At 37.9% G+C, this 56,101-nt stretch carries 60 protein-coding genes (2 of these 60 cut by a window edge); 34 read left to right on the forward strand and 26 right to left on the reverse strand.

Annotated features, from left to right (window positions below; genetic code table 11):
- Positions 1 to 932: the 5' portion of an ABC transporter substrate-binding protein gene (locus CDOM16190_RS02300; RefSeq protein ID WP_170018720.1), read on the reverse strand. Its footprint begins 223 nt before the window's first position; the window shows 932 of its 1,155 coding nt (coding positions 1-932); the start codon lies at positions 930 to 932; its stop codon lies off the left edge, out of view.
- Positions 933 to 1,072: 140 nt separating this feature from the next.
- A complete protein-coding gene (nhaA, locus tag CDOM16190_RS02305; RefSeq protein WP_170018721.1) occupies positions 1,073 to 2,263 on the reverse strand; it encodes a Na+/H+ antiporter NhaA in 1,191 nt (396 codons plus the stop codon).
- A gap of 95 nt (positions 2,264 to 2,358) precedes the next feature.
- On the opposite strand from nhaA, the gene proB reads away from it, so the two are divergent.
- From proB to proC, 3 genes are read left to right on the forward strand one after another with little or no spacing between them, the layout of a single operon-like run.
- The gene (gene proB / locus CDOM16190_RS02310) at positions 2,359 to 3,477 is read left to right on the forward strand and encodes a glutamate 5-kinase (protein WP_170018722.1); all 1,119 of its coding nucleotides are present in this window, start codon (positions 2,359 to 2,361) and stop codon (positions 3,475 to 3,477) included.
- Positions 3,478 to 3,486: 9 nt separating this feature from the next.
- Positions 3,487 to 4,734 (forward strand): glutamate-5-semialdehyde dehydrogenase, encoded by a 1,248-nt coding sequence (locus CDOM16190_RS02315; protein ID WP_170018723.1) that lies wholly within the window; start codon positions 3,487 to 3,489, stop codon positions 4,732 to 4,734.
- A 40-nt stretch (positions 4,735 to 4,774) separates the two neighbouring features.
- Entirely contained in the window at positions 4,775 to 5,557 is a 783-nt protein-coding gene (gene proC / locus CDOM16190_RS02320) for a pyrroline-5-carboxylate reductase (protein ID WP_170018724.1), read from the forward strand.
- A gap of 33 nt (positions 5,558 to 5,590) precedes the next feature.
- On the opposite strand, the gene hemJ is transcribed toward proC, so the two are convergent.
- From hemJ to glmM, 4 genes are all read right to left on the reverse strand, one after another.
- Positions 5,591 to 6,025 (reverse strand): protoporphyrinogen oxidase HemJ, encoded by a 435-nt coding sequence (hemJ, locus tag CDOM16190_RS02325; RefSeq protein WP_169942910.1) that lies wholly within the window; start codon positions 6,023 to 6,025, stop codon positions 5,591 to 5,593.
- Positions 6,026 to 6,036: 11 nt separating this feature from the next.
- Positions 6,037 to 6,399, reverse strand: coding sequence for an NINE protein (locus CDOM16190_RS02330; protein ID WP_169976473.1), 363 nt, complete (start codon positions 6,397 to 6,399; stop codon positions 6,037 to 6,039).
- A 98-nt stretch (positions 6,400 to 6,497) separates the two neighbouring features.
- On the reverse strand, positions 6,498 to 6,950 hold the full coding sequence (gene lspA / locus CDOM16190_RS02335) for a signal peptidase II (RefSeq protein WP_170018725.1): 453 nt from the start codon (positions 6,948 to 6,950) through the stop codon (positions 6,498 to 6,500).
- A complete protein-coding gene (gene glmM / locus CDOM16190_RS02340; RefSeq protein ID WP_170018726.1) occupies positions 6,943 to 8,286 on the reverse strand; it encodes a phosphoglucosamine mutase in 1,344 nt (447 codons plus the stop codon). Before glmM ends, lspA begins: the two co-directional genes overlap by 8 nt.
- 181 nt (positions 8,287 to 8,467) lie before the next feature.
- Here glmM and rpsT point away from each other — a divergent pair, with 181 nt between their 5' ends.
- Together rpsT and prfA are read left to right on the forward strand one after the other, a co-directional pair.
- Positions 8,468 to 8,740 carry a 30S ribosomal protein S20 gene (gene rpsT, locus CDOM16190_RS02345; protein ID WP_170018727.1) on the forward strand — a complete coding sequence of 91 codons (273 nt, stop codon included), beginning with the start codon at positions 8,468 to 8,470 and terminating at the stop codon, positions 8,738 to 8,740.
- Between the two features lie 14 nt (positions 8,741 to 8,754).
- A complete protein-coding gene (gene prfA, locus CDOM16190_RS02350) occupies positions 8,755 to 9,822 on the forward strand; it encodes a peptide chain release factor 1 (protein WP_170018728.1) in 1,068 nt (355 codons plus the stop codon).
- 233 nt (positions 9,823 to 10,055) lie between these two features.
- On the opposite strand, the gene CDOM16190_RS02355 is transcribed toward prfA, so the two are convergent.
- Both CDOM16190_RS02355 and CDOM16190_RS02360 read right to left on the reverse strand, forming a co-directional pair.
- A complete protein-coding gene (locus tag CDOM16190_RS02355) occupies positions 10,056 to 10,307 on the reverse strand; it encodes a replication/maintenance protein RepL (RefSeq protein ID WP_170018729.1) in 252 nt (83 codons plus the stop codon).
- Entirely contained in the window at positions 10,304 to 10,663 is a 360-nt protein-coding gene (locus CDOM16190_RS02360) for a diacylglycerol kinase (RefSeq protein WP_170018730.1), read from the reverse strand. The genes CDOM16190_RS02355 and CDOM16190_RS02360 overlap by 4 nt, the downstream gene beginning before the upstream one ends.
- Positions 10,664 to 10,753: 90 nt before the next feature.
- Here CDOM16190_RS02360 and CDOM16190_RS02365 point away from each other — a divergent pair, with 90 nt between their 5' ends.
- The gene (locus CDOM16190_RS02365; RefSeq protein ID WP_170018731.1) at positions 10,754 to 11,512 is read left to right on the forward strand and encodes an exodeoxyribonuclease III; all 759 of its coding nucleotides are present in this window, start codon (positions 10,754 to 10,756) and stop codon (positions 11,510 to 11,512) included.
- Positions 11,513 to 11,708: 196 nt separating this feature from the next.
- Here the strand turns inward: CDOM16190_RS02365 and CDOM16190_RS02370 are convergent, their stop codons facing one another.
- Positions 11,709 to 11,930 carry a hypothetical protein gene (locus CDOM16190_RS02370; RefSeq protein WP_170018732.1) on the reverse strand — a complete coding sequence of 74 codons (222 nt, stop codon included), beginning with the start codon at positions 11,928 to 11,930 and terminating at the stop codon, positions 11,709 to 11,711.
- 189 nt (positions 11,931 to 12,119) lie between these two features.
- On the opposite strand from CDOM16190_RS02370, the gene CDOM16190_RS02375 reads away from it, so the two are divergent.
- Positions 12,120 to 12,992 (forward strand): pirin family protein, encoded by an 873-nt coding sequence (locus tag CDOM16190_RS02375; protein WP_170018733.1) that lies wholly within the window; start codon positions 12,120 to 12,122, stop codon positions 12,990 to 12,992.
- Between the two features lie 43 nt (positions 12,993 to 13,035).
- Here the strand turns inward: CDOM16190_RS02375 and CDOM16190_RS02380 are convergent, their stop codons facing one another.
- A complete protein-coding gene (locus CDOM16190_RS02380; RefSeq protein WP_169976455.1) occupies positions 13,036 to 13,614 on the reverse strand; it encodes a manganese efflux pump MntP in 579 nt (192 codons plus the stop codon).
- A gap of 215 nt (positions 13,615 to 13,829) precedes the next feature.
- Between CDOM16190_RS02380 and CDOM16190_RS02385 the strand changes: the two genes are divergently transcribed.
- The gene (locus CDOM16190_RS02385) at positions 13,830 to 14,576 is read left to right on the forward strand and encodes a DUF4197 domain-containing protein (RefSeq protein ID WP_170018734.1); all 747 of its coding nucleotides are present in this window, start codon (positions 13,830 to 13,832) and stop codon (positions 14,574 to 14,576) included.
- A gap of 26 nt (positions 14,577 to 14,602) precedes the next feature.
- The gene (locus tag CDOM16190_RS02390; RefSeq protein WP_170018735.1) at positions 14,603 to 15,484 is read left to right on the forward strand and encodes a DMT family transporter; all 882 of its coding nucleotides are present in this window, start codon (positions 14,603 to 14,605) and stop codon (positions 15,482 to 15,484) included.
- Positions 15,485 to 15,526: 42 nt separating this feature from the next.
- Here the strand turns inward: CDOM16190_RS02390 and CDOM16190_RS02395 are convergent, their stop codons facing one another.
- From CDOM16190_RS02395 to CDOM16190_RS02410, 4 genes are read right to left on the reverse strand one after another with little or no spacing between them, the layout of a single operon-like run.
- Positions 15,527 to 16,324 carry a metal ABC transporter permease gene (locus CDOM16190_RS02395; protein ID WP_170018736.1) on the reverse strand — a complete coding sequence of 266 codons (798 nt, stop codon included), beginning with the start codon at positions 16,322 to 16,324 and terminating at the stop codon, positions 15,527 to 15,529.
- On the reverse strand, positions 16,318 to 17,094 hold the full coding sequence (locus CDOM16190_RS02400) for a metal ABC transporter ATP-binding protein (protein ID WP_170018737.1): 777 nt from the start codon (positions 17,092 to 17,094) through the stop codon (positions 16,318 to 16,320). The genes CDOM16190_RS02395 and CDOM16190_RS02400 overlap by 7 nt, the downstream gene beginning before the upstream one ends.
- Positions 17,091 to 18,536, reverse strand: coding sequence for a HoxN/HupN/NixA family nickel/cobalt transporter (locus CDOM16190_RS02405; protein ID WP_170018738.1), 1,446 nt, complete (start codon positions 18,534 to 18,536; stop codon positions 17,091 to 17,093). The genes CDOM16190_RS02400 and CDOM16190_RS02405 overlap by 4 nt, the downstream gene beginning before the upstream one ends.
- Positions 18,536 to 19,420 carry a metal ABC transporter solute-binding protein, Zn/Mn family gene (locus CDOM16190_RS02410; protein WP_170018739.1) on the reverse strand — a complete coding sequence of 295 codons (885 nt, stop codon included), beginning with the start codon at positions 19,418 to 19,420 and terminating at the stop codon, positions 18,536 to 18,538. Before CDOM16190_RS02410 ends, CDOM16190_RS02405 begins: the two co-directional genes overlap by 1 nt.
- Before the next feature lie 117 nt (positions 19,421 to 19,537).
- Between CDOM16190_RS02410 and CDOM16190_RS02415 the strand changes: the two genes are divergently transcribed.
- Positions 19,538 to 19,888 carry a Fur family transcriptional regulator gene (locus CDOM16190_RS02415; protein ID WP_170018951.1) on the forward strand — a complete coding sequence of 117 codons (351 nt, stop codon included), beginning with the start codon at positions 19,538 to 19,540 and terminating at the stop codon, positions 19,886 to 19,888.
- On the opposite strand, the gene CDOM16190_RS02420 is transcribed toward CDOM16190_RS02415, so the two are convergent.
- Positions 19,885 to 20,292: an acyl-CoA thioesterase gene (locus CDOM16190_RS02420; protein WP_170018740.1), complete on the reverse strand. Its 408-nt coding sequence runs from the start codon at positions 20,290 to 20,292 to the stop codon at positions 19,885 to 19,887. The genes CDOM16190_RS02415 and CDOM16190_RS02420 overlap by 4 nt on opposite strands.
- Before the next feature lie 54 nt (positions 20,293 to 20,346).
- Between CDOM16190_RS02420 and CDOM16190_RS02425 the strand changes: the two genes are divergently transcribed.
- From CDOM16190_RS02425 to CDOM16190_RS02435, 3 genes are read left to right on the forward strand one after another with little or no spacing between them, the layout of a single operon-like run.
- Entirely contained in the window at positions 20,347 to 21,066 is a 720-nt protein-coding gene (locus CDOM16190_RS02425) for a class I SAM-dependent methyltransferase (protein ID WP_170018741.1), read from the forward strand.
- Between the two features lie 43 nt (positions 21,067 to 21,109).
- Positions 21,110 to 21,985 carry a cytochrome-c peroxidase gene (locus CDOM16190_RS02430; protein ID WP_170018742.1) on the forward strand — a complete coding sequence of 292 codons (876 nt, stop codon included), beginning with the start codon at positions 21,110 to 21,112 and terminating at the stop codon, positions 21,983 to 21,985.
- A complete protein-coding gene (locus tag CDOM16190_RS02435) occupies positions 21,982 to 24,435 on the forward strand; it encodes a GGDEF domain-containing phosphodiesterase (protein ID WP_170018743.1) in 2,454 nt (817 codons plus the stop codon). Before CDOM16190_RS02430 ends, CDOM16190_RS02435 begins: the two co-directional genes overlap by 4 nt.
- Here the strand turns inward: CDOM16190_RS02435 and CDOM16190_RS02440 are convergent.
- A complete protein-coding gene (locus CDOM16190_RS02440) occupies positions 24,425 to 24,976 on the reverse strand; it encodes a DUF1523 family protein (protein ID WP_170018744.1) in 552 nt (183 codons plus the stop codon). The two genes, CDOM16190_RS02435 and CDOM16190_RS02440, sit on opposite strands and share 11 nt — an antisense overlap.
- A gap of 133 nt (positions 24,977 to 25,109) precedes the next feature.
- Between CDOM16190_RS02440 and CDOM16190_RS02445 the strand changes: the two genes are divergently transcribed.
- The 9 genes from CDOM16190_RS02445 (at position 25,110) to CDOM16190_RS02485 (ending at position 32,305) form a co-directional block, all read left to right on the forward strand.
- Entirely contained in the window at positions 25,110 to 25,562 is a 453-nt protein-coding gene (locus CDOM16190_RS02445; RefSeq protein ID WP_170018745.1) for a hypothetical protein, read from the forward strand.
- Complete coding sequence (locus CDOM16190_RS02450; protein ID WP_170018746.1) at positions 25,549 to 25,767, forward strand: hypothetical protein; 219 nt, start codon at positions 25,549 to 25,551, stop codon at positions 25,765 to 25,767. The genes CDOM16190_RS02445 and CDOM16190_RS02450 overlap by 14 nt, the downstream gene beginning before the upstream one ends.
- The gene (locus CDOM16190_RS02455) at positions 25,767 to 25,976 is read left to right on the forward strand and encodes a molybdopterin biosynthesis protein MoeB (RefSeq protein WP_170018747.1); all 210 of its coding nucleotides are present in this window, start codon (positions 25,767 to 25,769) and stop codon (positions 25,974 to 25,976) included. Before CDOM16190_RS02450 ends, CDOM16190_RS02455 begins: the two co-directional genes overlap by 1 nt.
- Positions 25,958 to 26,458, forward strand: a complete 501-nt coding sequence (locus tag CDOM16190_RS02460; protein WP_170018748.1) for a chemotaxis protein — start codon at positions 25,958 to 25,960, stop codon at positions 26,456 to 26,458. The genes CDOM16190_RS02455 and CDOM16190_RS02460 overlap by 19 nt, the downstream gene beginning before the upstream one ends.
- Positions 26,459 to 26,627: 169 nt before the next feature.
- Positions 26,628 to 28,607: a TonB-dependent receptor plug domain-containing protein gene (locus CDOM16190_RS02465; protein WP_170018749.1), complete on the forward strand. Its 1,980-nt coding sequence runs from the start codon at positions 26,628 to 26,630 to the stop codon at positions 28,605 to 28,607.
- Positions 28,608 to 28,725: 118 nt separating this feature from the next.
- The gene (locus tag CDOM16190_RS02470; RefSeq protein WP_170018750.1) at positions 28,726 to 29,772 is read left to right on the forward strand and encodes an ABC transporter substrate-binding protein; all 1,047 of its coding nucleotides are present in this window, start codon (positions 28,726 to 28,728) and stop codon (positions 29,770 to 29,772) included.
- Positions 29,773 to 30,774 carry a FecCD family ABC transporter permease gene (locus tag CDOM16190_RS02475; RefSeq protein WP_170018751.1) on the forward strand — a complete coding sequence of 334 codons (1,002 nt, stop codon included), beginning with the start codon at positions 29,773 to 29,775 and terminating at the stop codon, positions 30,772 to 30,774.
- A complete protein-coding gene (locus CDOM16190_RS02480) occupies positions 30,774 to 31,511 on the forward strand; it encodes an ABC transporter ATP-binding protein (protein ID WP_170018752.1) in 738 nt (245 codons plus the stop codon). The genes CDOM16190_RS02475 and CDOM16190_RS02480 overlap by 1 nt, the downstream gene beginning before the upstream one ends.
- Entirely contained in the window at positions 31,508 to 32,305 is a 798-nt protein-coding gene (locus tag CDOM16190_RS02485; RefSeq protein ID WP_170018753.1) for a class I SAM-dependent methyltransferase, read from the forward strand. Before CDOM16190_RS02480 ends, CDOM16190_RS02485 begins: the two co-directional genes overlap by 4 nt.
- Before the next feature lie 51 nt (positions 32,306 to 32,356).
- Here the strand turns inward: CDOM16190_RS02485 and CDOM16190_RS02490 are convergent, their stop codons facing one another.
- The 5 genes from CDOM16190_RS02490 to folE all read right to left on the reverse strand — a co-directional run bounded on the left by CDOM16190_RS02490 (position 32,357) and on the right by folE (position 37,972).
- Complete coding sequence (locus CDOM16190_RS02490; protein ID WP_170018754.1) at positions 32,357 to 32,779, reverse strand: TOBE domain-containing protein; 423 nt, start codon at positions 32,777 to 32,779, stop codon at positions 32,357 to 32,359.
- Positions 32,780 to 33,323: 544 nt separating this feature from the next.
- Positions 33,324 to 34,316, reverse strand: a complete 993-nt coding sequence (locus tag CDOM16190_RS02495) for an iron-sulfur cluster assembly scaffold protein (RefSeq protein WP_170018755.1) — start codon at positions 34,314 to 34,316, stop codon at positions 33,324 to 33,326.
- A 69-nt stretch (positions 34,317 to 34,385) separates the two neighbouring features.
- On the reverse strand, positions 34,386 to 35,576 hold the full coding sequence (locus CDOM16190_RS02500) for a NifS family cysteine desulfurase (protein WP_169943018.1): 1,191 nt from the start codon (positions 35,574 to 35,576) through the stop codon (positions 34,386 to 34,388).
- A 504-nt stretch (positions 35,577 to 36,080) separates the two neighbouring features.
- The gene (fliI, locus tag CDOM16190_RS02505) at positions 36,081 to 37,385 is read right to left on the reverse strand and encodes a flagellar protein export ATPase FliI (protein ID WP_170018756.1); all 1,305 of its coding nucleotides are present in this window, start codon (positions 37,383 to 37,385) and stop codon (positions 36,081 to 36,083) included.
- A complete protein-coding gene (gene folE / locus CDOM16190_RS02510) occupies positions 37,385 to 37,972 on the reverse strand; it encodes a GTP cyclohydrolase I FolE (RefSeq protein WP_169976409.1) in 588 nt (195 codons plus the stop codon). Before folE ends, fliI begins: the two co-directional genes overlap by 1 nt.
- A gap of 133 nt (positions 37,973 to 38,105) precedes the next feature.
- Between folE and tig the strand changes: the two genes are divergently transcribed.
- The 7 genes from tig to purN are packed head-to-tail and all read left to right on the forward strand — an operon-like array spanning position 38,106 to position 45,115.
- A complete protein-coding gene (gene tig / locus CDOM16190_RS02515) occupies positions 38,106 to 39,485 on the forward strand; it encodes a trigger factor (RefSeq protein WP_170018757.1) in 1,380 nt (459 codons plus the stop codon).
- Positions 39,482 to 40,072, forward strand: a complete 591-nt coding sequence (gene clpP, locus CDOM16190_RS02520) for an ATP-dependent Clp endopeptidase proteolytic subunit ClpP (RefSeq protein ID WP_169943013.1) — start codon at positions 39,482 to 39,484, stop codon at positions 40,070 to 40,072. Before tig ends, clpP begins: the two co-directional genes overlap by 4 nt.
- Positions 40,073 to 40,083: 11 nt before the next feature.
- Positions 40,084 to 41,103, forward strand: a complete 1,020-nt coding sequence (locus CDOM16190_RS02525; RefSeq protein ID WP_170018758.1) for a GGDEF domain-containing protein — start codon at positions 40,084 to 40,086, stop codon at positions 41,101 to 41,103.
- A gap of 7 nt (positions 41,104 to 41,110) precedes the next feature.
- Positions 41,111 to 41,629: a peptide deformylase gene (gene def / locus CDOM16190_RS02530; protein WP_169976403.1), complete on the forward strand. Its 519-nt coding sequence runs from the start codon at positions 41,111 to 41,113 to the stop codon at positions 41,627 to 41,629.
- Entirely contained in the window at positions 41,626 to 43,152 is a 1,527-nt protein-coding gene (locus CDOM16190_RS02535) for a YifB family Mg chelatase-like AAA ATPase (protein ID WP_170018759.1), read from the forward strand. Before def ends, CDOM16190_RS02535 begins: the two co-directional genes overlap by 4 nt.
- Positions 43,149 to 44,558 carry an NAD(P)H-hydrate dehydratase gene (locus CDOM16190_RS02540; RefSeq protein WP_170018760.1) on the forward strand — a complete coding sequence of 470 codons (1,410 nt, stop codon included), beginning with the start codon at positions 43,149 to 43,151 and terminating at the stop codon, positions 44,556 to 44,558. Before CDOM16190_RS02535 ends, CDOM16190_RS02540 begins: the two co-directional genes overlap by 4 nt.
- Positions 44,540 to 45,115 carry a phosphoribosylglycinamide formyltransferase gene (purN, locus tag CDOM16190_RS02545; RefSeq protein WP_170018761.1) on the forward strand — a complete coding sequence of 192 codons (576 nt, stop codon included), beginning with the start codon at positions 44,540 to 44,542 and terminating at the stop codon, positions 45,113 to 45,115. Before CDOM16190_RS02540 ends, purN begins: the two co-directional genes overlap by 19 nt.
- Before the next feature lie 43 nt (positions 45,116 to 45,158).
- Here purN and CDOM16190_RS02550 read toward each other — a convergent pair whose 3' ends face one another.
- The 5 genes from CDOM16190_RS02550 to ccoG all read right to left on the reverse strand — a co-directional run bounded on the left by CDOM16190_RS02550 (position 45,159) and on the right by ccoG (position 52,989).
- Positions 45,159 to 46,544, reverse strand: a complete 1,386-nt coding sequence (locus CDOM16190_RS02550) for an efflux transporter outer membrane subunit (RefSeq protein ID WP_170018762.1) — start codon at positions 46,542 to 46,544, stop codon at positions 45,159 to 45,161.
- Entirely contained in the window at positions 46,537 to 49,671 is a 3,135-nt protein-coding gene (locus CDOM16190_RS02555) for an efflux RND transporter permease subunit (RefSeq protein WP_170018763.1), read from the reverse strand. The genes CDOM16190_RS02550 and CDOM16190_RS02555 overlap by 8 nt, the downstream gene beginning before the upstream one ends.
- On the reverse strand, positions 49,672 to 50,793 hold the full coding sequence (locus CDOM16190_RS02560; RefSeq protein WP_170018764.1) for an efflux RND transporter periplasmic adaptor subunit: 1,122 nt from the start codon (positions 50,791 to 50,793) through the stop codon (positions 49,672 to 49,674).
- A gap of 103 nt (positions 50,794 to 50,896) precedes the next feature.
- Positions 50,897 to 51,526 carry a TetR/AcrR family transcriptional regulator gene (locus CDOM16190_RS02565; RefSeq protein ID WP_170018765.1) on the reverse strand — a complete coding sequence of 210 codons (630 nt, stop codon included), beginning with the start codon at positions 51,524 to 51,526 and terminating at the stop codon, positions 50,897 to 50,899.
- A 119-nt stretch (positions 51,527 to 51,645) separates the two neighbouring features.
- Positions 51,646 to 52,989, reverse strand: a complete 1,344-nt coding sequence (gene ccoG / locus CDOM16190_RS02570; protein ID WP_170018766.1) for a cytochrome c oxidase accessory protein CcoG — start codon at positions 52,987 to 52,989, stop codon at positions 51,646 to 51,648.
- Positions 52,990 to 53,147: 158 nt separating this feature from the next.
- Here ccoG and rpsU point away from each other — a divergent pair, with 158 nt between their 5' ends.
- The 5 genes from rpsU to CDOM16190_RS02595 form a co-directional block, all read left to right on the forward strand.
- Positions 53,148 to 53,360 carry a 30S ribosomal protein S21 gene (gene rpsU / locus CDOM16190_RS02575; protein ID WP_169976385.1) on the forward strand — a complete coding sequence of 71 codons (213 nt, stop codon included), beginning with the start codon at positions 53,148 to 53,150 and terminating at the stop codon, positions 53,358 to 53,360.
- Between the two features lie 95 nt (positions 53,361 to 53,455).
- A complete protein-coding gene (locus CDOM16190_RS02580) occupies positions 53,456 to 54,184 on the forward strand; it encodes a DNA-binding protein (protein WP_170018767.1) in 729 nt (242 codons plus the stop codon).
- A complete protein-coding gene (locus CDOM16190_RS02585) occupies positions 54,181 to 54,783 on the forward strand; it encodes a UPF0323 family lipoprotein (protein WP_170018768.1) in 603 nt (200 codons plus the stop codon). The genes CDOM16190_RS02580 and CDOM16190_RS02585 overlap by 4 nt, the downstream gene beginning before the upstream one ends.
- Positions 54,783 to 55,964 (forward strand): glutathionylspermidine synthase family protein, encoded by a 1,182-nt coding sequence (locus CDOM16190_RS02590; RefSeq protein ID WP_170018769.1) that lies wholly within the window; start codon positions 54,783 to 54,785, stop codon positions 55,962 to 55,964. The genes CDOM16190_RS02585 and CDOM16190_RS02590 overlap by 1 nt, the downstream gene beginning before the upstream one ends.
- Before the next feature lie 2 nt (positions 55,965 to 55,966).
- On the forward strand, positions 55,967 to 56,101 hold the 5' portion of the coding sequence (locus tag CDOM16190_RS02595; protein WP_170018770.1) for a D-2-hydroxyacid dehydrogenase. Its footprint extends 798 nt past the window's final position; only the first 135 of its 933 coding nucleotides appear in the window; the start codon lies at positions 55,967 to 55,969; the stop codon falls past the right edge of the window.

Consider the following 56,101-nt stretch of genomic DNA (forward strand, 5'->3'; position numbering starts at 1 on the left):
ACGCGCTTGTTTTGCACCGCTTTTAGCTCGCCAAGCTTTTCAAAGTCAGGAGAGTCTAGAAGCTCGCTTGCAGGGTGATAGCCGTTTGATGTAGGAAGCACGATCACATCAGGATCTATCGCGTAAAGTTGCTCAGTGCTTAAGATCACGTTTGTGCCATCGCCCGTAAATGCGTTTTTAGCACCTGCGACATTTTGTATGATGAAAGATTCAGGCGTATTTACTCCGTAAGCTGTCGCCATACCGCCGTTTTTGCGGACGTTTGGATTAAGCCCCATATAAAGCATGCTTACTTTTTCGCTCTCTTTTAGCTTGGCTGTTCGCTCTTCGATGAGCTTTTGAGTGCTGTCAAGATATTCAAATAGCTTAAGCGCCTTTTGCCTTTGATTAAACACGTCGCCAAGAACTCTCATCTCCTCTTTCATGGTCGAAATTTCAGCCCCTTGAGGAGCGTAAATCACTACAAGCGGAAGCCCAAGGGCTTCTATGGTCGATATTGTCTTTTCAACCGCGTCTTTGTTTGAGCCTCTAAGCGTGCAGTCTCCGACGCGAAGAATGACTAGCTGCGGATTTTCGTTGGCTAAATTTTCAAAGTTTATCACGTTTCCTTGCGGTGAATTTATGCAGGTTAGCTCATCAAGCCAAGGGTGAAGATACTTCATCGTGTTCCAGCCGCGAAGCGTGTAACTCTCGCCCGAGCGCCTTGTGAAGGAGTATTTGTAGTCTCTTTTCATCGACCAAGAGCCGATAACCTTAACCTTGTCAATCACGCCAAGATGCGTCATGACGCCTTCGACAAAGCCATCATCGATAGTCGCTATCTTCGTAAGCGGTTCAGCGATCTTTACCTCTACACCGCGCATATCTTTTACTAAAAAATCTTTAGCAAATGCTAGGTTAAAAATCATTAAAATAGAAATGAAAAACTTCATCAAAAGCGCTCCTTTATTTTGAAATATCAAAATAGTAGCCAAAGTATGATAAAAAAATATTTAATATTATTTAAGAATATTGATTTATTATTTGTGTTATTTATAATCTGAGTAAACCTGCCATTTTTGGCAGGTTTAGATTAGTCATTATTGTTTGTATTTGCGCTAGTTGTGAACCTAAGCATTATGTAGCCTATAATGCCTGATATGAATGAGCCTAGTAAAATAGCTAACTTGTCTGTGTGTGCAAATGCGTCAGAGTCGTGGTATGCTAGTCCGTTTACGAATAGACTCATAGTAAAACCGACTCCACATAGTATCGCTACTCCGTATAGCTGCTTGTAAGTTGCCTTATCTGGTAGCCCTGCAAATCCAAATTTTATAGCCATGAAGCTAAAGCTGAATACTCCGATTTGCTTACCTATAAATAGTCCAAGAATAGTACCAAGAGGCACAGGCGATAAGATGTGTCCTATATCTATGCCTTTAAGTGAAACTCCTGCGTTTACGAATGCAAATATAGGCAAGATAGCAAATGCTACCCAGCCATGAAGATCATGCTCTATATTTTTTAGCATTGAATGGTTTGGTTCATCTTTAAAGCTAAGAGGTATGAAAAATGCCGCCACAACGCCTGCTATAGTTGCGTGAACACCTGATTTTAACACACTTACCCACAGAATTAGGCCAACGACCAAAAAGGCTATTTTGCTTTTAACCCCTAGCTTATTTAGTGCAAATAGCACTACTAGACAGCTTCCCGATATAAGCAGGGAGGCTAAACTTAGTTTACTTGTGTAAAATAAAGCGATAATAACGATAGCACAGAGGTCGTCTATAATGGCTAAAGTCATCAAAAATACTTTGAGGCTGGTCGGCACTCTTGAACCAAGCAGGCTCAAAATTCCAAGAGCGAATGCTATATCCGTAGCTGTAGGTATAGCCCATCCTCTAAGTGCAAAACTATCATCTTTAGTAAACATCCAAAATATTATAGCCGGTAATATAACACCGCCAACAGCACCTATGATAGGAAGTCCTATTTGAGCAGGATCTCTTAGCTCACCTTCTATAACCTCGCGTTTTAGCTCAAGTCCGATTAGAAAGAAAAATACCGCCATAAGTCCGTCATTAACCCAAAGAATTAACGGCTTATTTAGACCATATTCACCAAAACTTACACTAAAAGGAGTACGTAAAAATTCATTATAAAAATGACTTAAAAAAGTATTTTGACAAATTAGCGCAAGTACTGTAGCGATCATCAATATAATGCCGGAACTGGCTTGATGTTGCAGAAATTTCTTTATTCCGCTCTTAATTCCACTCATTATTGCCTCCTGGTTTTTTTAATCTTTTATATTAACATTAAAAAATTAAAATAAGGCTTTTTTGGATATAATTTTTTTAAAATTTAAGGCAAAAAATGAGTAGAAAAGCATTAAAAGATATCAAAAGAGTTGTGATCAAAGTAGGCACATCTACTCTTACTAAATCTAGCGGCAAACTAAACGAAGAGAAGATTAAGCGCATAGTAGCAAGCATAGCCAGCCTTGCGGATGAGGGCTTTGAGGTGGCTCTTGTGACCTCCGGGGCCGTTGGTGCAGGAATGGGAGAGCTTAATATAAATGAGCGCCCAAAGACACTAAATGAGAAGCAGGCTTTGGCATCGGTAGGACAGGTTGCCTTAATACATTTGTATCAAATTTTATTTTGGGCGCATGGCAAGACTATAGCTCAGCTGCTTCTAACCAGAGGTGATTTTAGCGATAGAAATAGATATCTAAATGCTAGAAACGTATGCGGCACACTTTTATCTAAAAACATAATTCCTATTATAAATGAAAACGACCCTGTCGTAAGCGATGAATTAAAAGTTGGTGATAATGATACCTTAAGCGCTCTTGTATCTGGACTTATAGATGCTGATTTGTTAATAATTTTAAGCGATATAGACGGACTATACGATAAAAATCCAAATGTTCATAAGGATGCTAAATTTATAAAATTAGTTGAAGATATTAATGAAGATATTAAAAATATGGCTCAGGGTGAGGGGAGTAAATTTGGCACAGGTGGCATGATAACCAAGATAATAGCCGCTCAAATGGCTACTAAAATAGGCACAAATTTGATAATCGTAAATGGCGAAAATCCTGAAAATATAATAAGAGCCGTTAAAGGCGAGGAGATAGGAACTCTGTTTTTAAGGCAGGACAAGAAGATTAGTTCGCGTAAGTATTGGCTGGGATATGGCACAAGCAAAAAAGGCACAATAATTATCGATGAGGGTGCAGCTAAAGCGCTAAAAAACGGTAAGAGTCTATTAAGTGTAGGCATAAAAGGAATTAGCGGAGAATTTGAGCGCGGTCAGATAGTCGAAATTTTAAACAGTAAAGACGAGCTTATAGCAAAGGGCATTAGCAATTACTCTTCAAGTGAAATTATGTTAATAAAGGGCAGAAAGAGCGAGGAGATAGAGGAAATTTTAGGGCATAAATATGACGATGATGTCGTGCATATTGATAATTTGCTGCTAGTTTAGGAGGGTGGTATGGATGAAATTTTAAAAATTGCTAAAAACTCAAAAGCTGCCAGCAGAGAGCTTTTGAGCCTTAAAAGCGAAGATAAAAATCGGATGTTAAGAGCTGTTGCAAATGAAATTTTATTGAAAAAAGATGAGATAAAAAAGGCTAATTTGCTTGATATCGAAAGCGGAAAAAAGGCCAGCTTAACCCCTGCTTTGCTTGATCGCTTAACATTAAGTGATGCTAGGATAGAGGCTATGGCTCAAGGTGTGATAGAGCTGGCTAATTTTACAGATCCTATCGGCGAGATTTTAGATGGATGGAGGCATAAAAACGGCATGCAAATTTCTAAAATCCGCGTGCCTTTGGGTGTCGTAGGTATCATTTATGAGTCTAGGCCAAATGTAACCATAGACGCAGCTGCCTTAGCTCTTAAAAGCTCAAATTCTGTCATCTTAAGAGGCTCTGCAAATGCGATAAATTCAAATAAATTTCTAGTCAATTTATTTAACGAGGTTGGGGCAAAATTTAATCTTCCAAAATTTGCAGTTCAACTGATTGAATCAATGGATCGCGAAGCGGTAAATCAGATGATAAAGATGCACGAATTTATAGATGTTTTGATACCAAGAGGCGGCAAAAATCTCAAAGAATTTATCGTGCAAAACGCAACGATTCCGGTCATCGAAACCGGCGCAGGAGTGTGTCATATCTATGTGGATGAGAGTGCAAATTTAGATATTGCCGTAAAGATAATCAAAAATGCCAAAACTCAGCGTCCAAGTGTTTGTAATGCCGTAGAGTGCGTATTGCTTCATAATAGTGTGGTGGATAAAATTTTGCCAAATTTAATTAGTGAGCTTGATAATGTTCAAATCCGTTTGCAAGATTTGCTTTTTGAAAATTATGATGGATTTGATAATGTAAAGCTTGCTAGCGATGATGATTTTGGAGCAGAGTTTTTAGATCTTATCTTGACCGTAAAGATGGTAAGCGGAGTAGATGAGGCGATAGAGTATATAAATTCTCATTCAAGCGGACATTCAGATAGTATTTTAAGCGAGAATTACGAAAATATAGAGAAGTTTTTAAACGAGATAGATAGCGCGGTCGTCTATGCAAATGCATCCACTAGATTTAGCGACGGCGGGGAATTTGGCTTTGGTGGAGAGATAGGAATCTCTACTCAAAAGCTACATGCAAGAGGACCGATGGGGGTTAGAGAGCTAACAACTACGAAATATATTGTGCGAGGAAGCGGACAAATTCGTTAGTTTAGTATGCGCAATTTTTAGCATAATTGAAAGGATTGATATGAAATTAGGATTTATCGGCGGAGGAAATATGGCATCAGCGATGATAGCCGCCATTACAAACTCTAAAATTTGTAGTTTAAGTGAAATTTTTGTTTATGATAGAAGTAAAAATGAGAATTTAAAGTTTAAATTTGGCATAACTCCTCTTGATAGTGAGCGTAAAATAGTTCAAAATTCAGACATTATCGTGCTTGCCATTAAACCAAACGGCTATGAAAGTGTGCTAAATTTAATAAAAAAAGATGTCAAAAATCAAATTATCGTTACCGTTGCACCAAATTTTACTATAGAGATGGTTTCTGAGATTTTAGGGTCTGATAAAAAGATAGTGCGAACTATGCCAAATACTCCCGCGGCTATAGGTAAGGGTGTAACTGCGGTTTGTTTTAATGAAAATTTAAATGAAAATGAGCGCATGAGTGTGCTTAAAGTTTTGCAAAGTTTTGGAACTACTCACGAGATAGAAGAGAAGCTAATCCCGGTATTTACCGCTATCGCAGGAAGTTTACCGGCCTATGTTTTTATGTTTATAGAAGCGCTTGCCGATGGAGGAGTGTTAGAAGGGATGCCCAGAGCTAAGGCTTATGAAATAATAGCGGCTAGCGTAGCAGGAAGTGCTGATATGATTCTTAAAACAGGCAAACACCCTGCACAGTTAAAAGATGAGGTTTGTTCGCCATCAGGAACTACGATAGAGGCTTTAAGAGTGCTTGAAGAGCACGGAATTCGCTCTGCTCTAATTGATGCTGTTAGAACCGCAGCCAGGAAGTCTAGAGCTTAATAGCTTAAATTTGACTCGAAAATCGAGTCAAATTTAAAACGGTTTATAGACCATCATCCAGATAATGATGACCATGGCTATAGTAGGCACCTCGTTGTATGCGCGAAAGAACATGCCTGATTTGTTACAGCGTTTTTCGCGAAGTAGTTTCATGTATCTGCCAAGATCAAGATGGTATATCGCCAGCAGCACGACTACGGTAAGCTTTACATGCACATATCCGCTTTTAAGCAGGTCAGGTATTGCCACAAGTATCAAAATTCCAGTTAAAAACGTGCCGATGATAGAAACCCAGCCCACATAGTGATACATCTTATACTCTTGAACCTCAACTACTTTTACGAAGTCGGGTTTATCCATGTGTTCTGCGTGATATACGTATAGGCGCGGTTGATAAAACAACACAGCCATCCACGATATGAACGCCAAGTAGTGAAAATACTTAATGAGATTATAGTATTCCGCCATTTATTCTCCTTTTATCTAAATAAAATTTCTTTTCTAGCTTCAAATTCGGCTTTGCTTATCCTGCCTTCTTCGTAAAGCTCATAAAGCCTTTTGAGCTGAGCTTCAAGATCTTGCTTTTTAAGCTCGTGTTTAAGTTCATCTTTTTGCAAATTTTTCTCCACATAAACACCCGTAAGATATATATCAAACAGCCACCAGATACCCCAAATCAGCCAAAACAGCCAACCTATCAGTATCCAATATGTCATCGAGCCCATAAAAAACAGCGTCATCATAAAAAATCCGCTGATAAATTTGCCAAGATATATACGGTGCGCCCCGAACCAGCCGCAAAACAGCCAAAGCGCATAAGCGATATATACGTTATTTCCCATTTTTCATCCTTTTTAAGTTTTATAAATTTAAGCGAATTTGCATCAAATTTATAAAATTTAAATGCGACTTTACCGGTTTGCTAGTACCCGCTCGGCTTTCATTTGCCGCTATTTTTTGGCTTTTTAAAGCTTTGCCACAAGATAATACAAACCGCAACATCAATCATAACATCTGCAAGGTTAAAAATAGCAAAACTAAACCACTTATGCCAATAAACATAGTCCACAACTCCGCCGTGCACGAAGCGATCAAGTAGGTTAGAGCTACCCGCACCAAGCAAAATTCCAATGGCTATGGTATGATCTTTTAAAATCTCTTTTTGCCAGACAAGATATGCTAAAACCACTGCGATAAGAGCTACTTGGATGAATTTAAGCCACTCGCCAAGGCTTGCAAACATAGAAAAGGCAACGCCTTTGTTAAACGCAAGCACCAAAGAGAAGTATTCTCCCTGCCAGGTAAAGCCGTTTAAGAAAATTTGCTTAACGAGCTGATCGGCTACAAAAACGACAAAAAAAGCTATAAAAAATTTAATGAAAACTCTAGGCATTTAGAGCTTTGGTGAAGAATTTTTCCACTTCGTCCATTCGTTTTTGCACTTTGTCGGGGCATTTTCCTTCAAGCAGAAGGCGGATTAAATTTTCGGTTCCCGAGTATCTAAATAAAGGTCTGATTCCGTCTTTTCTGAGATTTTCTTCGAGCGCTTTTAGTCCTTCTATACTCTCAAGAGGTTTTTTGTCCGCGACTTTTAAATTTAGTAAAATTTGCGGATATGGCTTGATCTCGCTTAAAATTTCGCTTGCTTTTTTGCCTTGAGTTAGCATGCAAGCGATAAACTGCATCGCAGCAACGAGCGCATCGCCTGTTTTGGCGTAATCTGAAAAGACTATATGTCCGCTTTGTTCGCCGCCAAAATTTATGCCGTTTTCTTGCATCATCTCAAGTACGTATTTATCGCCTACGTTTGCGCGAAGCAGCTTTATTTTATGCTTTGTAAGGTAGTCTTCAAGTGCGGCGTTGCTCATCACGGTTGCTACCACTCCGCCACCTTTTAGTGCTTTGTTTTTATGAAGATACATCGCAAGTACGCCAAGAAGCGCGTCTCCGTTTGCCACTTCACCCGTTTCATCAACCACGACAAGCCTATCGGCGTCCCCGTCAAAAGCAAGTCCGATATCAGCTCTTAATTTCACGACTTCGCTTGCTAAATTTTGCGGATAGAGCGCGCCGCAGTTTAGATTTATGTTGCTTCCGTTTGGCTCATCGTTTATCACGATGATTTCAGCTCCAAGCTCGCTAAATATCGTCGGAGCCACTCTGTAAGCAGCGCCGTTTGCTACATCTAAAACGACTCTTATTCCGTGCAAAGTCAAAGATTTCGGAAAGGAATTTTTGATATGAACGATGTAGCGACCGATAACGTCGTCAATTCTCTTTGAAGCGCCGATTTCAAGCATATGTTTTTGGCTTTGAGCGATTAACTCATCGTCAAAATAAATTTTTTCTATCTCGGCTTCGGCATCTTGGGTTAGTTTGTTGCCGTGTTTATCAAAAAATTTGATGCCGTTATCGTAGTATGGATTGTGGCTCGCGCTTATCATTATGCCGGCATCACAGCGCATATCTTCGGTTAAAAACGCAATCGCAGGTGTGGGCATAGGGCCGATCTGGCGCACGTTATAGCCGACCGCGGTAAGCCCCGCAACGATAGCTGTTTCTATCATATATCCGCTTCTTCTAGTGTCTTTGCCAAGCAAGATGGTATTAGTAACTTGAGCAAATTTACGAAAATAAATTCCAGCAGCCATCGCTAGCCTCATGGAAGTTTGCGCAGATAGCTTTGCTCCCGCCTTGCCTCTAACTCCGTCGGTACCGAATAGTTTCATATTTATCCTTCATGATTTAAAGGCTGTTTTGCCTTATCTATGATAAAATTTGTTGTATTCTATCAAAATTTCACAAATTTAAATACGTGAATTTTGACTGCTTTAAATTTCACTTAAATTAAGCGCTATTTAAAACTAAATTTTATATAATCACGGACTAAAATTATGAAAAAGGTATATTATGGCAAACCATAAATCTGCTGAAAAAAGAGCTAGACAGACGATAAAAAGAACAGAGAGAAACAGATTTTATCGCACAAGACTTAAAAACATAACAAAAGCTGTGCGTGTAGCTGTTGAAGCCGGTGATAAAGAAGCTGCACTAAATGCATTAAAAGAGGCAAATAAAAGCCTACACAGCTTTGTAAGCAAAGGATTTTTGAAAAAACAAACAGCTTCACGCCGTGTTGGACGCTTGGCGAAGCTTGTAAATACTCTAAACGCAGCTGCTTAATAACTAAAATTTAAATGTTAGCCGACAAACTCCAGCCTTTTTTGGATCGCTATGACGAACTCTCTCGTCTGCTAAGCGATCCTTCAATTACTCAAGATATCGCAAATATGACCAAGCTCTCCAAAGAGCAATCAAGTATAGAAGATATCAGAAATGCTTCTAAAGAGTATTTGCAAATTTTAGCCGACATTGACGAAAACAAACTTTTACTTGATGACGACGAGCTTGGCGAGCTTGCTAAAGATGAGCTAAAGAGCCTTGAAATGCGCAAAGCCGAGCTTGAAGAAGAGATAAAAATACTTCTGCTTCCAAAAGATCCAAACGACGATAAAAATATCTTTCTTGAAATTCGTGCAGGAACCGGTGGAGATGAGGCGGCACTATTTGTAGGCGATCTTTTTAACGCTTATGTGCGCTATACGGAACTTCGCGGATACAAATTTGAAGTAGTAAGCCAAAGCGAGGGCAATACAGGCGGGTTTAAAGAGATAATATTGCTCGTAAAAGGAAACGGCGCATATTCAAGGCTAAAATACGAAGGCGGAACACATAGGGTTCAGCGTGTGCCGGAGACTGAAAGTCAGGGCAGAGTCCATACTTCGGCCGTTACTGTCGCAATCATGCCTGAAGTTGAAGATAGCGAGATAGAGATAAATCCAAACGACTTAAGAATCGACGTTATGCGAAGCTCGGGACACGGGGGACAAAGCGTAAATACAACCGATAGTGCCGTGCGTATCACACATATCCCAACAGGACTTGTCGTAACAAACCAGGACGGAAAAAGCCAGCATAAAAACAAAGAGGCTGCGATGAAAGTGCTTAAAGCTAGACTTTATGAGATGCAAGAGGCCGAGCGCCTCGCAAAAGAGACTAGCGAGCGCAAGAGTCAAGTAGGCACAGGAGATAGAAGCGGTCGAATTCGCACCTATAACTTCCCGCAAAATCGCATAAGCGATCACCGTATAAACTTAACTCTTTATCGTTTAGATGCGATCATGGCGGGTGGGCTTTTTGACGAGATAATAGAGCCTCTTATCGCTCATCATCAAGCCGAAGCTATAGCTGCCGCCGGGTTATAATATCAAATTTATACTATTATCCTTTTAAGCTTATATATATTTGCATTGTTACGATACAAAAATCATAAATAGGCATATAAGATAGATGTAAATTTAAGTTTGTTTTGCGCCCTTTTTGAGGCAATCAGCTAAAATTTGATTAGATTAAGAGTAAATATAAATTTGTGCTTATTAAGTTCAGACTGGTTGCATTTAGTTAATATAAGTAAATTTTAATCTCAGGCAAACTAAAATCAAAAATCATTAAATTTTAAATTCTTAAACGCATAAACTCCGTTTTTTACTCGCTTAAAAATTTTTCTATTTTCAAGTAGTTTTATCGTTTCTATGACTGTTGGTTTGCTTGAATTTGTAGCATTGCAAATTTCTGCAATTGTGAAATTTATAAATCCGTTTTCATCTAAATTTTGGATAAAAAACTCAATTATCTCAAATTTCTTTTCGCCGATTAAAGTGCCAAAGATTTCTCTTTCAAGCGAGTTCAAAATTTATCCCAAATCGCATATATCCACACTCCTGCACAAAGCGTGTTGCATATCATTACCGCAGCGCTTCCCGCGTCTTTTGCCGCGCCTGCTAGAGGATGAATTTCAGGGCTTGCAAGATCCACTATACGCTCAATAGCGGAGTTTATGCACTCGCAAACCAAAACCAAAACCATACTAAAAGTCAAAAATAAATTTAAAATCGCGCCAAAATTCCAAAACAAAAGAGAGATAAAAGCGGGCAAAAATATATAAATTTCAAGCCTAAAACTGCTTTCGTTTTTAAAAATTTCCTTTAGTCCTGCGATCGCGTAACTCCAATTTTTAAAGAATTTGTATTTTGGTTGATTTCTCAATTTTAGACTTTAAATTTTTGAATAATTATATCAAAATAGACTCTTAAATTTAGGTTGAGTGCGTATAATTGCAATTAAAAAGGACTGAATTTGAAACTGATTTCATGGAACGTAAACGGACTTCGCGCGGTCGCAAGCAAAGACGGATTTAGTTGGATTGATGAGTATAAGCCCGATTTCTTAGGGCTTCAAGAGATAAAAGTAAAAGAAGCTGATGTGCCTAGCGAGATTTATAAGCTCGGATTTAGCGATGTGAGCGTAAATTCGGCCGTCAGAGCAGGGTATTCGGGTGTAATGAGTCTTAGTAAGTTTCCGGTAGCTACTCTAAAATCGCAGTTTTTTAACGACGATGAGGGGCGAGTTTTGGAGCATAGGTTTGGTAATATCGTGCTTTTTAATATCTACTTTCCAAACGGGCAAAAGGATGATGAAAGACTTGCTTACAAGATGGATTTTTATGCGAAATTTCTAGCCTACTGCAACGAACTTGTGCGTGAGGGTAAGGACGTGATATTTTGTGGTGATGTAAATACCGCTCACCGCGAGATAGATCTTAAAAATCCAAAGGCTAATTCTAAGACCTCGGGCTTCTTGCCGATTGAGCGAGCGTGGATAGATGAGGTTATAAAGCACGGATTTATAGATACTTTTAGGCAAATTCACGGCGATAAAGAGGGTGCTTATTCGTGGTGGAGCTATAGATTTAACGCTCGCTCTAAAAATGTCGGCTGGAGGATTGATTATTTTTTCATTTCGGCAAGCCTTAAAGATCGCCTTAAAGACGCATTTATACTTAGTGATATAACGGGAAGCGATCATTGCCCCGTGGGAATTGAAATAGAAATTTAATCGTTTTTCGTTTTTATAAATTCGCATTGCTTTTATTTATTTAGTAAGGATTAAACTCCTAGTTTGGCTAACTAGTCGGCTAAATTTAATCGGGCAAGTTAAATTTAGCTCTAAACGCAAAGAGCTTGAAAATTCATATCAAATTTTAAATTCGTATCCAAATATATGGCTTTTAAAAAAGACGCTTTGATATAAACTAGTTGCTTGAGGATCTGATAGTTTTAAAAAGTATTACCCAAATCGCAAGTAGCAGGTATATGGCAATGCCCATTACCATAGCCATAGTTAGTATCTTAAACACTTCTATCGTTTCATTGTGAGCGCCTGCCGCGTCAAGGTATGGCACGGCGAGATATCCGCCAACTCCTATTATCAAAAGTAAGAAATAGCACTTCCAAGAGAATATAAAATTAAACATTTCGAGCCTTTTTGCGCTTAAATTTTTACAATTATATTCAAATTTGGTGAAATTTTATAGATATGTGTTAATAAATAGAGTTGTTTAAGTTTGGATTAATAATCTTAATTTTTATTTACCGATTTTAAATAATATATTAACGAGACTGCATTAAAATACCGCAATTTTAAATAAAATAAAGGATAAAAAATGAGAAAAGTTAATAAAATTTACAAATCAAATAGTGCACATTGGGTCGGAGACGGATTTTTGGTTCAGCCGCTTTTTAGCCACATGGGCGAAGATCGCGGCACTGATCCGTTTTTGATGCTTGATTACGCTGCGCCTCAGGTTTTTAAACCGAATTTAACGGACTTTCCAAGAGGAGTCGGACACCATCCGCATAAAGGATTTGAGACCGTAACGATAGCTTATAGCGGCGAGGTTGCACATAAGGATTCAAGTGGTGGCGGCGGAGTTATAAAATCGGGCGACGTGCAATGGATGACGGCGGGTGCGGGTATAGTGCACGAGGAGTTTCACTCTTTGGATTTTAGCCGTTCGGGCGGACTTTTTGAGATGGTTCAGCTCTGGGTAAATTTACCTAAAAAGCATAAAAACACTCCCGCAAAATACCAGCACTTATCGCGCCAAGCAATCCCTGTGATCAAATTTGCAGACGGTGCGGGACAAGCAAGGATCATAGCTGGCGAATTTGATGGAGTAAGCGGAGCGGCGAGCACATTTACGCCGATGAATGTTTGGGACGTTATTATAAATTCCGGCAAAGAAGCGGTTATAAACGTACCTGCTTCACACTCACTTTCTATGGTTGTTTTGCGCGGAGAAGCTGTTTTTAACGGCAATGAAAGAGCGGGCGAGGCTCAGCTGGTAAATTTTGAAAAAGGCGACGGTGAAGTGAGAGTAAAGGCAGTCGGACAAGATGTAAAAATCCTGCTTCTTTCGGGAGAACCTATAGATGAGCCTATTGTCGGATACGGACCGTTTGTGATGAATACAAAAGATGAAATTCGCCAAGCTATTGATGATTATAACAGCGGAAAATTCGGTAGCATAGGCTAAATTCGAGCTGTTAGCGCGGAGTTATAAAATAGTAAGCGTAAAATCAAAACGGCTTTAAATGAGCCAAGAACCCATGGTCTAAAAGATGGGTGATGAGAATTTTTACGCTTATGCCTATGAGTATAACTCCGCCTAAAATAAGAGCCTTTTTTTCTAAAACTATACCTAAAAATTTCCCCGCATAACACGCCAAAACGCATAGTATAAAGCAGATAGATCCTATCAAAATACTAGTATAAATGATGTCTATATTCTCAAAGCTAAACGTCACTCCGACAGCCAGCGCGTCGATGCTCGTGGCTATTGCGCCTATGGTTAGGACTTTTAGTCCTAGGTCATTTAAACAGGCTTCGTCTTTATGCTCTCTTGCTTCAAGTATCATCTTGATACCCAAAAATGAAAGTATGCCAAATGCGACAAAATGATCTATGGAAGCTATGAAGCTTACGAAGGTTAGCCCTAAAAAATATCCCAAAAAGGGCATAAGAGCTTGAAAAAAGCCAAATATAAAAGAGACTTTAATGACCCCCGAAACGGTTAATGCGCGGCATTTTGCACCGCTTGCGATACTGAGCGCTACGCTATCCATGGCAAGGGCGAAAGCTAATAATAAAAGCTCCATAAATTCTCCTGAAAAAGGCTAATTTTACATTAAAACTAATTTTTTTAAGATTAAAATTCGGCTTTATTTGACGGAATTAAAATTTGATATTTTATGAGCGCAAATTTAGCGTATAAAGATAAATTTCAAGTGATGAAAAGCCAAAATTTAATATCATTTTATCTACTTGCCAAGCCTAATTTATGCTTGCAGGGTTAAATTTAAAGGATATTATTATGAAAAAAATCGTGATTTTGGCACTATTTTTTGCTTTAAGCGCTTTTGGTACTGATTGGGGTAAGATGGTTGGAGACGGGCTTAAAGCCGTAAATCAAGCCTCTACAAAGAGCGATTATAAAAGCATGGTAAGCTCGGCTCTTGAGTATGCCGTAAAAGAGCTTTCAAATGACGGATTTATAAAAAACGCCACGGCTAAAATTCCGCTTCCGCCAAGCTTGCAAACGGCTGCAAATTTGGCAAAGAAAGTTGGCGGCGACAAGTGGGCAAACGAGCTGGTTACTTCTATAAACAAAGCCGCAAGTAGCGCAGTTCCCGGAGCTGCCGATGTCTTTTCAAAAACTATAAAAAACATGAGTGAAAGCGATGTCAAAAAGATCATGAACGGTGGAAATGATAGCTTTAGTAAATTTTTGCAACAAAATTCAAGCAAGGAGCTTGAAAAGATATTTAAGCCGATCATTGAAAAGATGATGAGTCAAAACAGCTTTGCAACCGCTTATAACGGGCTAAATTCATTTGTAAAAAATTCTCTTGGCGGCTCGGAGAGCATGAAGTCGGTTAAATCGGTTGCCTCAAGCCTTGGTATGGGCGAATATGTAACAAACGATGGCGAGGATCTAAACGGATACATCACGAGAAAGACGCTTGATGGGCTATTTAAAGTGATGAGCGAAAACGAAAAGTCGCTTAGAAGCGATCCTGTGGGTTACGGCAAAAAAGCTATTGAAAATATTTTTAAATAATTTTAGTTCAAATTTAAGCTCATAAGATGACGAAAAAGATAAAGGAATTTGGCGCCGATCTTGCTCTTGTAGTCGTTGCCGTCGTGTGGGGCGTGACGTTTTTGCCGATGGCTGAAGCGCTTAAGAGCAACGGCGTTTTTGTCATTTTGTTTTGGAGATTTTTAATCTCAACTCTGCTAATGGGTTTGATTTCGATTAAGTTTGTTAAGAAATTTGATCTAAATTCTCTTAAATTCGGCTCTTTGTTAGGCGTGTTTTTGTTTGCGGGCTTTGCGCTTCAAACCTTTGCTCTTAAATACACTTTTAGCTCGACCGTCGCTTTTATCACGGGATTAAATGTAGTTTTTGTGCCTTTTATAGTATTTCTGTTTTTTAGGCAAAAAGTCTATGTTTATTCGTTTATGGGAGCCTTTTTATCGGCTTTTGGGCTGTATTTGCTAAGCGATAGCGAGCTTGGGTTTGGCAGAGGTGAAATTCTATCCGTGCTTTGTGCCGTTGCTTATTCTGTTCATATCATATTTACGGGCGTTTTTGTGCGCAAATGCGAGCTTTATCAGATGGTTTGCATGCAGTTTTTGGTAGTAACCGCCCTATGTCTTTTTGCGGCTCTTGTTTTTGATACGCATAGCGTTTTGCCTGTGGCTAATTATGCATTTTTTAAAGCTGTTATCATAACTTCGGTGTTTGCGACTGTCTTTGCATTTTTTGTTCAGTCGGCGATGCAGCGCTACACAACTCCTATGAAAACCGCTCTTATCTTTACTTTTGAGCCTGTTAGTGCGGGGCTTTTTGGGTATTTTGTTGGCGGGGAAATTTTAAGCTCGTGGCAGATTTTAGGAGCTTTGCTTATACTTTTTGGAATTATAATCAGTGAAGTGGGAAGCTATTACAAGAGTCAAAAAGCTTAAATTTCGTTATCTTACAAGCGCAAATTTTAAAAATAACCAAATTTAGCGTCTATTTATAGCCGTAAATATAAAAAAGCAGATTGAGGCTATAAGGATTATGCTCGCTCCACTTGTTAAGTTCGCCTCAAAGCTAAGCCAAAGCCCCGATATGCAAAACGCAGCCGATATGAGAGTGGCGTTTAGCATCATTGCGCCAAGGCGTTTAGAAAAATTTTGCGCTATATAAGGCGGTATGGTAAGAAGCGCGATGACTAAGATAAGCCCCACTGCGCGTATCGTCATCACGACACTTAGCGCCATCATGCAGACTAGCACATAGTATAAAAGCGTGGTTTTTACTCCGCGAAGTTTGGCGAATTCCGCATCAAAACTAAGGGCTTCAAACTGCCTGTAAAGCAGCGTAACTATAAGCAAGATGACACAATCAACCGCCGCCATAAAGGCTAAATCGCTATCGGGCACCGCTAAAATCGAGCCAAAAAGATAGCTCATGAGATCTACGTTGTATCCGGGCGTTAGATCGATTAAGATAATGCCAAACGCCATTCCAAACGCCCAAAGTGCGCCAATGACCGAGTCCATTTTGCTCTTATCGTTTAGCGTGATAGTAGCTATCAGGAGTGCTAGAAATATCGCAAATCCGCTTGCTCCAAGAAGCGACTCAAGCGAAAAGTAAAACGCCAGCCCAAGTCCGCCGTAAGCTCCGTGCGCTATGCCGCCGGCGATGAAAACCATGCGATTTATAACTACAAGCGAGCCGATAACTCCGCATGCGATACTTACTAAAAGCCCTGCCATAAGGGCGTTTTGCATGAATTCCAAATTTAGCGCTTCTAGCATTTTTGCCCTTTGTCTAAGCTCTTGCAGCCGCACTCTTTAAGCGCGATCTCGACATCGCAAAAATGCTTATGCTCTCTTGCAAGATGAGTGATAAATTCCTGCTTTGAACGATCGGGCGCAATGTCGTGCATGTGAATTTTGTGATTTACGTAAGCAACTTTCGTAGCGAAGCTAAGTGCGATATTTACGTCATGGCTTATCAAGATGACACCGATTCCTTCTTTGTTTATCTCGCTAAGCAGGCTGTAAATCGCAGCTTGCCCCTTGGTGTCGATGCTTGCTGTCGGCTCATCAAGCATGAGAATTTTAGCCTTTGCACAAAGCGCTCTTGCGATATAAACTCGTTGTCTTTGACCGCCTGAGAGCTCGCCTATGCGAGAGTTTGCAAACTCGCTCATGCCGACTTTTTCAAGCGCTTTCATCGCTTCTGATTTATCGTTCTTTGTGTAAAAGCCGAAAATTTTCCTATCGATTCGCCCCATAAGCACCACTTCTAAAACCCTCATCGGAAAATTCGCGTTTATGAAGATGTTTTGAGGGACGTATCCTATGGTTTTGCTAACCTTGCTAGGGTTTTTATCAAATATCTTTATCTCGCCGCTTTTAGGTCTTAAAAGCCCTAGCATAAGGCGAAGTAGGGTTGATTTGCCCCCGCCGTTTGGACCTATGATAGCTAGAAAATCCTTGATATCATAGCTTAAATTTATCTTTTCAAATATCAAATTCTCATCGTATCCAAACGATAAATTCTCTATCTTAACTCCGTTCATAAAACCGATATCCTACCCGCGATAAAAAACACAAAAGCTCCCAATCCAAACATCACTAAAAGAGCTAGAAATTCGCAGTAAATTTTTAAATTTTTATATTTTGAGAGCGCATTTACCTTTGTGCCAAAGACCGCTGCGATAAATATAACTAGGCTCATACCAAGCGCCATAAAAACGCCGCTCATCACGCCTATAAACCAGCTGTTTAGACTAAATGCAAGTATGAAGACTATGATGGTGCCGGGACACGGCACAAGCGAGGCTGCAAGCGCTACAAACCACTCGTTTAGACTCTTTGGCTTAACTTCCATTGCTTTACAAGCCGCACATCCGCAGTCTGATTTGTGAGGGCTAAATTTGTAGTTATGAACTTTTGGCTTGAGCGATTTTAGCTTCGTAAATATCATATAAGCAGAGATCGCCATGATGATCAGGGCTGAAATTTTAGTTGTCAAATTTGCAGCGGAATTTGCTACGTTTGCCGCAAAACTTTCAAGCAAACTCATGGTAATCCAAACCAACATGAGCGCGCCAAGCACATGCAAAATGCCGATCTTAAGCGAAAATGCAAAAGCTCTTAAGTAGCTGCCTCCGCTTGCGGCAAAATATGAAGTCGTAAGCAGTTTGCCATGCCCAGGACCCGCTGCGTGTAAAAAGCCGTAGATGAAGCTAAAAAGCATAATGAGGGCAAATTTTGAGGCTTCAAATGCGGTTGAGTTTTCTTTGATGAGCTCTTTTAGTCTGTCTAAAAATCCTATCGTAGTTCTAGCAAGAGAGTTAAATTTCGCTTCGTCTATTGCATCGATCTCTTCTAAATTTTTGTTTTTTACAAGCGAGCTAAGCTCAGGCTTGTCTTTGTTTGAAATTTTAGGTTTTTGCTCGCTCATCTCAAAAAACACGGTGTTTAAATTTGAATTTGGCACTATGAAAATGGATTCGGTTATCCTGTAAGGCTCGTTATTTGCGATTTTGAAGTTAAAAAATCCTTCGCGATCGATTATCTCAAACACAACCACACGGCGAGGCAAAATTTCTAAATTTAGCTCCAAAACATACTCGAAATTTAGCCTGTTTTCTTCGATATAAACGCGCTGGCTCTTTGTTTTGACGAATAAATTTTCGCTCGCACTCTCACCGTCATAAAAGCTAACTGTAGTAAGATACCCGCGCGGCACGATGTAGTCAAGCAAGGACTTTTGGACATTCCAAGCTTCTTTTTCGTTTAGCTTTTTATCGGCGTCCTCGTCGTATCCTTGCATAGTTAGCTCGGTGAAATTTTCTGAAAACGTCCATGTTATCGTAGCTGTTTTAAGCGTGTCGCTCCATGCGTCAAATTTGATCTGCGCATGAGCTGTGGGTGTGTAAAGTGCACAAAGCGCACACGAGTAGGCAATGGACGCAAAAAGCGTAAGTGCGGCCAGTATGCGCCCAAATTTCATCATTAAAGACTCTTGGCGAAAATTTCTGCTGTCTTTTTAAGCTCAGCCTCCCAATCAAGCGGGAGCTGATCTATCTCAACTACTTTTGCGCCCGTTTCTTTTGCGATTAAATTCGCCGATTTTTTAGAAAACTGAGGCGCTACGAAGATGACCTTTACGCCGTGCTCTTTTGCCTCCTTGATGAGGTTTGCAAGCTCTGCAGGCTTTGGCTCTTTGCCCTCAACTTCGATTGAAATTTGCTCTAAATCATAGCGCTTTGCAAAGTATCCCCAAGATGGGTGATACACGATAAATTCGCGGTTCTTAAGATTTGCAAGCTTATCTTTGATGAATTTGTCAAGCTCGTCTAGCTTAACGAGAAATTTCTCGTAATTTGCGTTATAAAGCTCTTTGTGCTCGGGAAAAACTCTAACAAGTCCGTTTAGGATGTTTTTAGCCTGAGTTTTTACAAGCACCGGATCAAGCCAGATGTGCGGATCAAGCCCGTCGTGGCTGTGGCAGTGAACCTTGCCGTTATGCTCGTGGCAATGCTCTTTTTTCTCATGTCCTTCATGCTCATGCTCTTGCATCGCCACTCTCTCTACTCCTTTTTGAGTAAAGATAAATTTAAGCTTTGGAAACGACTGCTGAAATTTCGGCAACCAAGCCTCTTCAAATTCAATGCCTATGGCAAAATAAAGTTTGCTGTTTTCAAGAGATTTCATCTGCTTTGGCTTTGGCTCGTAAGTGTGAGGATCGGCTCCTAAAGATACCATGGTATTTACTTCAACCGTGTCGCCTGCGATCTGTTTTACGAAAAATTCCTGAGGTAATATACTTACGCTAACGACGGGTTTTGCAAAGCATGCAAGCGCGCCAAAACATAAAAAAGCTAAAATTTTCTTCATTTTAAACCTTTTTTCAAAATTTTTAGGGAAGTATAGCAAAAGCAACTTAGTTGCGAATTAATGCTTTTTTATATAAATTTTAGTATGATAGCTTTTGAGATTAAACGAAAGGATGAGATGTCGCCTCAAGAGCTCTTAAGGATAAACGATATAAAGGCAACTCCGCTTCGGTTGCAAATTTTAGAAATTTTATCTCGCGCCGATACTCCGCTTGGGTACGATGAAATTCTAAGCAAAATTAAGGCCAATAAAACGACATTTTACCGCTCGATGGAGATTTTTGAAGCTAAAGGCATTATCGTAAAAAGCGAAAACAACCACAAAAATTTCTATGAGCTTGCAGGCGAGGCAAAGGCGTATTTTGTCTGTGATGTTTGCAGAAAGATGACAAATATCGATATGCCGAATTTAAACCAAAGCCACGTTAAAAGCGTAGTCGTAAAAGGAATTTGCGACGATTGCTTTTAAATTTCCTCATTTTCGCCGTAAAGCTTGGCAAGATGATCGGGGATCGCCTTTGGACGCTTTTTGTCAAGGTCAAAATATACGTAAGTGGTTATGGCTTTAGCTATGATCTTGCCGTCTTTTATAAATTCGTAAAATCTGTTTGAACTAACTTTTCTAGCCTGTTTTGTCCATGTTTTTATCTCGATCTCATCTCCTAAATAAATTTGCTCCAAATAGTCGATTTCGTTGCGTTTTATAACCCAAGTCGAGTTGTTTTTAAGCTGCTCTTCAAACGTATCTCCTACGAAATTTGAGTGCGCAAAAGCCGCTTCTTGCATCCAAACAAGATAGTATGCGTTGTTTGCGTGGTTGTTTATGTCTATGGCCTCTTTGCCTACTTTAAATTTGTAGCTAAAAATTCTCATATTTGTCCTTTTGTTTGATACAATTGTAACTCAAATTTTTAAAAAGGCGGTTTTATGAAGAGCTCTTGGGATAAAAAAGCGGCTAATTACTCAAGATATGAGGGCGAACTTAGCGAATTTCAGCGAGGATTTTTTAATAAACTTGATGAGTTTGGTATAGATTTTAATGATAAAACACTTATAGATGTAGGGTGCGGAACAGGTGTTTATACTCTGTATCTATCAAATTTGTGTAGAAACGTAACAGGACTCGATCTCTCGACTAAGATGCTTGAGTGCATGAGAGAGGATGCTGATAAATTTGGTGTGTCAAATTTAAGAGTAGTTGAGAGCAGTTGGGATGACTTTAATGAGGATAATATTTACGATATCGCTTTTAGCACGATGAGTCCGGCGATAAACAGCATAGAAGGGCTTGATAAATTTATTCGCACCGGCAAAAAGCGAGTTTTTATGTGGTGGAATAAGCAAAGACATTCGAGTGTGCTTGAGAGATTTTATAAAATTTACGGAGAACGTCAGTGGAGCGAGAGATTGCCTTACTTTGAATACCACTTGGATATGTTAAAAATTCCTGTCAAGTCACATGTTTTTAATGAAGTGAGAACAAGGGATATAAGTCTTGAAAAAATGTATGAAGATATGATCTGGCATTTAGAGATCGGAAATCTCAAATTTAATAAACAAAAGGTAAAAGATGAGCTTTTGAGCATTTGCAAAGATGGAAAAGTAACGGAAACAGTAACATCTTCAATGAAGCTTTTGGTATTTTAGGCTATAATTTAGTAGAAATTTATTAAGCAAGGTCTTATAAGTAATGTCAAGGCTTTTTATATTATTTTTTATATTCATAGAATTTTGCCTAGCTTCACAATTTACACCTATCAAACCTTTGTATTATGATAAACAAAAGGCTGAGCTGGGTAAAAGTTTATTTCAAGATACTAGGCTTAGTGCAAGTGGAACTGATTCTTGTGAGAAATGTCATAATCTATATTGGAACTCAAGCGGCACTAGTGTAAAAAATATAAAAATATCATTTAAGCAGACATTAAATTCTCCTACTGTTTTAAATTCTGCTTTGAATTATTTATTTTTTAAAGACGGAAGAGTTAAAGATATCAGAGAACAAGTGATTGAAAGCATAGTCGACATAAATCAGCTGGGTAGCAGTGAAAAGCTTGTTGTAGAAAAGGTAAGTTTAAATCCTCATTATAAACATAAATTTAAAACTCTTTATAAAGATGGGGTTACTTTCAATAATATAGTTGATGCTATAGTAAATTTTCAAAAGGCTTTATTAACTCCAAATTCAAAATTTGATAAATTTATAAGCGGAGATAAAGCTGTTTTTTCAGAAGATGAAAAAAAAGGATTTGAGCTTTTTAAAAAAGCAGGCTGTATCAATTGTCATAGCGGAGTAAATTTGGGTTCTAATGTATATTATGATATGCAGCTTGATTGTAATTTAGACCAAAATGTAACTAATATTGGCAAATATAAAGTACCCGGACTAAGAAACATATCAAAGACCGCTCCGTATTTTTATGATGGAACCTGTTATGATTTAAGAGAGACGATAGGGCATATTGCTAACTTAAGAATGCAAAATAAAATAAATCAAGAACAAATAGAGTTGATATATAAATTTTTACTAACTCTAGATGGCGATAATCCGGAAATTTTAAAATGAGAAATAAAATTGTATTATATAAAGTTCTATTTTTAATTATGTTTTTAAATATATTTATCGGTGGAATGATAGTATATAAGGCAAACGAAAATGTAAATTCTAGCTATAGTCTAAAAGAATCGGTAATAAATTTAATAGATATAAATAGAGATATAGACTTTATGCTGGGTAAAACATTCCTATACTCTGATTATGATAGACTTATGGAACTTCTTGCGAATTTTGATAATGGCTTAAAAGATACTTTAAGGATGCAAAACTTACATGCTTTTAGAGAAATTGTTTCCGGTATGAAATTTTTTCAAGACATTAAGCAAACATTTAAAAAGAAAGTCGAACTTATAGATAAATTTAATTCAACCGCCATATTTGCAAATTTGATCTATGATGACATACTTTTTAGCTCGTTTGAAGAGTTAAAACATAGTAAGTATTTTAATACTATAATGTCAAATATATTGCTATTTAAATATGACATCAATACCGATTTGAGTAAAACAAAAGAACTTGTAGCCAAAAATTTATCAGAGAACAATCTAAATCAAAATGATATTAAATTTTTAAAAAATGCCAGCAGGCTTATAGAATATTATGAGAGTGCTCAAGGTATTTTTAAACGTATTCAAGAACTTTATATGGAAAAAGAGCTTAGTATATTGATGAATGGAAATAGAGCCTATATGAACATAGCTGCTACTAATTTAAAAAATCTGACTATGCTGTTTTTTGCGCTTATAGGAATATCAATATTTTTGATCTATTTGGCTTATTCAAAAACTAAGAGCATATTAAAATATCTAAATGACTTGCAACAAGCTACCGACAATAGCTTTAGCTCAATAGTTTTTACAGATCTAAATACTAAGATAAAGTATGTAAATAAGATATTTGAACAGACCACAGGCTATCATCTTGAAGAGGTTGTTGGTAAAGATGCTAATATTTTAAAATCTCATCAACATAGCAGTGAATTTTATAAAAGCATTACAAATTCCTTGAAAAATAATCAGGTTTGGGAGTGTGATGAGTTAATAAGTTTAACCAAAGATAAAGATTTGTTGATAGAAAAAGTAATGTTCTTACCGTTGTTTGATGCCGATGGTAATAAGGACGGATATCTGTCGGTAAAACTTGACAAGACAAAAGAGGTTATGATAGAAAAAGAGCTTAAGGAAAAAGAAGAAAAGCTAAGAGACATGGCGTTTTTTGATAACTTAACCGGCTTTGGTAGCTATTTTGCCCTTACTCAAAAGCTTAACGAGTATCCAAGCGGAATGCTTATATATGTAAATATTAGTCACTTTGTGGATTTTAGATTTTTTTACAAGACTCAAACGGTGGATCTTATTATAGAGTCCTTTGCCAAAACTATAAAGCTTTGTATAGATACTTATGATATACCAGCATCTATATATAGAGTTCAGTTAGATGAGTTTTGTATTTGGTACGACGGAGAGTCTGTCGAGAGAGATATAAAAAATATACGGGATTATTTTAAAGGAAATAATCTATCTATTGTCGTGGATGACAGAAAAGAATTTATACCAAACATCAAGATGATCATAGGTGTTAGTCTTGATAGGGATACTATTCAAACTAACCGTCTTACTCAAGCTATGCTTGCTCACTATGAGGCTACCAATAGTGGTGAACCCGTAGTGTATTATAATGAAAATAGCTCTGTAGAGCAGCAGTATTATCAAAACCAGATAATGTCAAGAATTATAGAATATGCTATATATAACGATACTGTTATAGTTGAGTGTCAGGGCATATATGATATATCTTCAGACTCAGATAGTGAGCCAAAGGCAAACTATTATGAAGTTTTGGTTCGCCTTGTGGATGAAAATGGCAAAATTCGTTATCCTGGCGAATTTTTAGATATTGCTAAGAAAATTTCTTTATATAATGATATAACTAAAAAAGTTATAGGTCATGTATTTAGACTTGTGGAGAGATTCCCTAAAATTAGATTTTCAATGAACCTATCAAATAGCGATATAGCAAATGTTCAGATTAGAGATATGATAGAGCAAAAGCTTAAAATTTGCTCATACCCAGAAAACGTCTATTTTGAAATTTTAGAATCAGAAGGTGTAGATGACTATGAGGCGGTGAATTTGTTTATAAATAAAATTCATAGCTATAACTCCAAAATTTCAATTGATGATTTTGGAAGCGGATATTCTAATTACTATAGGATTTTAGAACTTGATATAGACACTATAAAGATAGACGGCTCTATCATCAAAAAGCTTCCATTTGATAAAAACGCTAGATATCTAGTTCAAACTATTATAGATTTTGCCAATAGACAAAAGTATAATGTGGTTGCCGAGTTTGTAAGCTCTCCTGAAATTTTAGCTGAGGTTAAAAAATTTGGCATAAAGTATGCTCAGGGATATCTGCTGGGTAAACCCGTTTCGCCTGACAATATCAAGCCTTAATACCTTTGTCGAATATCTTTCTTGTAAAGAAAACGAAAAATAGAAAAGATGCGAAGATTAAAGCATAAAATATATAGCTCATAATAGGTTTTGATCCGGTTTCACTGTTTTTAAGCTCTTTTATTGAAACAGCATTTCTAAATTTATCTAATACTGTTATTCTCCATCCATAGTATTTTATCTGCACTTTCTTTTGGCTTATCGCAAAACTTTGCGCCATTGCTTGAAGATCGGCTGAATTAAATTTTAAATAAAATGGAAAACCAAATCCGGTATCCTCGTTTCTGTATGTCATTACTTTTGTGCCATTTATCTCTTGAGTGTATATGAAATATACATCTCTAGTCGGTCCATCCGCAGGATTTTCTCCACTTATTAGACCGTCCTTATCCACTCTTTTTACCTCTCCTCCGGTTATCAGAGCCGTTTCGTAATGCGGAAAAGAGTAATTTACTATGATGGCTAAGATTAGATGAGCTATTAAAGCAATTGTTATTAGAAGTTTTTTGGTTGATTTGCGTAAAATTTCTTGAAAAGACATATTTTTCCTTTTTTGATTTTTTAGTATTTTACAATATAAGTGTGAATTTGATATTTTTTCAAATTAAATTCAGCAAAAATCTACTAAACAAATTTTAAAATATAAATATTATTTTTATGCAGGTTTAAATTTTATGAGAAGAGTCGTTTATATAAGTATAGATGATACCGATGAGATAGGATATCCTAAATCTACCGGAATACTTGCCGAGATGATTGCTGAATTTATAGATAGTAATTTTTCACCATGCTCTTTCGTGAGTCGTCATCAACTCTTTATAGATGAGCGAATAAATTATACCTCACACAATAGCTCCATGTGCTTTACGACACATTTAGATGAAAATGAGTTCGTTAAAGTAATTAAATTTGCAGAAAAACTACTAATAGACGAGAGTGCTCCTAGCTCTGAGCCGGGATTCGCGATAGCTTTTGAAGATGAAATTTCAAACATAAATGAGTTTATAAAATTTGGCAAGAGAGCAAAATGCGAATATATAACAAAAGATGAAGCTTACAGTGAGGCGTCCAGACAAAATATATATCTAAAAGAGCTTAAAAACACAGGCCAAGATGTCAAAAGATGAGATGAGCGTAAAAGAGCTTTTGGATTTAGGCTTTTGCGATGAGGTTTTGGATGAAAATTTTAATCTCGTTGATAAAAACGAAAAGATACTGACAAAATCGAAACTAAAGTTGATAGTTAAAAATTTTAAAGCGGTTTTGCTTGTGAAATCTGATAAAAATGGAAAATTTATTCCATACGATATAGAAGAGCTTAGAGAATTTTAATGGATAAATTTCAAAATTTTAGCTTAGATGGAGTTTTTTTATTTGGCAAATTTTCTTATGAAAATGCTAGACAAATAGCAGTAAAGTGTGAGTTTTTTACAACTGATAGCGGCGAGGATGAACTTGTAGATAGTGATCCAAAGAGTTGCTATAACTGTCTTTTTAGAAGATGGAGCAAGGAGAGCTTTGAATGTTTAAAATTAAGATAGTTTATAAATTTTTACTTATTGTATTCTTGTTTTTAGGAATCTCTATTTTGACATATTCGGGATTTAAATTTGCAAATGGGGACTACACGGAATTTTTTATGAGTTTGCATAAAATTTGTGGTTTTAGTATCGCTGTAATCGCTGTTTTGCATATAATTATAAAGAGAAGAAAGCTAGTAAAGCTTGCAAATGAATTTTTAGATGTGATTTTGAAACGAAAAAATCCATCCTATTGCAATATGGATAGACTTATTATGGCTCTTGAAGACCACACTATAAGTAGTGTCGCAAGTATTTTAAATTTAGATGCTGACGAGTTGGTTGAAATCCTAAGAAAGGGTGAAGTGAGGCTAAATAGCAAGGAGCAGACTCTAAGACAAATTGCCAAGCTAAACGATGAGAAGATTTTTTATGCTCTTGTTTTGATTATAGAGAGGAAATTTGTCGGAAAGAGCTTGGACTTAAAAAGCTGCAATATATAGCCTTATTCATAAATCTTCTACAGGTTATATTTATAAATTAATTCAGTATTTTTTGTTTTAGCTACTTTTAAATATTTATAAAATAAAATTATTTTTTAATATTTTATATTTTTAAATGTGCTATTAATCGTATTTTTAAAAATATAAAAAATATATAATAGGAGTTTAAATGAAAAAAACAGCTTTGATTGCTTGTAGTGTCGCTTTGGCGCTTCATGCCGAAGTTTTTGAGCTTGGTCAGGTAGAAGTCGTATCTAAACTTGTAGGAGGTAGCCAAAAAAGCGATACCAACGTAGTTGTGGTAGATAGTGAGCAGATGCAAAAAAATCAGGTTAAGAGGCTATCTGAAGTAGCTTATATGACACCTGGTGTTTATGTAGATAAAAAAGGCCCAAGAGCGGAGCAGAATTTTTATGTTCGCGGCTTTGACGCTCGTAGAGTTCCGCTTTTTATAGATGGAATACCTGTTTATAATCCATACGATGGAAACTCGGATTTTGGAAGGTTTACTACTTTTGATCTATCTCGTATAGATATCTCTAAGGGTTCAAGTTCTGTTCTTTATGGTCCAAATACTATGGGTGGAGCCATAAATCTTATATCCAAAAAGCCTACCAAAGAGTTTGAGAGTAGTATAGGATATGGCGTTGAGCTTGGCAAGAGCAGCAAAACTATAGGAAATAACATTGATTATAGTATAGGAACTCGTCAGGAACTATTCTATGTGCAAGCTGGCTTAAGCTTTATGGAAGATAATAGTCAACAGCTTTCAAGTGACTTTGTAAAAGACGCTAAAGGTAACGAAGATGGCAATAGACGCGAAAAATCTGTTCAAAGAGATAGAAAAGTGCATATTAAGGCCGGCTTTACTCCAAATCAAACTGATGAATATGCTATAACATATATCAATCAAAAGGGCGAAAAAGAGCAGCCTCCTTATGCAGGAAGATATCCTAAGGATAAGGTAGCCAATAGATTTTGGGACTGGCCTATGTGGGATAAAGAGAGCGTTTACTGGCTTTCTCATACAGAATTTGGCAAGCTTTATTTGAATACAAAGGCTTTTTATGACACATATAAAAACGATTTGAATTCATATAAGGATAAGACCTATACTAAAAAAACTTTTGGTAGCCATTATAAAGACTACTCATACGGATTTGGCCTTGAATTAGGCGGCGATATAGCAGATAATAATACTCTTAAATTTGCTACAAGTTATAAATTTGATGAGCATAAAGAGCATGATGATGGCGAGCCGGTGCAAACATATCAAGACAAGACCTATATGTTTGGCCTTGAAAATACTTATAGATTTAGCGATATGACAAGATTGGTTTTGGGTGTTAGCTATGATACTAGAGATGCTATAAAGGCGCAAGAGTACGGCAAACCGCTATCTGGAGGCAAGAATAGATTATTTGACTTTGAAGTCGGCAAGAGACACTCTTTTAACTATCAAGCCGCCATTAAACATAGCTTTGATGGAATGGATGAGTTAAGTTTAAGCTATGCAAAAAAGACATATTTTCCTAGTATGAAAGAGAGATATAGCGAAAGATTTGGAAGAAATACCCCAAACCCATTCTTAAAACCTGAAATAGCAAATCACTATGAATTAGGTTATGCAAGAAGCTTTGGCGATACTCTAAGACTTGAAGGTTCGGTCTTTTACTCAAAAGTTAAAGATGCCATAGGCAATGTTATGTTAAAAAATAAGACAAGACAAGCTCAAAACGTGGATAAAGCAGAGTATAAAGGCTTTGAGCTAGGAGCCACTTATTTTGCTACAGATAGCTTGGAGATTGGAGGAAACTACTCATATATTAGTGCAAAATATAAAAACAAAAATGAGAAAATTTACGATCTTCCAAAACACAAAGCGTTTGCTTATGTAGATTTTAAAATTTTGCCTAAATTTAGCGTTTATGCATCTGAAGAGATTGTATCTAGCAGATATTCAGGATCTTATGAGGATACTAAGCTAAATGGGTTTGGTTTGACTCATGTTAAATTTATTTATAAGCCGACAGAAAATTTAAGTATAGATGCGGGTGTATCAAATTTATTTGATAAAAACTACGAGTATAGAGAGGGATTTCCTGAAGAAGGTAGGGTATTTTTCTCTAATATTAAATATAAATTTTAATATTTTAAGGGCTTAAAGATAGTATTTTAAGCCCTTTTTATAGTTATTTAGTTTTATATTTTAGTAATATAAAAGGGTAAATTAACTACGATTTTTAAAATTAAATAAAGGCTTTATCATGCTAAAAAAGATTCTGATTTCACTATTGGTATGTCTAAATTTCGCCTTTGCTATGAGTAGTTCGGAGATAGATCAGTTTATCTCTCAAAATAGCAGAGATTTTGAAATTTTAACTAAGGAACCGACTCGTGTATATGCAAGCAATCCTACGCTTTTATATCTGCTGTATGCCCTTACTCCTGAAAAAATTAGCGGTGTAAATTTCGAGTGGAATAATTACGAAAGACCTTATTTAAAAGATTACGTCTTAACCCAGCCTGTAGTCGGTGGATTTTTCGGACAGGGTAAAATTCCAAACGTAGAGATGCTTTTGCGTCTTGATCCTGAGTTGATATTAGTAAATGCAAGCTCAAAAAATGTCAAAAAGATGACAGAAATTTTTGGCTCTATCAAAAAACCAATGCTATATTTGAGTGGAACTAGTTTAGAGGACTATCTAAAAAGCTGGCAAATTTTAGGCAAGGTTTTAAATAGAGAGCAAAGAGCCAAAGAGTTGATTGATTACGCGCAAAATTCTATAAATTTAAGTGGCAAGATCAATGAATATCTAAAAACAAACAATATTAAAAAGCTTAGAATATACTACGCTCAGGGCTCAGATGGATTATCTACGGAGTGTGAGGGTTCGCAGCACGCGATCTTAATACCGTTAAGCGGCACAGAGGTCGTGCATAAGTGCGAAAAAGAAAGCAGTGCTTATGGGCGCGTTAAAGTGAGCTTTGAGCAGGTTTTAAAGTATCAGCCGGATATGATTTTAGTCTATGAAAGAGATTTTTACGACAAAATTTACAGCGATCCTAAATGGGCCTTGCTTGACGCGGTAAAAAATAAAAAAGTATATTATATCCCTAGAGAGCCATTTAGCTGGTTTGATCGTCCGCCTTCATTTATGAGATTTTTGGGCATCAAATGGCTTATTAATTTAGCCTATCCCGAAGCGTTTAAATTTGATATAGTAAGTGAAGCTCGTGAATTTTATAAGCTATTTTTAGGGCTTGAGCTAAATGATGAGCAGATAGGAAAAATTCTAGGCAAGAGCAGATAGATGAGTAAAAAATCCTTTTTATTGTTGCTCTCTTTGCTGATATTATTTATTTTTGGTTCGTTGTTGCTTGGCAAATACGGCTTTAGCGCAAGCGAATATATAAGATATTTTGTAGCAGTTTTAAAGGGCGAAAATTTAGAGGATTATAAGATCATTCATACTTTAGTAACTGAAATTCGTTTGCCTCGTATTATAGCATGCTTGCTCATAGGGGCAAGCCTTGCAATCTCAGGTGCCGCATATCAGGCGATGTTTGTAAATCCTTTGGTTTCCCCATCTATTTTAGGAGTTTTAAGTGGAGCCGGATTTGGTGCGGCTCTTGGTATGTTTTTTAGACTAAACGAAGTCTTGATTCAGCTTAGCACTTTTGTATTTGGGTTTCTTGCAGTTATTTTCGCACTTCTTATTTCAGCTCTTTACTCACGCTCCGGAAGCGTGATAGTCTTGGTTCTCGGAGGCGTTATTAGCGGTTCGCTTTTTACATCCTTGCTTTCTGTTTTAAAGTATGCCGCAGATCCTAACGATACCTTGCCAAATATCACATATTTTTTGATGGGAAGCTTGAGCTTTGCTTCTAAAAGCTTTATGGAGCTATCTATATTGCCCATGTTTATCGGTGTTTTATTGCTTGCATTTTCCGGTAAATATCTAAATGCTTTAAGCCTTGGAGAAGAGGAGGCGAAGAGCCTTGGCATAAATGTATTTAAGGTAAAAATTTTTGTTATTTTAGTCGCTACTTTTGTAAGTGCTTTAAGTGTAACTATCGCTGGAATTATTGGCTGGATAGGACTTATCACTCCTCATATAGCAAGATTCGTTTACGGAGCCGATAACCGCTCCGTACTTACGGCTTCAGCTCTGATAGGGGCTATATTTTTACTATTTTGCGATAGCTTTTCAAGGCTTATTTTTACCTTTGAAATTCCAATCGGTATAGTAACATCTCTCTTTGGAATTCCTATGTTTATCTTAGTGCTTAGACGCGCTAAAAAGAGCTTTTGATGTTGGTAGAGGTTAAAAATTTAAAATTTGCGTATAAAAAACGCACTATTTTAGATGGATTAAATTTTATTATCAACGAAGGCGATACTTTAAGCATTTTAGGTGCAAATGGAAGCGGTAAAAGCACTCTTTTACGTATTATGTTAGGCTTTTTAAAATTTGAAGGCGAAGTAAAAATAGCGGGAAAAAATGTAAGCGAATATTCAAAGAATAGTTTGGCCAAGATAATTGCTTATATACCTCAAACTCATGCGCTAAGCTATGATTATACGGTATTTGACATAGCGCTTATGGGTGCTCTTTGCAGGACTCCGTTATTTTCAAATTTTAGTAAAAATGATAAAATTTTAGCCGAAAACGCTCTTGAAAAGATGGGTGTTTTGCATCTTAAAGATGAACCTTACACAAGAGTAAGCGGTGGTGAAAGGCAGCTAACTTATATCGCTCGCACATTAGTTCAGGGTGCAAAAGTGATATTTATGGATGAACCTACTAACGGACTTGACTTTGGAAATCAGATTAAACTTTTAGAGATGATCAGGTTGCTAAGAGATGAGGGATATACCTTTGTTCAAACTACACACTATCCCAAACATGCTAAATTTGTTTCAAATTTAGTGCTATTTTTAAAGGATGGTAAAATTTTAGAATTTGGCGATAGCGATAGCCTAATAAATTCTAAAAATATTGATAAAATTTACGGAATTGATTACGAACAATACAAGGATAAATTATGATTTTAAAATCAAACTACGACAAAATCGATTTTAACGAACTATATAAAGAGCAAAAATCTAAAAGTTCTTTCGGTAAAAAACTAGTCAAAGATTGGGATAAAAAGGCTCCAAGCTTTAATGAAGCGGTATTAAAGAGCCAGTATGTCAAGGATTTCATTTCAAAAATAGATTTTAACGAGGCTGACTCTTTGCTTGACTTTGCTTGCGGTGCGGGAGCTTTAAGTGTTGCTGCAGCCGGTAAAATCAAGCAAATTTACGGATATGATTTTTCACCTAAAATGCTTGAGTTTGCAATTCGGAATGCCAAAGATTTTGGTCTTACCAATGTTAAATTTGCTCAAAAGGCATTCGAAGATGATTGGAGCGATGTGCCAGAATGCGATATAGTTTTTGCATCGCGTTGCCTTGAAGTTGATGATATAAAACCGATTTTAACAAAACTTCTTTCAAAGACTAAGCGTACTCTTTATATCACTTTTAAAGTAGGCGGAAGTTTTGTGGATGAGGACATTTTAGAGGTTATTGAGCGTGATGTAGAGCAAAAACCTGATTTTGTATATCTAGTTAATATACTCTTTCAAATGGGTTATTTGCCGACGATTGATTATATAAAAAGTATTTGTAGTTCCGGTGCTCCTCAAAGCGCAGAGGAGTTGATTCGAAAGACCGAGTGGAGTCTTGGTAACGATCTAAACCAAGATGAAATTTTAAAGCTTAAAGATTATTTTAATAGTAATAACTCATGCCGTTCCCAACAATCCATGGATTGGGCTTTTATCAGAGTTGACGTATAACACTTAGTGTCTGTCTTTACAACAGACACTAATATAAAATCATATAAATTATTAAGCACCGATAATAATCTGGCTTGCTTTGATAACCGCAACTACATCATCGCCGGCTTTAAGAGCCAAGCTTTTTGTGGATTCGTTTGTGATGATAGCGCTTAGCTTATCTTCGCCTGCTATCTTGATGTCTATCTCTGAATTTACCGCACCCTCTTTAACGCTAACGACTTTACCTTTGATTTGGTTTGTTGCGCTTAGTTTAAGCTCGTTGTTGCCTTTTGCAACGATGATGCTTGAAGCTTTGAAAAGATAAACTACCTTTTTGCCTACTTTAAGATCAAGAGCTTTCTCTGAATCAACAGTTACTGTAGCTTTTACTGTCTCGCCACCTTTTAGCTTACCTACGATTAGTGAGTTAACCACACCTGTTTTTACTTCAACGATCTCTGCTTGAAGTTGATTTCTTGCGCTAAATGACATGTTAAATCCTTTGTTTTTAGTTTGATTTTTAAATCTTGGTGAAATCTTAACAGCCTAAACTTTGGCAAAACTTAAAATAAAATTATATAGAAAAATAATTTAATTTGATTTTTGATAATACTTTAAAAGCTTCGTAAATTCGCGATCTTATCACTAAAATGTTTAAAATAAATATTTCAAATTTAAAATTTAAATATAAATTCAGACAGCTAAAATCGGTTTAATTATATAAATTATTTTGGCTCTATTAAAATACTTCATTGATATTTCTTGGCAAAAAATACTAAGCTTAATCGTTATAACTGTAAAAAACACTAAAGATATACTATGAATTTAAAAAGTCATTTACATCGATTGCTAATTTCGGACTTTATACAATATTTAGTTACATTTTTTGGAATCTAAAATATCATAATCAACACTATATTTTAACAGAGCCATTATTTTAAATTCGAGTTATTTAATAAGAAATTTGGCTCATTGAAAGATAGATCGACGGCTTTTAGAAGTCAAATTTAACTCCAAAGCCGTCAGTGTATATTAATTAAATAGGTAAAACCCTGATATTTTGGCTTAAATTTTCTTGTAGCACGTTTTCGATCGCATATAGCGTTCCACCCGAACCGCTTGCGCATCCCGAGCAAGCCCCAAGATATCGGATGTAGATATCGATAATTCCTTTGTCGTTTTTCTTGATATCAAGAATTTCCATATTTCCGCCGTCCATCATAAGCATAGGGCGAATTTCGGCATCTATAACCGCTTCAACCGCTTTAAGCTGACCTACTACCGTAAGTTCTTCAAATGCCAAATCGCTATCGTTTCCTGAAATTTTAGCATCCGCGATGGCTTTTAGCTTCTCAGCTTCCATTTGAGCCCTAGTTTCTGCTAGGATATCAATCAGATAATACTCTCTTTTTTCGTGTCCGCCCGGCTTAATGCAGGATTTACAAAATGCACCTGCTTTGGTGTATTGAGTTATCTCTTCGACCGTTTTTAAGTCATTCATTCTGATTACATCGCGAATCGTGCCAAGACTTATTCTGGCGCATTCGCACACTATGATCTCATCTTCAAAATCCTCGGGATTTACTCCCTTATAGCTTGCCGCAGCCGCCTTGATGACATCATAAGCCATTACCGAGCAGTGCATTTTTTGAGGTGGGACGGCAGGAGTTTCAGGATCGTCTCTCATCGCCTTTTCCACGTCTATATTTGTGATCTTTACCGCCTCATCGACCGTCTTTCCGATACAAAGCTCAGCCATAGTATCAGAGCTTGCTATAGCCGTTCCACAGCCGAAGCTTTTAAATTTCGCGTCCATGATGATATCTGTTTTTTCATCAACCAACCAATAAAGCCTCACTGCATCGCCGCAACTTTCTGCGCCAAAATCGGCGATTATAAGTTTACCGCCACGCTCTTTTGCTTCTTCTTCAGTTATTTGTCCCATATTGCGAGGGCTGTTCATTAGGTCTTGAACTTTTTGTGAGTATTCATCCCAAATCGAGCCGCCGATTAAATCGTGTTTTGCCATTTTATTCCTTTTGAGGCTTGTTTAGCAACTTGGCTAAATCAGCTCCTTCTTTTTAAATTTATAAATTTATTAAAGCCCGCTTACGTGCCAATCCGGCGTATAAGCAAACGTACTTGAAATCGCTCTTAATCTTTCAACCGCTTTTTTGATATGCACTATCGCGTAATCAATCTCTTCTTCGGTGTTAAATCTTGAAAGAGATAGCCTTAAAGCCGTGTGCGCAAGCTCCTTATCAGCGCCGATCGCTTCCATTATAGGATTGCTCTCAAGCGTTTCGCTCGCACAAGCAGAACCCGTAGAAGCCGCAATACCAGCTTGGTTTAAATCCCAAAGCATAGCTTCGCCTTCAACACCTTTAACTGCAGCCAAAATAGTGTTTGGCAAGCGATGAGCCCTATCTCCCACAACTGAAATTTCAGGAATTTCAAGTAGAGCGTCTTCAAGTTTGTCTCTTAATTTTCTAACGTGTAAATTTTCAAACTCCATTAGTTTGTTGCTATTTTCCAGCGCTTGCGCCATGCCTACGATACCTGCTACGTCAAGCGTTCCGCTTCGTCTACCGCCCATATGCTCGCCTCCGTGAAGCAAGCTGGTAAGCGGCTGAGAATTTTTGATATAAAGACCGCCGATGCCTTTAGGTCCATGAAATTTGTGCGCAGAAAAACTCATAAAATCCATATTTATATCTTGCACGTCTATTTTTATCTTGCCGACCGTTTGTGTGGCATCGGTGTGAAAGAGCGCGCCGTATTCGTGCGCTATAGCCGCAAGCTCCTTAACGGGAAAAATTGTCCCCGTTTCGTTATTTGCCCACATTACGCTTACAAGTGCGGTTTTTTCATCTATCAAATTTCTTAAATCGTTTGGATCTAAAAGCCCGTTTTCATCAACTGGAATGTGGCTTACTCTTATGCCAAATTGCTTCAAAAATTCGCATGCCGCGCCAGTCGCCGGGTGTTCTACGGAACTGATTATGATATGATCTTTGTCTTTATTTAACATATGATCAAAAAATACGCCTTTTATAACCCAGTTATTACTCTCTGTCGCGCAACTTGTTACGATGATATCGTCTTTATCTCTGGCGTTAAAGGCCGTATAAAGCTGATCCATTGCGCGGCGCAAAGCAGGGTGAGTTTCGCTGCCAAATCTGTGAAGCGAGTTTGGGTTTCCATATTTTTCGCAATAAAACGGTTTCATGAGCTCGAAAGCTTCAGGATCAACCATCGTAGTTGCGTTGTTATCTAAATAAACTCTCAAATTTTTGCCTTTTAATTAGGATAGATTTTATCCTTTTTTATTTTTTCAGGATATTATAACAAATTGCATAAAATTTAGTTTAAAATTTAGGCTTAATTTTTTCAAATTTGGGATGATTTTGATATTGAATTTATATTGAAATTCTTTATCAATTTACTATTTATTCGAAGTTTAAGCTGTCTTGGCTTCTCTTTAAGACGCAATGCTTTTAAAATTAATTGATTTTCTTAAGTTTTGCAAAGCAAAATTCTTAAAATTTGCCGGTTTTATAAAATCTATCTTTAGTAAAACAGTCTATCGTAAAACCTTGCGCTATCACCACACGCTTCGCTGGTTTGAAATAAAAACTCGCCACTTTTTTTATTTGAAAAGACGTTAAAATACATATTTTTAATCGAGGTATTTGAAGCGACCGTCTCTTGAAATTTTGAGTAAAAAATTAAGTTTAGCGAAACAGCCTATTTAATGTATAAATTTATTTCTAAAATTTTGTAAAGATTAGATTTAGTTTATCTCCCTTAACATCGCCTCGCTTCTTTCAAAGCTAAAGCCCTCATCCTCATCTTGCTTTAAAAATTCATTTATAAATTCGCGTTTTGATATGGCGGTATCAAGCTCCTTGTCGTTGCCTTTTTGATAAGCTCCGATGCGAAGTAAAATTTCATTTTCTTTTATTAGCGAATAAAACCTCTTAAATTTAGCCACGTTTGCCTTGTGTTCAGGCGTGATTAGATCGTTCATCACACGCGAAGCCGAGTTTAGGATATTTATCGGCGGATAAATTCCAAAGTCCGTTAGCTCTCTGCTTAGCACGATGTGACCGTCCAGTATCGAGCGGCTTTGATCGGCTATCGGATCGCTCATATCATCTCCGTCAACCAAAACCGTAAAAAACGCCGTGATAGAGCCTTTGCCTTCCTCTTTGCCCGCCCGCTCCATTAGCTGCGGAAGTAGCGTAAGCACGGAAGGCGGATACCCCTTAGACGTAGGCGGCTCGCCAAGCGCTAGCCCTATCTCGCGCTGCGCCATGGCAAATCTCGTCACGCTATCCATGATAAATAGCACATCCTTGCCTTGGTTTTTGAAGTATTCCGCTACGCTCATAGCGCAAAACGCACCATATTTTCGCATAAGCGGGCTATCATCGCTTGTTGCTACGATTAGAACCGTACTACTTAGATCGCCGTGCAAGTTCTTTTCGATAAATTCAGGCACCTCACGACCTCTCTCGCCAATGAGTGCTACTACTTTAACAGGCGCTTCGGAATTTTTTACTATCATTCCCATTAGAGTGCTTTTACCAACTCCGCTTCCTGCAAAAATTCCAAGCTTTTGCCCTTTACCGCAGGTTAAAAGCGCGTCTATACTCTTAACTCCGACGCTAAAAATTTCATTTATAAGACCTCTTTTCATCGCGTCAATCGGAGCTTTCATGATGGGCACAAACTCATCCGTGTATATAGCACCTTTGCCGTCTTTTGGGCTCATAAATGGATCCACAACACGTCCAAGTAGAGCGTCACCGACCGGAATTTTCATGCCTTGGTCGCTAAGATAGACAAGATCGCCTATCTTGTAGCCCTCGACAAAGCCAAATGGCGAGATGACAGCGCTATCTTGATTGATCTCAGTTACCATACCAAGACCTCTTTTGCTTTTGTCGCGCGCTACGATCTGGACGATATCGCCAATACTTGGACGAAGCCCGGAAATTTCAATAGTAGTTGATGAAATTTTATTTATCACTCCAAAGACGTTTGAAAGGGATAAATTTGAGTTTAGCTTGGATTTTAGACGCTGTAAACTCACTAGAATCTCACCTCTTTTGGCGAATTTATAAGAGCGAAAAACTCTCTTCTGGTATCTGCGTTTTTGATAAAAATTCCTCTTAACGCCGAAGTCGTGGTGGTTGAGTTTATCTTTTCAACTCCTCTCATCTCCACGCACATATGCCTTGCTTCTATCACCACGCCAACGCCTTTTGGTTTGATAACTTCTTGAATCGCGCTTGCGATCTGTTCGGTCATCTGCTCTTGAATTTGAAGCCTTCTTGCAAAGATATTTACCATGCGAGGAAGTTTGCTAAGCCCCACAACTTTGCCGTCTGGTATATACGCCACATGAACGCGCCCGATTATAGGAAGCAGATGATGCTCGCAAAGGCTATAAAATTCAATATCTCTCATCAAAACCATTTCGTTGTTTGAACTTTCAAAAAGCGCGTCGTTTAGCACCTCTTTTGGATCTTGTTCATAGCCTTGAGTTAGAAATTTAAACGCCTTAAAAACTCTTTCGGGAGTTTTGATAAGACCTTCTCTATTTACGTCCTCTCCGATTATCTCAAGCATGTTTTTAACCGAATTTTCAAAGCTAATTTTTTGCTGATTTTCTTGCATTTTTGATTTCCTTAAAATTTAGCCACATTTTACATTAAAGCGCCTTTTGCATTGATAAATTTCAAATTTATACAACTAATAAGGAAAAATTTGATATATTCATTAGAAAATTTTTATTTTTAAAAGGAAATAAATGGAACTCAAAACCAAAGTTATAGACACTGCCAACGCTTCGGTAACGGCTAAAATCTCAAGCGAAGAGATAAAATCAAAGCTTGAAAATCTTGCTAAAAAAGCAGCTAAAAATATGAAAATGGAAGGCTTTAGAGTTGGTAAAGTGCCTGTAAATTTAGTCTTAAAAAGATACGAAAAAGAGCTAACCAGCGATGCGGAACAAGACGCTTTAAAAGATCTTATAGACGCCGCTTTAAAAGAGCTTAATAGAAAAACAGATGAGGTTATCGGCGAGCCGATGTTTATAAAATTCGAAAGAGAAGAGGGCGCTATCGATACCGAGATAGAAATTTCATTTAAACCTGTCGTAAATTTGGACGGATATGAAGAGCTTATACCTGAATTTTCAACTCCTCGCGTTATGAAAAAAGAGATTGACGAGAAAAAAGACGAGCTTTTAAAGATGGTAGCTCCGCTTGAGAAAATTGATAAGAAAAAGCTAGAAAAAGGCGACTTTGCTAAATTTGATTTTGAAGGTTTCGTAGACGGCGTTGCGTTTGACGGCGGCAAGGCTGAAGGATATGTGCTTGAGATAGGCTCGGGTCAGTTTATACCGGGCTTTGAAGATGGAATGATCGGTCTAAAAGTCGGTGAAGAAAAAGATGTAGAAGTAACATTTCCTGCCGAGTACGGTGCGCCAAATTTAGCAGGCAAAGCGGCTGTGTTTAAAGTAAAACTACATGAAATTCAAGGTAAAAACGTAGCAAAAGAGATAGACGCGGAGCTGTTAAAACAACTTATGCCAAATGAAGAAAACGCTAGTGTTGAGCTTCTTGAAGAGAGAATCAAAGATCAAATAAGAGCTGATAAGCAGTATAAGCTAGTAAATGAAGAGCTTAAACCGAAATTCGCAGAAGCCATAGTAGAAAAGTATAAATTCGATATACCAAAAAACATCGTAGAGCAAGAGATAGATATGCAATTCCGCGGTGCATGGAACGGCTTTAGCGAAGATGAGATGAAGAGCTTTAGAGACGATAAAGACGCTCTAACTAAAAAGCGCGAGACATTCCGTGAAGATGCGCAAAAGAGCGTAAAACTAACGTTTATCATAGATGAGCTTGCTAGAAGAAGAAATGTGGCCGTAAGCGATCAAGAGCTTATCCAGGCTGTTTATTTTGAGGCTTACAGATCGGGACTTGATCCGAAACAACACCTTGAAAACTACAAAAATCAAGGAGTTTTACCGGCTATAAAAATGTCTATGATAGAAGAAAAGCTATTTAACGAGATGTTTGACAAAAAAGAAGAAAAAGCTGAAAAAGAGTCTAAAAAAGCAGCTAAAGAAAAAGACGAGCCAAAGACTGAAAAAAAGACAACAAAAAAGGCAGATAAATGAGCTATTACGTCCCATACGTAATCGAGCGAACAAGCAAGGGCGAGAGAAGTTATGATATCTACTCTCGCCTCTTAAAAGATCGTATCGTAATGCTAAGCGGAGAGATAGAAGACGGTATAGCCTCTTCTATTGTGGCTCAAATGCTGTTTTTAGAGGCCGAAGATCCAGATAAAGATATCTACTTATACATAAATAGCCCCGGCGGAGTTATCACAAGCGGTTTTAGTATATATGATACGATGAACTACATAAAACCCGATGTTTGCACGATCTGCATAGGTCAAGCCGCGTCTATGGGGGCTTTTTTGCTAAGTTGCGGAACTCCCGGAAAAAGATATGCGCTTCCAAATTCTCGCATCATGATACACCAGCCCTTAGGCGGCGCTAGAGGACAAGCGACTGATATAGAGATACAAGCGAAAGAAATTTTGCGTATGAAAGAGATTTTAAACTCTATTTTGGCTAAGAATACAGGTCAAAAACTAAGCAAGATTGCCAAAGATACCGATCGCGACTTTTTCATGAGTTCGTTTGAAGCCAAAGAGTATGGGCTAATCGATAAAGTTTTGGAGAAAAGCTTTAAATAACGAGGTTAAATTTGATTAAAGTTAATAAAAAGAAGGCCGAAAATACCGTAACTATAAAAGACAAGGAACCTACAGAGTTTAATATATATGGGTTTTCCGAGGATGTTATAAAAGAGCTTATAGAGGAAAATATACCATCTATTCCTAAAAATTACTCTATTTTCTTTGAAAAGATGCTTGATAAAAAGTCTGATGATTTTAAGAAAAAAATTACCGAGATTATAGAGATTGAAGATGAGATAGGTAGAATAGAAGACTATAGGCAAATTTACATCGAGCGAGAGATTAAGCAGAGTTTTGCTCAGATAAAAAGCATGTTGCAAGCGGTCGCACTTATATATAAAAACCTTGGAATTATGAAAACTATTATAAAAAAACGCTCAGATAGCCTTGAAGCAAATTCGAATTTACTTACAGTTCAAAGCGTATTTAATGCATTTAATGATGACTTGGATAAGCTTAATACTTTAATTAATAAGCATATTGACGTTATCAAATTAAACTATGAAGAGATCAGTAGAGTTTTTAAAGTCGTAGAGGAACAATCCATATACGATCCTAAATTTGATCTCTATAATAAAAAGTTTTTCTTAAAAACTTTGGAATCAGAGCTTCAATATGTAAAAAAATATGGATATAAATCATCTTTTATGCTTGTAAGGCCAAAAGATGAAATGATGAATCTTTTAGGTGTTAGAGATAGGCAGGCGATACTTAAAAACATCTCAAGATTTCTTCTTAGGACATCAAGAAGAAGCGATATTTTAGCACATTATGGCGATGGAATTTTTGCTATGCTTATGAAGCACACCGATATAGAAGGTGCAAAAAAAGCTTGCGAAAGAATTGCCGATATGTTCTATACAACGACATTTTTGATAGCTGAAAGCGATATAGAGATAGATATAGAGATAGCGGTTTGCGATCTAAATACCACAAAAACTATTGAAGAGGTTCTTTCGCATACATTGGATATGCTTGCAAAAAGCGGACGACATAAGTCAAAATACGTGATAGTAGAGGATAAGTAGTTTAATCATGGTGTTAGCAGTTTTAACATATCCTGACAAGAGGCTGTATCAAAGATCGGCAGATATAGATACCTTTGATCAAAATTTACATACTTTTTTAGATAATATGTATGATACAATGATAGCAAAAAATGGCATCGGATTAGCTGCTATTCAGGTTGGAAATCCGATTCGGGCATTGATTATAAATTTAGTCAATGAAGAGAGTGAAATCCAAGAAAGAGCCGATCTGCTCGAGATAATCAACCCAAAAATAGTTCGCAAAGAAGGCGAGCAAATTTTTCAAGAAGGCTGCCTTAGCGTACCAGGATTTTATGAGGATGTTAAGCGTGCCGAAAAGATAACCTTAAACTATCAGGATAGACACGGCAAAGAGTGCGAGCTTGAAGCGGACGGGCTTTTAGCCGTTGCGATACAACACGAGATTGATCACCTTGACGGACATCTTTTTATAGAAAAAATCGGCTACAACAAACGCAAAAAATTTGATAAAGAGTATAGGAAGTTAAAGAATAAAACTTTATGAAATCGCTAAAATGCGCTACTTACACAGATGGTTTAAAGATTGTTGATGTAGAAGCAACATTTAATAGAGGGTTGCCAGCACTTAGCATCGTAGGGCTTGCAAGCACAAGTATCAAAGAGAGCGAAGCAAGGGTAAAGTCAGCTCTCTTAGCTCAAAATTTCTCCTTTCCCGCTCAAAAAATCATCATAAATCTCTCTCCTTCAGACATGCCAAAGACGGGCAGCCATTTTGACCTTCCTATCGCGCTTTTGATCGCTTTACAAAAAGAGGTTAAGAGCAACTCTTTTAGTGAATTTTTCGTCTTTGGCGAGCTTGGACTTGACGGAAGCATCAAGAGCACGGCAAGCATGTTTTCTATACTTTTGTTTTTAAGCACAAGCGTTACAAAGGCTAAGGTTTTAGTGCCAAAAGAGATAGCTAAAAATGCTGCGATGATACCGAATTTAGAAATTTATGCCGTAAGTAAGCTTGATGAGGCGATAAAATTTTTTCTTGATGATGAGTTTAAGCAGCAGTGTTTAGCCAAAGAGACTCATCCGCTATTTTCAAATTTGACTCAAATTTGTGGTAAAAGTTACGTCGCAAACTCAAAATTTGAGCTTGATTTTAAGGATATCAAAGGTCAGACTAGAGCCAAAAGAGCTTGCCTCATAGCTGCTTGCGGTATGCATAACATCATCTTTGAAGGAAGTCCCGGGTGTGGTAAAAGCATGAGCGCAAAGCGCTTAAGATATATCCTTCCGCCTCAAAATTTAGATGAAATTTTACTAAGCGCGGCATACGCATCGCTAAATTTGCAAGATCACGAATTTAGTGCACTTAGAGCTTTTAGAAGCCCGCATCATACATCGACAAAAAGCTCGATATTTGGAGGTGGAACGGCAAGCGCAAGGATAGGCGAAGTCGCACTTGCAAACGGCGGGATACTGTTTTTTGACGAGCTTCCGCATTTTGGCAAGCAAATTTTAGAAAGCTTGCGTGAGCCGCTTGAGGATAACCAAATCCACATCTCAAGAGTAAATTCCAAGATAACTTACAAGACAAAATTTATGTTTGTTGGAGCGATGAATCCCTGCCCGTGCGGCAATTTGCTCTCAAAGCAGCTAAATTGCAGATGTTTAGAAACCGATATCAAGCGATACAAGGCGAAAATTTCAGAGCCTCTTTTGGATAGGATCGACCTGCACGTGCTTATGGATGAGGTTGCAAGTAGCGATAAAAGCGATATAACGAGTACCGATATGCAGCGTGAAGTTTTGCGTGTTTTTGAAGCGCAAATGAAGCGAGGACAAAGCGAGCTAAACGGCAAGCTAAGTGACGAAGAGATAGCTAAATTTTGCATTTGCGATAGTGAAGCCAAAAGCGTACTAGATATGTCTGTTGGGCGATTTGCTCTTACTCAAAGAGGCATAAATAAAACTCTAAAAGTAGCTCGCACGATCGCCGATCTTGACGGCTCGCAAATCATCAAAAAACCTCATATCCTAGAGGCTTTAAGCTTTCGAATAAGGAGCGAAACATGAAAAAACTCTTTTTAAACACTTCTAAGCTTGATGAGCTTGCCTGCTCGAAATTTGGGATAAGCAACGAAATTTTGATGGAAAATGCCGCAAATGCACTTGCAAAAGAGGTGCGTAAAAAAGTTAAAAAGGGAGCAAAAATTTTAGGCATCTGCGGTAGCGGAAATAACGCTGCAGACGTAGTAGCTGCTCTTAGAATGTTAAGTGGCGAGTATGAGTGCGAGCTATTTTTGGTGTTTGAAAAACAAAACGAGATGCTAAAAATTCAGCTTGATAGAGCCTTTAAACTTGGAGTTAAGCAAGTTAAAAAAATAGGCAAACATAAGTGCATTATAGATGGGATTTTTGGCTCCGGACTTAATCGAAATTTGGATAAAAAGACGATAAATCTTATAAATTTTTTAAACGAAATAAAAGCTTACAAGATAGCATGCGATATCCCAAGCGGGCTTAATGAGCTTGGAAATAGTTGCGGCGCTGTTTTTAAATCCAACATAACCATAACGATGGGAGCTGCGAAAATCGGACTTTATTCTGATTTTGCCAAGGATTTTACAGGCAAGATAAAAGTGGCTGATTTGGGGCTTGTGGCTAGTAAATTTGAAGGAGCAACCGATACTTTCAGGCTTTTAAAAAGCGATATGAATTTGCCTTTTAGAACTAAAGCTAACACTAACAAGAGTGAATTCGGGCATGTTTTTATAGTTAGCGGTGAGCTTAGCGGAGCTGCTCAAATAGCCGGTAAATCGGCTTTAGCTATGGGAGCAGGGCTTGTTAGTATCGTTAGTGAATCTAAGAATTTGATAACCGATCCGCTTTTAATGAATGTAAGCTCAATAACTGAAAAAATGGCTTACGGAGCTCTTGGAATGGGGCTTGGAAAGCTTGATAACGCTAAAAAAATAGAGCTTTTAAACACACTTAAAAACAAAAAAGCGTTGGTGCTTGATGCTGATATGTGCTACGAAGAGCTTACGATAGAGCTTTTAAAATCAAAAAAAGAGATAGTTATAACTCCTCATCCGAAGGAATTTTGTTCGCTTTTGGAGCTTGGCGGATTTGGAAAATTTAGCGTGCAAGAAGTGCAAGAAAATCGCTTCGAGCTTGCTAGAGCGTGGAGCAAAAAATTTTCAAATGTGTTAGTCCTAAAAGGAGCCAACACGATCATAGCTTACAGCGGAAACGTTTACGTTATGCCTTATGGAAGCGCCGCACTTTCAAAAGCAGGAAGCGGCGACGCTCTTAGCGGTATAATCATTTCTTTGCTCGCTCAAGGCTACACTGCGCTTGATGCGGCGATAAGCGGCACTTTGGCTCACGCGTTAAGCGTGCGAAAAACAAAGCAAAATAACTACTCAATCACTCCAAAAGATATCATAAAAGGGCTTAAATGGTTACGAAAAAAATAGCGGTTTTATTTAGCGGAAGCGGCTCAAATTTAGAGGCAATCCTTCAAAAAGTTCATAATAAAATTTTTAATAACGTTAAAATCGAAGTAGTGCTAACACTAACAAACAAAGCTAACGCTTACGGCATAGAGCGAGCGCGCAGATACGGGCTTGAAAGCGTAGTTATAGAGCATACGAAATTTGCTTCAAGAGAAGAGTTTGATCAAGCGTTGGTTGATGAGATAAAAAAACATAATGTCGATCTAACCGTGTTTGCTGGCTTTATGAGAATTCTAACTCCCGTTTTTACAAATCAGATAAAAGCTATCAACCTTCATCCGTCACTTCTGCCACTTTTTAAGGGTGCTCACGCCATAAAAGAGAGTTTTGAAAGTGAGATGTTAGTAGGCGGCGTTAGTGTGCACTATGTTAGCGAAGAACTTGACGGCGGTAAGCTTATCATGCAGCGAGCCTTTGAAAAAAGTGATGATATGAGCCTAGAAGAGTTTGAAGAGAAAATTCACGCCATAGAGCATGAAATTTTGCCTGAAAGTATCGTAAAAATTCTTTGCAAATAAGAAAGTTTATAGAAGCTAGAATTTTCTAGCTTCCGCTTTAGTGTTATTTGAATTCGCTCTCAAGTTTAAACCCGCCGCCAAACGCCTTATAAATTTCCACGACCGAGTTTATAACGTTTAAATTCGCGCTTATATTTTGAAGCTCTGTGGCAAGCAAATTTCTTTGTGCGTCAAGTAGCTCAAGGTGACTGCTGTAGCCCTCGTCAAATTTGCTTTTAGCTATCTTATAAATTTTTTGTTGCGAATTTAAAAGCTCTTTTATGCTTTGCTCTGAAAGCTTTGCGTTTTGTCTTGAGATAAGTGCGTTTTTAACTTCGCCAAGAGCTGTTTTTATAGTTTTTTCGTAGTTTAGAGCCGCTATTTGCTCGTTAGTTTCAGCGATTTTTACATTGTTTTTGATGCGTCCGTGGTCAAATATCTTTTGAGTTAAAGAACCTCCCAAACTCCAGTTAGTCGCGTTTGATACGAACAGCCTAGCAAGATCCTCGCTAACAAATCCAAAAAGTCCGGTAAGGGATATCGACGGATAGTAAGCCGCCCTAGATACGCCTACTAGAGCGTTTGTGCCTTTTAAAGTTTCATAAGCGCTAGCTACATCGCTTCTTCTAAGCAGTATGTCTGCGCTTATGCCGGCTTTTACTTCCGGTTCTTTTGGCAGTTTTTTGGAGCTTTTCATGACACCTTTTAAAATTTCATCGTTGCTTTTGCCGCTCATTATGCTAAGTGAATTTAGTGCTAGGCTGATTGAGTTTTTGATGTCTACAAGGCTTGCTTTGGCGCTATCTACTTGAGCTTTGCTTTGCAAAAAGGTGATGTTATCGACACTTCCAAACTCAAGCTGAGTTTTTCTGAAATTCATTATCTCTTCATAGTTTTTGAGAGTATCGCTTAGCACCTTTTCTCGCATGTTTAAAGCAACCAAAGTGAAGTAGCTTTTGGCGATATTTGATGCTATGGTAAGTCTTGCGCTGTCGTAGTCAAATTTGCTCGCTTTTAAGCTTGATTTGGAAGCTTCTATACTGTTTTTAACTCTTCCCCAAAGATCGATCTCGTAGTTTAACCCGAAATTTAATGAGTGGTTTGTGTATTTTACATTGTCTTGTTTTGTGTAGGTTTCACCGCTTGTTCTGGCTCTTGTAGCGCCTGCGTTTAAATTTACGCTAGGAAACAGATCCGCACTTGCTATGCCAAGGCTTGCTTCGGCTTTTTGCAAATTTAAAAAGGCGATCTTAAGATCTATGTTGTTGTTAAGCGCTTCTTCAACGATGGCATTTAAATTTTCATCGCCAAATTCTTCCCACCATCTATCTTTGATATCGGTTGTGAGCTGATAAGTCGCCTCAAAATTTGTATCGACATTTGGCAGCTCAGGTCTAAACGAGCAGCCTGCAAAAAATATCGCAACAGCGATTATGAGTAGATTACGCATGGGCGCTCTCCTTTACTTTTGGCTTTTTATCCCAAAATTTGTTGTTTAAATTTTCAAGCAGATAGTAAAACATCGGCACGAAAAATATTGCTATCGTGGTTGCAGCTATCATGCCGCCGATCACTCCCGTGCCAAGTGCATGACGAGACGCGGCTCCTGCGCCTGTGCTTATAACCATCGGGAAAACTCCTAGCGTAAATGCGATAGAGGTCATTACTATCGGGCGAAACCTTAGCTTTGCAGCATTAACAGCCGCTTCAAAGGCGCTCTTTCCGCTTTCGCGCTCTTGCATCGCAAATTCCACGATCAAGATCGCATTTTTAGCAGATAACCCGATAAGAAGCAAAAGCCCTATCTGAAAATATATATCGTTAGTTAGCCCTCTAGCCCAAACCGCCACAAGTGAGCCAAACACCGCAAACGGTACCGCCGTGATAACCGCAAGCGGGATGAGCCATCTTTCGTATTGCGCGGCAAGGATCAAAAACACAAACACCATACCAAATATAAACGCCGTAGTGCCCGTTCCCTGCGAGCTAACCTCTTGATAAGCGCTTCCTGACCAGCTTATGGAGTATTCGTCGTTTGATAGCTGCTCTACGACCACTTCGCTTATCGCTTTAATCGCGTCTCCTGAAGTGTAGCCAGGCTTTGGATCGCCCATGATTTTAGCGGCCGGAAAGAGGTTAAATCTATCCACGATATCAGGTCCCACTCCTCGCTTTAACGTAACAAGCGAATTTAGCGGTATCATCTCGCCGCTGTTTGACTTAACAAAGATATTTCTAAAGTCCTCCGGCGAATTTCTATATGTATCAACAGCTCTTACATAGACGTTATAGGACTTTCCAAGCATGTTGAAGTCATTTACATAGTATGAGCCGATGGTTGCCGCTATGGTGCTAAAGATATCAGGCTCGCTTACTCCTAAGAGTTTAGCCTTTTGCTTATCTACGGTTAGATTATACTGCGGATAGGTTGTCTCAAGCGTGGTTCTTACGCTTGTAAGCTCCGGGCGAGCATTTGCTGCGGCGACTACTTTTAAAGCGTCTTTTTCGATCTCGTTATATGTTTTGCCGGTTTTGTTAAGCAGGTACATATCAAAGCCACCAGTTATACTAAGTCCTGTTATCGGCGGGACGTTTACGACGAAAGTCATTGATTCTTTTGAGCCCCAAAATATCTTATTAAAATGACCTACTAAAGCGCTAGCCGAACTATCTGCGCTCTTTCTTTCGCTCCAGTCTTTAAGTCTTATGAAAGCAACTGCCGAGTTTTCCTTAAGTGCGCCCGCAAACATATCATATCCAACAAGACCTGTTACAAATTCTATGTTTGGGTTTTTGGTAAATGCGTCGCTTATATCCTTCATCTCTTTTTTGGTTCTATCCATGACAGAAGCGGGTGGAAGCGAGGTAATGGCTATTATCGAGCCTTTATCTTCAGGCGGCACCAAGCTGCCAGGGATTGAATTAAACAGCACAAATATAGCATAGCCCATAATGCCTATGGCGATGAAGCTTGGAATGATATGTCTTAGTACTTTTGCGACACCTGCTGTAAATATGCTCGTGCTCCAGTCAAAAAATTCGTTAAATTTACGCACGAACCAAAATGGTTGTGATTCTTGCTTTTTAAGCATAACCACGCAAAGTGCGGGCGTCAAGGTAAGTGCGACAAATCCCGAGATACAAACCGAAACAACTAAAGTAAGCGCAAATTGACGCTGTATGACGCCAACAAACCCTTCCATAAATGCAACCGGGATAAATACCGCAGAAAGCACAAGCACGATAGAAACTACCGGCGCGGCAACCTCTTGCATCGCTTTTATAGCAGCGTCTCTTACGCTGATATCTTCTTCATGTAAAATTCTCTCTATATTTTCTATAACGATGATCGCATCATCAACGACTATGCCGATAGCAAGCACGAGAGCAAACAGCGTTATCAAATTTATCGTAAAGCCCATCGCATAAAGCCCTGCAAAAGTGCCTATGATAGACACAGGCACCGCAAGCATAGGTATGATGGTCGCGCGAAAACTCTTTAAAAACATATACATAACGACCATTACAAGCACCATCGCCTCTAAAAAGGTCTTCATAACCTCATTTATAGATACTTGTATAAATTCGGTCGGGTTATAAGCGACCGTGTGCTTAAATCCGGTCGGGAAATTTCTTGATAGCTCGTCAAGCTTTTTATTTACGGCATTTACGGTTGCAAGAGCGTTTGCGCCGTTTTGCAAGAAAATGAGCATAGGCACCATCTTTTGTCCGTTTAGCATACCTTCAAACACATAACTTCTTGCTCCAAGCTCGACGTTTGCTACGTCTTTTAGCTTTAGCATAGTGCCTTCTTTTGAAGTTCTTAAGACGATATTTTCAAATTCTTGCACGCTTTTTAGACGCCCTTCGGGTCTAATAGAAAAGACGTAAGGATTGTCCGTAGTGTTTGGCTGCTCTCCTATCTTACCTGTGGCGTATTGTTTGTTTTGCTGATTGATTTGAGCTATGACTTCGCTTGTTGAGATGTTAAATTTAGCAAGCATATCGGGCTTAAGCCAAATTCTCATAGCGTAGTCTTTAGTACCGATAACCGCGGTATCTCCGACTCCATCGACTCTTTTTATCTCATCTTCGATATTTGCCAGCACGTAGTTGTGCATCTTGATGATATCCATATCTTCAGATGTAAATGAGATAACCTCAAGTATACTTGAGCTTCTTTCTCTTACCGTTACACCTCTTTGCTGAACCTCGCTAGGAAGTTTTGCAAGAGCTGCTTGAACGCGGTTGTTTACATCGATAGCCGCTTGCTTTGAGTCTGCACCTATCTTAAAATATACATTTATACCCATAGTACCGCTTGAGCTTGAGGTGCTTTGCATATAAAGCATATTTTCAACACCGTTTATCTGATGTTCAATCACCGTCGCAACCGAGTCGGCGATAGTCTGCGCATCGGCTCCCGTATATGACGCACTTACTGAAATTTGAGGCGGAGTAAGCTGCGGATACTCTTCGACAGGAAGTCCTTTAATCGCCATTGAGCCTGCTATTACGATGATTATAGATACTACCGTCGCGAAGATAGGTCTATCTATAAAAAATTTAGAAAACATCTAGTTTATCTCCTTATCAGCTTGCGCGCCGGCTCCGACTCTAATCTTTTTAAAGTTATTTATGATTATGAGATCGCCTTCTTCAAGTCCGCTGCTAACTACGGCGTAGTCCTCTTTCTGATATGAAATTTCTACATTTTTTTGCGTGACTTTTTGATCTTTTAGCACAAGCACAAAGGTATTCATAGCGTCTTGCTGGATGGCAACTTGAGGAATTTTAAAGCCGTCTTTTTGATAAAATCCGTCCATAACCACACTTGCAAATGCTCCTGGAAGCAGCTTTAGCTCGCTATTTGCAAATTCAGCCTTAGCTAAAACGCTGCCTACATTTACATCCACAACGCTATCTATAAAAGTTACTTTGCCTTTAAAAATTTGATTCCCCACTTTTAGAGTTGCCTGCGCGCCGTTTTGCGCCCAAGAGCCTGCCTCTACATTTTTAACTCTATTTAGATTATCAACGTCTGCGATATAAAATTTAACGCTTATCGGGTCTATCTGAGTAAGCCTTACAAGCTCGGTTGCGCTAGCTGATACGAATGAGCCCACATCAACCAAATTTTCGCCTAAGATTCCGTCGAATGGCGCAACTACAGTCGTATAGCCAAGATCTATCTTTGCGTTTTTGGAATTTGCTTTTACGCTTAGCAAGGTTGCGTTTGCTATGTCAAGAGCGCTTTTTGCCGAGTCAAATTCCTTTTGGCTTACGGCTTTTTTCTCGTATAGTTTTTTTACTCTGTTAAATTCGGTTTGAGCGTTTTTAAGTGTTGCGCTTGCGACACCCACGCTTGCTTCAAGAGCGTCATAGCTTGCTTGATATTTTTCAGGATCAATTAAAAACAGCTTATCCCCTGCTTTTACCTTATCTCCGGCTTTAAAATACTGTTTTATAAGAGTGCCTGAAACCTTCGGTCTAAGCGTTACATCTTGGTTGCTTGCGATTTTGCCGGGGTATTCAAAGGTGATCGGGATATCTTCTTTTTTGGCTTTTATGATGTCAACTTTTGCAGGCGGCATCTGCCTTACAGCTTGAGCTTTTGACTTTGAATTCTCTTCTTTAAAGCATCCCGTAAAAAGAAGAGAAATCATTATTAGAGTGAAAATATTCTTAAAACTATTCATCAAAATAACCTTATTGTTGTAGTTTTGATATTGTAATATATGTTACAATAAAAACGATATTTTACTCTTATTTAAAATTTTTGTCAATCTTTATGTTAAAAAATTATTTTGTAATACCTTTTAGAAAAATTTTAACACATGTTTTAATATGATCTTCTCGCTCTTGCTCACTTAATACTATATCACTATTCAATAAGATAGCATGATAATGATAAGGGTTCCTTACTAGTCCGCAAAATAAAGATGCTGCTGTTTTAGGGTCTATAGACTCATCAAGCTGAGATTTTATCTCTTCTCTCTCCATAAAATCTACTAAAATTTGATTTACTCTATTTATAACTTGCTCTAAGAACATATTTCCTAAAGAGGCGTTATTTTTGTAACCTTCAATAAGCATAATTCTTGTTATTAAGGTAGTTTTTCTATCACATATAATATCAAAAAATATATTTGCAAATTTAGTTAAGAAGTCCTCTATCTTGTGAGAAATTTTTAAATTTATCTTTTCTTCTATTTCGGCACAGAAATTGTCTAAGCTACGCTCAACAATAGCAGTGAATAAGCCCTCTTTGTTGTTAAAAAATTTATATACGCTTGCTAATGACCCGCCGCTTTTTTCTATAATATCACTTAAGCTAGTATTCTCATATCCGTTGTTTAAAAAAGACTCGAGAGCTACTTCCATAATCTTTTCGTACCGCTCTTGGCCGCGTTTAGACATTTTGATTGACATACTAAATCCTTCGTTAAATTTATTCAAAAAAGTGAATCAGATGTTATTGTAGCTCTAATAACATTAAACTTTCTTTATAAATATATAAAATATAAAATTTAATTTTAAATTTTTATATTTTATTTCTCAGGATATACAAATATAGTCTCTCTTTTTATATTAATCCTCTCTTTATCGTCTTTTGCGTAAGCAGTTATGTTTATAGACACGGGTTTATTACCGTTTTTATCGATACTTATCGACTCAGATGATAATACTACTACAACTTTCTTTTTAGCTCCTGCTTTTAATACTATTTCATCTTTTGGGCGTTCTATTTTAATATTTGTATCATTGATGTCAAAATAGTAAGCATGTTCTTTGTTGTCAGTGTTTTGAAATAAAAATGTATATGCATTTTCAACTTTGTTACTTTTTGTAATCTTATATAGCTCGCTCGTGCGATTTATGTTTAGCAGCATGTACTCTTTTTTTGTACTCATAAACGCTAAAATCACCGTAGCAATGCCGATAACCACTATATAAGCGATAGTTCTAAATCTAAGATAGTTAACCTTCTTGCCCGATTTTAGCGAGTTGTCACTCGTCCAGTCTATGAGTGTCTTTTTGCCAAGCTTGCCCATTACTTTACTGCACGCATCCACGCACTCAAGGCAGTTTATACAGTCAAGCTGCATGCCTTTTCTTATGTCTATGTGAGTTGGGCAAATTTTCACACAGGCCTCACATCCGGTGCACTCATTTACAGGCTCTAGCGGCTTTTTCCAAAGCTTGATGTTTTTATCGTAAATTTTACCACCACGCCTCTCGTCATAAATTACTTGAATCGTATCATCATCAAACATAACAGATTGAATTCTCGCGTATGGACAGATATATACGCAAAATTTCTCCGCCAGCCAAACCACGTCAAATACTATAAACGCCGTTATAAAAAACCAAATTCCCATTAAAAATTTATGCTCTCCGGCATTTTTAACGTAGCTTATAAAATCCTCGGGCGGCACAAAAAACCACAAGAAATTTGCCGCAGCCAAACAGGCTAAGACCGACCATATAACTACGCCTGCAAATTTTTTGAAATTTCGCCCATCTATAGGCTTTTGTTTGTTGCTTATGTTTTTGTGAAGCTTTAAAATTTTAGTCTGGATAAGATCGCGATAAATCACGCGAAATATCGTCTGCGGACAGCTCCAACCGCACCAAACCCTTCCTCCAAGCGTCGTAAGAAAAAATATAGTAAGAAAAAATATGATAAGCACAAACGGCATCAGATAAAGTTCTTGCGTATCAAAGCTGTTAAAGAGCAGGTGAAGCTGCTTTTTGTCAAAACTAAGTAGGAAAAAGTAGTTACCACCGATTCGGATAAACGGCAGTATCAGCGCGATACAGGTCAAAATCGAATAAAAAATATAGCGCTTTTTGGCGTAGTTAGACTGTGGATTATCTATTAAATTTGACATCAAAATTCCTGTTTTAAAAATGTAATATTTTAAATTTAAATTATAGAACTTTTGTAGTTAAAGCAATCTTATAATAAGCAGAAAACTAAATAAATTTTGAAATTTAAGAAAATTTAAGTATAATCGCACTCTATTTTAATCGAAAGGTGGTGAGGGTCGTGCCAGGAATCAAGGTGCATCCTAATGAGTCTTTTGACGAAGCGTATAGGAAATTTAAAAAGCAAGTCGATAGAAACCTTGTTGTAACTGAAGTTAGAGCAAGAAGATTTTTCGAGCCTATGACTGAAATTCGCAAAAAGCAAAAAATTTCAGCTCGTAAAAAAATGCTTAAACGTCTTTATATGCTTAGACGCTACGAGTCAAAACTCTAACCAAATTAAACTAACTAACTTCGTGTTAGTTAGTTTAACTTCTTTATTAGCCTAAATTTGCCATAATATCTGTATTTTTTAAGAAAAGGAAATTTATGCGTAAGTTATCCGTTAGTCAAGCCTCCGAAGTTCTAGGCATAACAAAAGAGGCGATCTATAACAGGATAAGACGAAAAAGCTTAAAATCAATTGACGAAAAAGGCGTTAAATACGTCTTAATAGAAGACGATGCAGCGACTAACGAGCCACAAACAAAAGCTAAAACAACCAAAACAAACGCTAAAAAAATTGTTAGTGAAAATTCAAGCGAAACCAGCGAAGAGCGAAGTGAATTTATCAAATTTTTACTAACACAGCTTGAAGAGCTAAAAGAGCAAAATAGAAATTTGCAAGACGATAAGGAGCGTTTGCACGCGCAAAAAGAGCAAATTTTAATCGCTAATAAAGATGAAATAGCTGAAATTTACAAAGAGCGTGACGAAAAATTTAGATATTTTTTGCAGATGCTTGAGCGTCCGCTTTTAGCAAGACAAAACGGCGAATATATCCGTCCGATTGATGTCGAATTTGACGAAGGTCATGAGACAGCTCAGAGCGAAGAAAAAGCTAAATTTGATAGCGAAGTAAAAGACGAGGTAAAAATCAAAAAGTGGATTAGCTTGAGCGAGTTTTTAAATGGATTAAATTCAAAAAACAAAAAGAAAAAAAAGATACAAAAATTGATCATTAAAAATATCGGAAAGTCGAAATTTATCAAATTTAAAGACGGCGTAATATGGGTAAGAAACGAAAAATCAATAAAACAGATAGTAGGTGAATTATGAAAAGAATCAAAAAAATTGCAACTTATGCCGCTGTAGGCGGATTTGGCGCGGTAGTTATGGCAGGTCTTGCTGGATGTAGCGGAGGCGGAGAGGATAAAAGCGTAGTGCAAGAAGCGGCGCAAGCTCAAGGAGCTTTCGTTATCATAGAAGAGACTGCGCCAGGCTCATATAAGGTGCTTGAAGAGTATCCAAGCAGCGAAACCAGAGTCGTGCTAAAGCAGCTTGACGGCAAGGAGCGCGTGCTAACAAAAGAGGAGATGGATAAGCTAATCGCCGAAGAAAACGCTAAGATCGATAACGGCACTTCAAATTTGACAAAGCCTGATGCGCAGCTTAGTAGTGGCGGGCTTGGGCTTGGTGAAGTTTTATTATCTTCGATTGCAGGAGGTATTTTAGGAAGCTGGATAGGTAGCAAGCTGTTTAATAATCAAGGTTTCCAAAGCCATCGTCAAACAGCATATAAAAACCCTTCGACTTACTCAAGAAGCGTTGATAGCTTTAATAAAGCTAAGGCTACAAGCTCTGCAGGCAAGCCTGCGGGCGGCAAGAGCGGATTTTTTGGTAGCGGAAGCAAGACTAATCAATCGGTAGGTGGATGATGTTAAATTTAAAAAAAGTCAAGCCTTTAGATAAGGCGTTTTTGGAAAATATCGGCTTTGCTTGGCATACCGATAGCGACGATAGCTCATATATCGCAGATGAGCTTGTAGAAGTTAGCGAGCAAGAGGCGGAAGCCTACTACGAGGCGGCAAATGAGCTATATGATATGTTTGTAACCGCCGGACAGCACATAATAGATAATAACCTCTATCACGAGGTTGGCATACCTTTTAATCTTGTTGATATGGTAAAAGAAAGCTGGGAAAACGAAGTTCACTGGCATCTTTACGGGCGTTTTGATTTAGCTGGCGGACTTAACGGAAAGCCTATAAAGCTCATTGAATTTAACGCCGATACGCCGACTGCGATATTTGAAACGGCGATTATCCAATGGGCGATTTTGAAATTTAACGGCATGGATGAGAGTTCTCAGTTTAACGATCTTTACGAAGCTTTGAAAGAAAATTTCAAGCGTCTTGTAACGCTTAGCGAGGATACAAGCGAGTTTAACAAGCTTTATGAGGGGTGGAAAATTCTGTTTAGCTCTATTGCCGGCAGCATCGAGGATGAACAGAGTGTAAAACTGCTTGAGTATATCGCTAAAGAAGCCGGGTTTCATACTGATTTTGCTTATGTTGATGAGGTTGAGTTTAACGACGAAGAGGGCATCTTCAAAGGCGGTGAAAACTACGAGTACTGGTTTAAACTTGTTCCTTGGGAGGATATTGCCGTGCAGGAGGGCGAACTTGCGCTTATTCTTAAAAATATAATGGCAAATCAAAGAGCCATCATCTTAAATCCTGCCTATACACTGATGTTTCAAAGCAAGGGAATTTTAAAAATTCTTTGGGATATTTATCCAAATCATCCGCTTTTGCTCGAGGCTTCAGACAAGCCGTTAGCTAACAAAAAATGCGTTAAAAAGCCGATATTTGGCCGTGAAGGAGCAAACGTTAGCATTATAGAAGCTGACGGAAGCGTTAGTGTTAGCAGTGATGGCGAATACGGCGCAAACAGAGCCATATATCAAGAATTTTATGAATTTAACAAAGACGAAAGAGGCGATAGCTATCAGGCTGGAGTCTTTTTTGCTTATGAGGCTTGCGCGCTTGGATACAGAAAAGGCGGAGAAATTTTAAACAACGCTTCTAAATTCGTAGGACACTACATAAAGGGGTAAGCATGAAAATAGTCTGCCTTGATGCTTCGACTTTAGGAAGTGATGTTAGCCTTGATGTTTTTGCTAAATTTGGCGAGTTTGTAAGCTATGATAAGACTGATAAAAGCGAGACTATAGAGCGTTTAAAGGGCGCTGAT

The organism is Campylobacter sp. RM16190 (genome assembly GCF_012978835.1).
In the GTDB taxonomy this organism is placed as follows: domain Bacteria; phylum Campylobacterota; class Campylobacteria; order Campylobacterales; family Campylobacteraceae; genus Campylobacter_A.

Excerpts from the sequence above, each read along its gene's own strand:
- nhaA (WP_170018721.1), bottom strand. The coding sequence starts at position 2,263 with ATGAGTGGAATTAAGAGCGGAATAAAGAAATTTCTGCAACATCAAGCC.
- proB (WP_170018722.1), top strand. The coding sequence starts at position 2,359 with ATGAGTAGAAAAGCATTAAAAGATATCAAAAGAGTTGTGATCAAAGTA.
- CDOM16190_RS02315 (WP_170018723.1), top strand. The coding sequence starts at position 3,487 with ATGGATGAAATTTTAAAAATTGCTAAAAACTCAAAAGCTGCCAGCAGA.
- proC (WP_170018724.1), top strand. The coding sequence starts at position 4,775 with ATGAAATTAGGATTTATCGGCGGAGGAAATATGGCATCAGCGATGATA.
- hemJ (WP_169942910.1), bottom strand. The coding sequence starts at position 6,025 with ATGGCGGAATACTATAATCTCATTAAGTATTTTCACTACTTGGCGTTC.
- CDOM16190_RS02330 (WP_169976473.1), bottom strand. The coding sequence starts at position 6,399 with ATGGGAAATAACGTATATATCGCTTATGCGCTTTGGCTGTTTTGCGGC.
- lspA (WP_170018725.1), bottom strand. The coding sequence starts at position 6,950 with ATGCCTAGAGTTTTCATTAAATTTTTTATAGCTTTTTTTGTCGTTTTT.
- glmM (WP_170018726.1), bottom strand. The coding sequence starts at position 8,286 with ATGAAACTATTCGGTACCGACGGAGTTAGAGGCAAGGCGGGAGCAAAG.
- rpsT (WP_170018727.1), top strand. The coding sequence starts at position 8,468 with ATGGCAAACCATAAATCTGCTGAAAAAAGAGCTAGACAGACGATAAAA.
- prfA (WP_170018728.1), top strand. The coding sequence starts at position 8,755 with ATGTTAGCCGACAAACTCCAGCCTTTTTTGGATCGCTATGACGAACTC.
- CDOM16190_RS02370 (WP_170018732.1), bottom strand. The coding sequence starts at position 11,930 with ATGTTTAATTTTATATTCTCTTGGAAGTGCTATTTCTTACTTTTGATA.
- CDOM16190_RS02375 (WP_170018733.1), top strand. The coding sequence starts at position 12,120 with ATGAGAAAAGTTAATAAAATTTACAAATCAAATAGTGCACATTGGGTC.
- CDOM16190_RS02380 (WP_169976455.1), bottom strand. The coding sequence starts at position 13,614 with ATGGAGCTTTTATTATTAGCTTTCGCCCTTGCCATGGATAGCGTAGCG.
- CDOM16190_RS02385 (WP_170018734.1), top strand. The coding sequence starts at position 13,830 with ATGAAAAAAATCGTGATTTTGGCACTATTTTTTGCTTTAAGCGCTTTT.
- CDOM16190_RS02390 (WP_170018735.1), top strand. The coding sequence starts at position 14,603 with ATGACGAAAAAGATAAAGGAATTTGGCGCCGATCTTGCTCTTGTAGTC.
- CDOM16190_RS02395 (WP_170018736.1), bottom strand. The coding sequence starts at position 16,324 with ATGCTAGAAGCGCTAAATTTGGAATTCATGCAAAACGCCCTTATGGCA.
- CDOM16190_RS02400 (WP_170018737.1), bottom strand. The coding sequence starts at position 17,094 with ATGAACGGAGTTAAGATAGAGAATTTATCGTTTGGATACGATGAGAAT.
- CDOM16190_RS02405 (WP_170018738.1), bottom strand. The coding sequence starts at position 18,536 with ATGATGAAATTTGGGCGCATACTGGCCGCACTTACGCTTTTTGCGTCC.
- CDOM16190_RS02410 (WP_170018739.1), bottom strand. The coding sequence starts at position 19,420 with ATGAAGAAAATTTTAGCTTTTTTATGTTTTGGCGCGCTTGCATGCTTT.
- CDOM16190_RS02415 (WP_170018951.1), top strand. The coding sequence starts at position 19,538 with ATGTCGCCTCAAGAGCTCTTAAGGATAAACGATATAAAGGCAACTCCG.
- CDOM16190_RS02420 (WP_170018740.1), bottom strand. The coding sequence starts at position 20,292 with ATGAGAATTTTTAGCTACAAATTTAAAGTAGGCAAAGAGGCCATAGAC.
- CDOM16190_RS02425 (WP_170018741.1), top strand. The coding sequence starts at position 20,347 with ATGAAGAGCTCTTGGGATAAAAAAGCGGCTAATTACTCAAGATATGAG.
- CDOM16190_RS02430 (WP_170018742.1), top strand. The coding sequence starts at position 21,110 with ATGTCAAGGCTTTTTATATTATTTTTTATATTCATAGAATTTTGCCTA.
- CDOM16190_RS02435 (WP_170018743.1), top strand. The coding sequence starts at position 21,982 with ATGAGAAATAAAATTGTATTATATAAAGTTCTATTTTTAATTATGTTT.
- CDOM16190_RS02440 (WP_170018744.1), bottom strand. The coding sequence starts at position 24,976 with ATGTCTTTTCAAGAAATTTTACGCAAATCAACCAAAAAACTTCTAATA.
- CDOM16190_RS02445 (WP_170018745.1), top strand. The coding sequence starts at position 25,110 with ATGAGAAGAGTCGTTTATATAAGTATAGATGATACCGATGAGATAGGA.
- CDOM16190_RS02450 (WP_170018746.1), top strand. The coding sequence starts at position 25,549 with ATGTCAAAAGATGAGATGAGCGTAAAAGAGCTTTTGGATTTAGGCTTT.
- CDOM16190_RS02455 (WP_170018747.1), top strand. The coding sequence starts at position 25,767 with ATGGATAAATTTCAAAATTTTAGCTTAGATGGAGTTTTTTTATTTGGC.
- CDOM16190_RS02460 (WP_170018748.1), top strand. The coding sequence starts at position 25,958 with ATGTTTAAAATTAAGATAGTTTATAAATTTTTACTTATTGTATTCTTG.
- CDOM16190_RS02465 (WP_170018749.1), top strand. The coding sequence starts at position 26,628 with ATGAAAAAAACAGCTTTGATTGCTTGTAGTGTCGCTTTGGCGCTTCAT.
- CDOM16190_RS02470 (WP_170018750.1), top strand. The coding sequence starts at position 28,726 with ATGCTAAAAAAGATTCTGATTTCACTATTGGTATGTCTAAATTTCGCC.
- CDOM16190_RS02475 (WP_170018751.1), top strand. The coding sequence starts at position 29,773 with ATGAGTAAAAAATCCTTTTTATTGTTGCTCTCTTTGCTGATATTATTT.
- CDOM16190_RS02480 (WP_170018752.1), top strand. The coding sequence starts at position 30,774 with ATGTTGGTAGAGGTTAAAAATTTAAAATTTGCGTATAAAAAACGCACT.
- CDOM16190_RS02485 (WP_170018753.1), top strand. The coding sequence starts at position 31,508 with ATGATTTTAAAATCAAACTACGACAAAATCGATTTTAACGAACTATAT.
- CDOM16190_RS02490 (WP_170018754.1), bottom strand. The coding sequence starts at position 32,779 with ATGTCATTTAGCGCAAGAAATCAACTTCAAGCAGAGATCGTTGAAGTA.
- CDOM16190_RS02495 (WP_170018755.1), bottom strand. The coding sequence starts at position 34,316 with ATGGCAAAACACGATTTAATCGGCGGCTCGATTTGGGATGAATACTCA.
- folE (WP_169976409.1), bottom strand. The coding sequence starts at position 37,972 with ATGCAAGAAAATCAGCAAAAAATTAGCTTTGAAAATTCGGTTAAAAAC.
- tig (WP_170018757.1), top strand. The coding sequence starts at position 38,106 with ATGGAACTCAAAACCAAAGTTATAGACACTGCCAACGCTTCGGTAACG.
- clpP (WP_169943013.1), top strand. The coding sequence starts at position 39,482 with ATGAGCTATTACGTCCCATACGTAATCGAGCGAACAAGCAAGGGCGAG.
- def (WP_169976403.1), top strand. The coding sequence starts at position 41,111 with ATGGTGTTAGCAGTTTTAACATATCCTGACAAGAGGCTGTATCAAAGA.
- CDOM16190_RS02535 (WP_170018759.1), top strand. The coding sequence starts at position 41,626 with ATGAAATCGCTAAAATGCGCTACTTACACAGATGGTTTAAAGATTGTT.
- CDOM16190_RS02540 (WP_170018760.1), top strand. The coding sequence starts at position 43,149 with ATGAAAAAACTCTTTTTAAACACTTCTAAGCTTGATGAGCTTGCCTGC.
- purN (WP_170018761.1), top strand. The coding sequence starts at position 44,540 with ATGGTTACGAAAAAAATAGCGGTTTTATTTAGCGGAAGCGGCTCAAAT.
- CDOM16190_RS02550 (WP_170018762.1), bottom strand. The coding sequence starts at position 46,544 with ATGCGTAATCTACTCATAATCGCTGTTGCGATATTTTTTGCAGGCTGC.
- CDOM16190_RS02555 (WP_170018763.1), bottom strand. The coding sequence starts at position 49,671 with ATGTTTTCTAAATTTTTTATAGATAGACCTATCTTCGCGACGGTAGTA.
- CDOM16190_RS02560 (WP_170018764.1), bottom strand. The coding sequence starts at position 50,793 with ATGAATAGTTTTAAGAATATTTTCACTCTAATAATGATTTCTCTTCTT.
- CDOM16190_RS02565 (WP_170018765.1), bottom strand. The coding sequence starts at position 51,526 with ATGTCAATCAAAATGTCTAAACGCGGCCAAGAGCGGTACGAAAAGATT.
- ccoG (WP_170018766.1), bottom strand. The coding sequence starts at position 52,989 with ATGTCAAATTTAATAGATAATCCACAGTCTAACTACGCCAAAAAGCGC.
- CDOM16190_RS02580 (WP_170018767.1), top strand. The coding sequence starts at position 53,456 with ATGCGTAAGTTATCCGTTAGTCAAGCCTCCGAAGTTCTAGGCATAACA.
- CDOM16190_RS02585 (WP_170018768.1), top strand. The coding sequence starts at position 54,181 with ATGAAAAGAATCAAAAAAATTGCAACTTATGCCGCTGTAGGCGGATTT.
- CDOM16190_RS02590 (WP_170018769.1), top strand. The coding sequence starts at position 54,783 with ATGTTAAATTTAAAAAAAGTCAAGCCTTTAGATAAGGCGTTTTTGGAA.